The organism is Streptomyces regalis (assembly GCF_001509475.1).
In the GTDB taxonomy this organism is placed as follows: Bacteria; Actinomycetota; Actinomycetes; order Streptomycetales; family Streptomycetaceae; genus Streptomyces; species Streptomyces regalis.
Genome location: NZ_LLZG01000277.1, coordinates 1 through 57,671, shown reverse-complemented (window position 1 = coordinate 57,671; position 57,671 = coordinate 1). Strand labels below are relative to the sequence as shown.

General features: G+C 72.2%; 45 protein-coding genes and 1 tRNA gene (1 of these 46 running past the window's edge). 26 read left to right on the top strand and 20 right to left on the bottom strand.

Annotated elements, in window-relative coordinates:
• From ADL12_RS25945 to ADL12_RS25915, 7 genes are all read right to left on the bottom strand, one after another.
• A protein-coding gene (locus ADL12_RS25945) for an ABC transporter substrate-binding protein (RefSeq protein ID WP_062705659.1) crosses the window boundary here: on the bottom strand, positions 1-1,159 show its 5' portion. Its footprint begins 404 nt before the window's first position; only the first 1,159 of its 1,563 coding nucleotides appear in the window; it begins with the start codon at positions 1,157-1,159; its stop codon lies off the left edge, out of view.
• A gap of 23 nt (positions 1,160-1,182) precedes the next feature.
• On the bottom strand, positions 1,183-2,076 hold the full coding sequence (locus ADL12_RS25940) for a class I SAM-dependent DNA methyltransferase (protein ID WP_079052282.1): 894 nt from the start codon (positions 2,074-2,076) through the stop codon (positions 1,183-1,185).
• A 383-nt stretch (positions 2,077-2,459) separates the two neighbouring features.
• Positions 2,460-3,722, bottom strand: coding sequence for an MFS transporter (locus tag ADL12_RS25935; protein ID WP_062705657.1), 1,263 nt, complete (start codon positions 3,720-3,722; stop codon positions 2,460-2,462).
• Positions 3,706-4,752 carry a dipeptide epimerase gene (locus tag ADL12_RS25930; protein ID WP_062705655.1) on the bottom strand — a complete coding sequence of 349 codons (1,047 nt, stop codon included), beginning with the start codon at positions 4,750-4,752 and terminating at the stop codon, positions 3,706-3,708. The genes ADL12_RS25935 and ADL12_RS25930 overlap by 17 nt, the downstream gene beginning before the upstream one ends.
• Entirely contained in the window at positions 4,749-5,837 is a 1,089-nt protein-coding gene (locus ADL12_RS25925) for a PLP-dependent cysteine synthase family protein (protein ID WP_062705653.1), read from the bottom strand. The genes ADL12_RS25930 and ADL12_RS25925 overlap by 4 nt, the downstream gene beginning before the upstream one ends.
• The gene (locus ADL12_RS25920) at positions 5,834-6,733 is read right to left on the bottom strand and encodes a hypothetical protein (RefSeq protein WP_062705651.1); all 900 of its coding nucleotides are present in this window, start codon (positions 6,731-6,733) and stop codon (positions 5,834-5,836) included. The genes ADL12_RS25925 and ADL12_RS25920 overlap by 4 nt, the downstream gene beginning before the upstream one ends.
• Entirely contained in the window at positions 6,730-7,986 is a 1,257-nt protein-coding gene (locus ADL12_RS25915; RefSeq protein ID WP_208614619.1) for an ATP-grasp domain-containing protein, read from the bottom strand. Before ADL12_RS25915 ends, ADL12_RS25920 begins: the two co-directional genes overlap by 4 nt.
• 161 nt (positions 7,987-8,147) lie before the next feature.
• On the opposite strand from ADL12_RS25915, the gene ADL12_RS25910 reads away from it, so the two are divergent.
• Entirely contained in the window at positions 8,148-9,656 is a 1,509-nt protein-coding gene (locus ADL12_RS25910) for an alpha/beta hydrolase (RefSeq protein ID WP_062705648.1), read from the top strand.
• Here the strand turns inward: ADL12_RS25910 and ADL12_RS25905 are convergent.
• Entirely contained in the window at positions 9,628-12,666 is a 3,039-nt protein-coding gene (locus ADL12_RS25905) for a SpoIIE family protein phosphatase (protein ID WP_062705646.1), read from the bottom strand. The genes ADL12_RS25910 and ADL12_RS25905 overlap by 29 nt on opposite strands.
• A 345-nt stretch (positions 12,667-13,011) precedes the next feature.
• Here ADL12_RS25905 and ADL12_RS25900 point away from each other — a divergent pair, with 345 nt between their 5' ends.
• Complete coding sequence (locus ADL12_RS25900) at positions 13,012-13,761, top strand: DUF4142 domain-containing protein (protein WP_062705644.1); 750 nt, start codon at positions 13,012-13,014, stop codon at positions 13,759-13,761.
• A gap of 54 nt (positions 13,762-13,815) precedes the next feature.
• Here ADL12_RS25900 and ADL12_RS25895 read toward each other — a convergent pair whose 3' ends face one another.
• Entirely contained in the window at positions 13,816-14,397 is a 582-nt protein-coding gene (locus ADL12_RS25895; protein WP_062705642.1) for an Rv1733c family protein, read from the bottom strand.
• 121 nt (positions 14,398-14,518) lie between these two features.
• On the opposite strand from ADL12_RS25895, the gene ADL12_RS25890 reads away from it, so the two are divergent.
• On the top strand, positions 14,519-17,659 hold the full coding sequence (locus ADL12_RS25890; protein ID WP_482262455.1) for a beta-N-acetylglucosaminidase domain-containing protein: 3,141 nt from the start codon (positions 14,519-14,521) through the stop codon (positions 17,657-17,659).
• On the opposite strand, the gene ADL12_RS25885 is transcribed toward ADL12_RS25890, so the two are convergent.
• Positions 17,660-18,424 (bottom strand): sugar isomerase domain-containing protein, encoded by a 765-nt coding sequence (locus tag ADL12_RS25885; RefSeq protein WP_062705640.1) that lies wholly within the window; start codon positions 18,422-18,424, stop codon positions 17,660-17,662.
• 185 nt (positions 18,425-18,609) lie between these two features.
• On the opposite strand from ADL12_RS25885, the gene ADL12_RS25880 reads away from it, so the two are divergent.
• The 7 genes from ADL12_RS25880 (at position 18,610) to ADL12_RS25850 (ending at position 29,257) form a co-directional block, all read left to right on the top strand.
• Positions 18,610-19,494 carry a MurR/RpiR family transcriptional regulator gene (locus ADL12_RS25880; RefSeq protein WP_062705638.1) on the top strand — a complete coding sequence of 295 codons (885 nt, stop codon included), beginning with the start codon at positions 18,610-18,612 and terminating at the stop codon, positions 19,492-19,494.
• Between the two features lie 108 nt (positions 19,495-19,602).
• Positions 19,603-23,847 carry a glycoside hydrolase family 38 N-terminal domain-containing protein gene (locus ADL12_RS25875; RefSeq protein ID WP_062705636.1) on the top strand — a complete coding sequence of 1,415 codons (4,245 nt, stop codon included), beginning with the start codon at positions 19,603-19,605 and terminating at the stop codon, positions 23,845-23,847.
• Entirely contained in the window at positions 23,844-24,563 is a 720-nt protein-coding gene (locus ADL12_RS25870) for a hypothetical protein (protein ID WP_062705634.1), read from the top strand. Before ADL12_RS25875 ends, ADL12_RS25870 begins: the two co-directional genes overlap by 4 nt.
• Before the next feature lie 133 nt (positions 24,564-24,696).
• Positions 24,697-26,067, top strand: coding sequence for an extracellular solute-binding protein (locus ADL12_RS25865; protein ID WP_062705632.1), 1,371 nt, complete (start codon positions 24,697-24,699; stop codon positions 26,065-26,067).
• 2 nt (positions 26,068-26,069) lie between these two features.
• On the top strand, positions 26,070-27,110 hold the full coding sequence (locus ADL12_RS25860; protein ID WP_062705630.1) for a carbohydrate ABC transporter permease: 1,041 nt from the start codon (positions 26,070-26,072) through the stop codon (positions 27,108-27,110).
• Entirely contained in the window at positions 27,107-27,991 is an 885-nt protein-coding gene (locus tag ADL12_RS25855; RefSeq protein WP_062705628.1) for a carbohydrate ABC transporter permease, read from the top strand. The genes ADL12_RS25860 and ADL12_RS25855 overlap by 4 nt, the downstream gene beginning before the upstream one ends.
• 30 nt (positions 27,992-28,021) lie before the next feature.
• Positions 28,022-29,257, top strand: a complete 1,236-nt coding sequence (locus ADL12_RS25850; RefSeq protein ID WP_062705626.1) for an epoxide hydrolase family protein — start codon at positions 28,022-28,024, stop codon at positions 29,255-29,257.
• 9 nt (positions 29,258-29,266) lie between these two features.
• On the opposite strand, the gene ADL12_RS25845 is transcribed toward ADL12_RS25850, so the two are convergent.
• Positions 29,267-31,531, bottom strand: coding sequence for a glycoside hydrolase family 3 N-terminal domain-containing protein (locus tag ADL12_RS25845; protein ID WP_062705625.1), 2,265 nt, complete (start codon positions 31,529-31,531; stop codon positions 29,267-29,269).
• Positions 31,528-32,577, bottom strand: coding sequence for an N-acetylglucosamine kinase (locus ADL12_RS25840; RefSeq protein ID WP_425265151.1), 1,050 nt, complete (start codon positions 32,575-32,577; stop codon positions 31,528-31,530). The genes ADL12_RS25845 and ADL12_RS25840 overlap by 4 nt, the downstream gene beginning before the upstream one ends.
• 208 nt (positions 32,578-32,785) lie before the next feature.
• Here ADL12_RS25840 and ADL12_RS25835 point away from each other — a divergent pair, with 208 nt between their 5' ends.
• Positions 32,786-33,904, top strand: coding sequence for a glycoside hydrolase 5 family protein (locus tag ADL12_RS25835; protein ID WP_425265150.1), 1,119 nt, complete (start codon positions 32,786-32,788; stop codon positions 33,902-33,904).
• Positions 33,905-34,164: 260 nt separating this feature from the next.
• On the opposite strand, the gene ADL12_RS25830 is transcribed toward ADL12_RS25835, so the two are convergent.
• The gene (locus tag ADL12_RS25830; RefSeq protein ID WP_062705621.1) at positions 34,165-35,658 is read right to left on the bottom strand and encodes a glycoside hydrolase family 3 N-terminal domain-containing protein; all 1,494 of its coding nucleotides are present in this window, start codon (positions 35,656-35,658) and stop codon (positions 34,165-34,167) included.
• A 140-nt stretch (positions 35,659-35,798) separates the two neighbouring features.
• Here ADL12_RS25830 and ADL12_RS25825 point away from each other — a divergent pair.
• The 4 genes from ADL12_RS25825 (at position 35,799) to ADL12_RS25810 (ending at position 40,168) form a co-directional block, all read left to right on the top strand.
• Positions 35,799-35,870, top strand: a tRNA-Pro gene (locus ADL12_RS25825).
• 3 nt (positions 35,871-35,873) lie between these two features.
• The gene (locus ADL12_RS25820) at positions 35,874-38,210 is read left to right on the top strand and encodes a serine/threonine-protein kinase (protein WP_062705619.1); all 2,337 of its coding nucleotides are present in this window, start codon (positions 35,874-35,876) and stop codon (positions 38,208-38,210) included.
• A gap of 188 nt (positions 38,211-38,398) precedes the next feature.
• On the top strand, positions 38,399-39,406 hold the full coding sequence (locus ADL12_RS25815) for a lysylphosphatidylglycerol synthase transmembrane domain-containing protein (RefSeq protein ID WP_062705618.1): 1,008 nt from the start codon (positions 38,399-38,401) through the stop codon (positions 39,404-39,406).
• A 99-nt stretch (positions 39,407-39,505) separates the two neighbouring features.
• The gene (locus tag ADL12_RS25810) at positions 39,506-40,168 is read left to right on the top strand and encodes a protein-L-isoaspartate O-methyltransferase family protein (RefSeq protein WP_079052280.1); all 663 of its coding nucleotides are present in this window, start codon (positions 39,506-39,508) and stop codon (positions 40,166-40,168) included.
• A gap of 28 nt (positions 40,169-40,196) precedes the next feature.
• Here ADL12_RS25810 and ADL12_RS25805 read toward each other — a convergent pair whose 3' ends face one another.
• From ADL12_RS25805 to ADL12_RS25785, 5 genes are all read right to left on the bottom strand, one after another.
• On the bottom strand, positions 40,197-40,943 hold the full coding sequence (locus tag ADL12_RS25805) for a PP2C family protein-serine/threonine phosphatase (RefSeq protein WP_062705617.1): 747 nt from the start codon (positions 40,941-40,943) through the stop codon (positions 40,197-40,199).
• Between the two features lie 134 nt (positions 40,944-41,077).
• Positions 41,078-41,485 carry a peptide-methionine (R)-S-oxide reductase MsrB gene (gene msrB / locus ADL12_RS25800; protein ID WP_062705616.1) on the bottom strand — a complete coding sequence of 136 codons (408 nt, stop codon included), beginning with the start codon at positions 41,483-41,485 and terminating at the stop codon, positions 41,078-41,080.
• 13 nt (positions 41,486-41,498) lie between these two features.
• Positions 41,499-42,890: a UDP-N-acetylmuramate--L-alanine ligase gene (gene murC / locus ADL12_RS25795; protein ID WP_062705615.1), complete on the bottom strand. Its 1,392-nt coding sequence runs from the start codon at positions 42,888-42,890 to the stop codon at positions 41,499-41,501.
• A 124-nt stretch (positions 42,891-43,014) separates the two neighbouring features.
• Positions 43,015-43,470, bottom strand: a complete 456-nt coding sequence (locus ADL12_RS25790) for a hypothetical protein (protein ID WP_062705752.1) — start codon at positions 43,468-43,470, stop codon at positions 43,015-43,017.
• A 172-nt stretch (positions 43,471-43,642) separates the two neighbouring features.
• Positions 43,643-44,380, bottom strand: coding sequence for a pyrimidine reductase family protein (locus ADL12_RS25785; RefSeq protein ID WP_062705751.1), 738 nt, complete (start codon positions 44,378-44,380; stop codon positions 43,643-43,645).
• Between the two features lie 307 nt (positions 44,381-44,687).
• Between ADL12_RS25785 and zapE the strand changes: the two genes are divergently transcribed.
• The 9 genes from zapE to ADL12_RS25740 all read left to right on the top strand — a co-directional run bounded on the left by zapE (position 44,688) and on the right by ADL12_RS25740 (position 53,775).
• Entirely contained in the window at positions 44,688-45,797 is a 1,110-nt protein-coding gene (gene zapE, locus ADL12_RS25780) for a cell division protein ZapE (protein WP_062705614.1), read from the top strand.
• A 193-nt stretch (positions 45,798-45,990) separates the two neighbouring features.
• The gene (locus ADL12_RS25775) at positions 45,991-46,395 is read left to right on the top strand and encodes a hypothetical protein (RefSeq protein ID WP_062705613.1); all 405 of its coding nucleotides are present in this window, start codon (positions 45,991-45,993) and stop codon (positions 46,393-46,395) included.
• Between the two features lie 76 nt (positions 46,396-46,471).
• A complete protein-coding gene (locus ADL12_RS25770; RefSeq protein ID WP_062705612.1) occupies positions 46,472-47,050 on the top strand; it encodes a carbonic anhydrase in 579 nt (192 codons plus the stop codon).
• A gap of 5 nt (positions 47,051-47,055) precedes the next feature.
• Positions 47,056-48,552, top strand: a complete 1,497-nt coding sequence (locus ADL12_RS25765) for a SulP family inorganic anion transporter (protein ID WP_062705750.1) — start codon at positions 47,056-47,058, stop codon at positions 48,550-48,552.
• Between the two features lie 190 nt (positions 48,553-48,742).
• Complete coding sequence (locus ADL12_RS25760) at positions 48,743-49,618, top strand: slipin family protein (RefSeq protein ID WP_062705610.1); 876 nt, start codon at positions 48,743-48,745, stop codon at positions 49,616-49,618.
• Between the two features lie 90 nt (positions 49,619-49,708).
• Positions 49,709-51,097, top strand: coding sequence for a PhoX family protein (locus tag ADL12_RS25755; RefSeq protein ID WP_062705608.1), 1,389 nt, complete (start codon positions 49,709-49,711; stop codon positions 51,095-51,097).
• Between the two features lie 66 nt (positions 51,098-51,163).
• Entirely contained in the window at positions 51,164-52,621 is a 1,458-nt protein-coding gene (locus ADL12_RS25750; RefSeq protein ID WP_062705606.1) for a serine/threonine-protein kinase, read from the top strand.
• An 89-nt stretch (positions 52,622-52,710) separates the two neighbouring features.
• Positions 52,711-53,565, top strand: a complete 855-nt coding sequence (locus tag ADL12_RS25745) for a polysaccharide deacetylase family protein (RefSeq protein ID WP_062705604.1) — start codon at positions 52,711-52,713, stop codon at positions 53,563-53,565.
• A gap of 18 nt (positions 53,566-53,583) precedes the next feature.
• Positions 53,584-53,775: a hypothetical protein gene (locus tag ADL12_RS25740; protein ID WP_062705602.1), complete on the top strand. Its 192-nt coding sequence runs from the start codon at positions 53,584-53,586 to the stop codon at positions 53,773-53,775.
• Between the two features lie 25 nt (positions 53,776-53,800).
• On the opposite strand, the gene ADL12_RS25735 is transcribed toward ADL12_RS25740, so the two are convergent.
• Together ADL12_RS25735 and ADL12_RS25730 are read right to left on the bottom strand one after the other, a co-directional pair.
• Positions 53,801-54,472: a hypothetical protein gene (locus tag ADL12_RS25735; protein WP_062705749.1), complete on the bottom strand. Its 672-nt coding sequence runs from the start codon at positions 54,470-54,472 to the stop codon at positions 53,801-53,803.
• A 5-nt stretch (positions 54,473-54,477) separates the two neighbouring features.
• Positions 54,478-55,356 (bottom strand): ABC transporter ATP-binding protein, encoded by an 879-nt coding sequence (locus ADL12_RS25730; protein WP_062705600.1) that lies wholly within the window; start codon positions 55,354-55,356, stop codon positions 54,478-54,480.
• Between the two features lie 55 nt (positions 55,357-55,411).
• Here ADL12_RS25730 and ADL12_RS25725 point away from each other — a divergent pair, with 55 nt between their 5' ends.
• Positions 55,412-56,143 (top strand): aminoacyl-tRNA hydrolase, encoded by a 732-nt coding sequence (locus tag ADL12_RS25725; protein ID WP_062705598.1) that lies wholly within the window; start codon positions 55,412-55,414, stop codon positions 56,141-56,143.
• Between the two features lie 238 nt (positions 56,144-56,381).
• A partial coding sequence (locus tag ADL12_RS56800; protein WP_244188054.1) for an MbnB/TglH/ChrH family RiPP precursor modification enzyme occupies positions 56,382-57,671 on the top strand: 1,290 nt, incomplete at its 3' end.

Here is a 57,671-nt window from a genome sequence, read left to right as displayed (position 1 = left end):
CCTGGTCGCGGAAGATGCCGGCGGCCTCGGTGAACCCGGCGGCGACGGCCGAGGTGTCCAGGGTGACCTTGAGCTTCTCGGCGCCGGCCTGCTTCAGCAGGGAGCGGGCCTTGTCGAGGTCCTGCTCGCGCTGCGGCAGGCCGTCGGCGTAGTACTCGTAGCCCTTGCCGAACAGGTCGTTGCCGACCTCGCCCGCGCCGGACAGGGCGCCGTCGACGAGTTCCTGGCGGTCGGCGATCAGGAAGAAGGCCTCGCGGACCCGCTTGTCGTCGAAGGGCGCCCGGTCGGTCTTCATGCAGAAGGCCTGCATGGCGCTGTTGCGCAGCCGCACGATCTCGATCTGCCCCTTGCCCTCGTGGGCGCGGGCGGTGGTCGGGTTGAGCTCGTGCGCGTACTCGACCTGGCCCCCGAGGAGGGCGTTGACGCGGGCGGACTCCTCGTTGGCGACGACGAACTCGATCTCGTCGAGGAGCGGGGCGCCGTCCCAGTGGTCGTCGTAGCGGCGGAAGACGGCGGAGCGGCCGGGAGCGAAGGAGACGAACCGGAACGGGCCTGAGCCAACGGGCTTCTTGTCGAACTCGGTGGCGTTCTCCGGGACGATGTACGCGCCGAACGAGGCCAGGACGTTGGGGAATTCGGCGGTCGGCCGCTTCAGCACGAACTCGATGCTCCGCTCGCCGGTGGCGCGGCTGGCGTCGAGGTCGATGGGCTCCAGGGACGCCTTGGCGCGGAACGCCTGCTTGGGGTCGGCGATACGGCGGTAGCTGTAGAGGACGTCCTTGGCGGTGACGGGCTTGCCGTCGTGGAAGGTGGCCTGACGCAGCGTCACCTTCCAGCGGTCCAGGGTCTTGTTGGACTCCCACTTCTCGGCGAGGCGGGGCTCGGCGGAGAGGTCGGCGCCGTAGTCGGCGAGCTTGTCGAAGAGCGCCTTGGCGCGGGCGACGTCGGCGAAGAGGTTGGCCAGGTGCGGGTCGAGGGTCTCGCTCGCGCCGCCACCGGCGAACGCGGCGCGCAGCCGTCCGCCACGCTTGGGGGCGCCGGAACCACCGGCCGCCTTGTCGTCCGTGCCGCCTGCGCAGCCGACGAGGGCGAGGGCGGCGGCGCCGGAGGTGGCGGCGAGGAAGCCGCGGCGGCGCAGGCCGGGAAAACGGTTGTTCATGAGTGTCCCTTGAATCCGGTGTGTCAGTGGGAAGAGATGAGGCGCGCGACGACGTGCAGTCGGTCCGCGTCCGTGGTGGAGCCCGGCAACTGGCCGTCCCGCCAAGGAGGTTCGGTGCGCGGTCCGGGGCCGTCGTGCAGTTCGAGCACCTCGAAGCCGTGCGCGGCGAGGAAGTGCCGCAGCTCCTGCGGGAACAGCAGCCGCCAGGCGGAGCGCTGTTCGACGGATGATGGACCGCCGTCGCCTTCGTCGCCGTCGTCGGCGGTCCATACGCGGGTACGGCGCAGGAGTTGGGCGGTGCGGTCGACGCTCAGGGTGGTCGTGGACCGGTAGGCGGTGCCCTGCCAGCTGAAGGCGTTGTCGGACGGGGTGTCGAGGAGGTCGGTACGGCCCAGGAAGTACGCGCCGTTGCGCATCTCCGCGACCAGCAGCCCACCCGGTGCGAGGGCGCGGCGACAGGAGGCGAGGAAGCCGTCGAGCTGGTCGTTGGTGTGGCAGTACAGCAGGGAGCTGTCCAGGCAGACGACCGCGTCGAACGCGGCCCGGCCCAGGTCGAAACCGCACAGGTCGGCCCGGACGTACGCGGGCCCCGGGTGGTGGACGCGGGCGTGCGCCAGCATCGCCTCGGAGAGGTCGGCGCCGGTCACCGTACGGCCGGCGGCGTGCAGCTGCGCCGCGTCGCGGCCGGTGCCGCAGCCCATGTCGAGCACACGCGGCCCGGCAGCGTGGCGGCGCAGGCAGTCCTCGGCCCAGCGTCCGGCGAGCCGGTCGGGGTCGGGGAAGCGGGCCTCGTACAGGGCGGGGTTGTCGGTGAGAAGGTTGCGACTGCCGACCGAGACGCCGGGGCCCCGGCCGCCCTCCGCGCTACCTGCCGCGACGGCCCCGTCCGCCTCCGGGCAGACCGGCCCGAGGGGCATACTCTGCCCCTCACCTATCGGCGAGCCCGCCCTGGCGGCCAACACCGCGCGCCCAGCCACGCCCTGCTCCGCAACCCGGCCGGCAGACCCGCCAGCCCCCTCACCTACCCCCGAGCACACCACCGCAGCCGACACCGAGCGCCCAGCCACGCCCGACTCCCGGACACCCGACTCGGCGCCGACAAAGCCTCCGCTCACCCACCCACCGACCACGCCCCGCTCCGCCTCTCCCGTCCGCGAGCCCGCCATCCCGGCCAACACCGCGCGCCCAGCCACACCCGACTCCCGGACAACACCCGGCCCAGTGACGGCAGAGCCTCCGCCGCCGCCCGCCCACGCGCCGACCACGCCCCGCTCCGCCTCTCCTCCCGCGTGCATCGCACTCACGCCGTGCTCCTCTGTTCGGCCTTCGCAGGTGCCGTCGGTGTGGGGTCCGCGGGCAGTGCGCCGTTCCGGTGCAGCCAGGCCACGCCCCCCGCCGACGCCAGCCCGAACACGGCACAGCACAGCCAGGGCAGCCAGGCATGGGCGCCGCTCTCGCCCGCGTCCATGGCCCAGCCGACGACGGTGTTGCCCACGGCCGCGGCGATTCCGGAGACGACGTAGAAGATCCCGAAGTACGTGCCGGTCAGCTCGGGGCGCCCGAAGCGGGGGATCAGCTCCATCACGAACGGCGAGGCGACCATGACGCCGAGGTAGAGCAACAGCGCGCCGAGCAGCACGGGCCCGGCGTCGAGCCAGCCGGGCGACCGCGCGCCCGCCACCAGGGCCGGCGGCAGGAAGGCCAGCCCCATCACCGCGAGGCCCACCGCGATCCAACCCGCCCTGCTGCCACGGGACTTGAGACGCCGCGTAATTCTCAGCTGAAGTGCCAGGTTGGCCACCGTGCCGACGAGGAAGACGATGCCCGCCGCGCCGTCCCAGCCGGTGGCCTCGCGGGCCCCGTCGGGCAGCAGCAGGTAGAGCTGGTTCTCCAGGGTGAACATGCCGACCATGGCGAGCGCGAAGGCGAGGAAGGCCCGGTTGCCGAGCACCTCACGCCAGTCCCCGAGGACACCGGTGCCGCTCGGCTCGACCTTCCGGGCGGGCAGCACGAGGGCCTGCGCCACGGTGAGCACCGCGAAGATCCCGGCGGCGGTCAGCGCGGACGTACGGAAGTCGACGAGGAGCAGCACGCTGCCGAGCAGCGGTCCGATCAGCGCGCCCGTGGTCGCGAAGACGTTGAACAGCGCGAACGCCTCCGCCTTCCGCTCCCCCGCCTCCTGCGCGAGATAGGCCCGCACGGCGGGGTTGAACAGCGCTCCCGCGAGCCCGCTGAGCACGGACGCGGCGAGCAGCACCGGCAGTCCGTCGCCGAGCGCGAACAGCCCGAAGCCGACGGTCCGCAGCGCGCACCCGGCGATGATGACGCCGCGCGCGCCGAGCCGGTCGGACGCCGAGCCGCCGATGATGAACAGGCCCTGCTGGCTCAGATTCCGCACGCCGAGGACGATCCCGACGACCGCCGCCGACATGCCCAGGTTCTCGCCGAGGTGGGTGGCGAGGTACGGGATGAGGAGGTAGAAGCCGGTGTTGACGCCGAGCTGGTTGACGAGCAGGAGCTGGACGGCGACCGGGAAGCCACGCATCTCACGCCACGTCTTCATGGGCCGTCACCTCCTCGACTCCGAGACCGGGCCGTGAACTTGCCCGTACGAAGCCGTCGGCGCCGCCGATCCCGGTCCACGGGTCGTGCGCGAGCAGCAGATGTCCGTCGAGGTCGGCCCACCTGGCCCGGTCGGCGAGGTGGACGGCGGGTGCGAGGCCGAGGGTGCTGGCGGTGAGGCAGCCGAGCATCAGCTCGGTGCCGCTGCCCTCGATCAGCTCCGCGATCCGCAGGGCCGCCCGGACGCCCCCGCACTTGGCGAGCTTGACGTTGACGCCTTGGACGCGCCCGGCCAGCCGCCGCACGTCGTCCACGCTCACCGCGTCCTCGTCGGCGATGACGGGGAGCGGCGACTTCTCCGCGAGGGCGCCCAGCGCATCCGGGTCGCCGGGCGGCAGAGGCTGTTCGACGGCCTCGACTCCGAGCGCGGCGAACCGCGGCAGCAACCGCTCCGCTTCCGCCACGCTCCAGGCCCCGTTCGGGTCCAGCAGCAGCCGTACCCGAGGCGCCGCGTCCCGGATGACCCGTACGCGCTCCACGTCGTCCTCGGGGTCGGGGGTGCCCGCCTTCACCTTGATGACCTGGAAGCCGTTCGCGGCCAGGCGCCGGGCCTCGGCCGCCGCGTGCGCGAGCGGGGTGATGCCGATGGTGCGTGCGGTGGCGGCGCCGAACGACGCCTCGGTCCCCAGCAGGCGGTGGACGGGCACACCGTCCCGCTTGCCGACGAGGTCCAGCAGCGCGGACTCGACGGCGGCGACGACGGCAGGCGGAACGGGCGGATGGGCTCCCGAGGGCAGGGCCTCCAGGGCGCTTTCGGGATCGGCGAACCGTTCCAGACCGACCGCCGAGATCATCCGCACGAGCGTGTCGGCGTCCAGCCTGTAGTACACGCTGCTGACGGCCTCGCCGTATCCGGTCACGCCGTCGTGCTCGACGCCCAGCCACACGGCGTCGCGGGCGGTCATGGTGGAGCGGGAGATGCGCAGCGGCTCGGCGAGTTCGAGACGTACGGTGCGCAGGCTGACCTTCACTGAGTGCCTTCCAGGGGGTGGAGCGTCTTGAGTGGGTCCGCGACCCGTGCACACCGCACCCACCCGCTCGCCTCGGCGGCATACGGATGCGGTATCTCCACGGGCCGGGTGGCGGCACCGGCCAGGTCGAGGCCGTGGGCGGCGAGGAAGTCGTCGTCGTAGACGGTGCCGAGGTAGCGGTGCGGCCCGTCGGGGAACACGGTGGCGACGACCGCCCCCGGGTGCACGCAGGCCGCCCAGGCGGCGACCCGCGCGACGGCCCCGGTGCTCCAGCCGCCGCTGACGAAGCTGCCCCGGGCGAGCCGTCGGCAGCTGTCCACGGCCTCGGCGGGGCCGATCCAGTGGACCTCGTCGAAGGCGTCGTAGGCGACGTTGCGCGGGTGGATGCTGCTGCCCAGGCCGCGCATCAGGCGGGGTCGGGCGGGCTGGCCGAAGATCGTGGAGCCGGTGGCGTCCACGCCGATGAGCCGGAGCGCGGGCCAGTGCCGGCGCAGCGGGCCGATGATGCCGGCGCTGTGCCCGCCGGTGCCGACGCTGCACACCAGGACGTCCAAGTGGTCGAGCTGGGCGCCGAGTTCGGCGGCCAGGGAGGCGTAGCCGGCCGTGTTGTCGGGGTTGTTGTACTGGTCGGGCCAGTAGGCGCCGGGCAGTTCGGCGAGCAGTTCGCGCAGCCGGCCGAGGCGGGCCGCCTGCCAGCCGCCCTGGGGCGCCGGGCGGTCCACGAGCTCCAGTCTCACCCCATGAGCCCGCAGCAACTGCCGCATGGACGGCTCCAGTTCGCTGTCGCCGACCAGCACGATCGGGTGGCCGAGCGCCTGCCCGGCGAAGGCGAGCCCGATACCGAGCGTGCCGGAGGTGGATTCCACCACCGGGGCGCCGGGCCGCAGTTCGCCGCGCTCGCGCGCGCCGAGCAGCATCGACACGGCGGCCCGCGCCTTCATGCCGCCCGCCGCGAGCCCTTCGAGCTTGGCCCAGAAACCGGGGTGGGCCTGCGGCAGGTCGGTGGTGACACGGACGACCGGGGTACGGCCGAGCAGGGCGAGCAACTCGGGGCGTGCGGTGGGGCGTACGACGGTGGCGGTCATCGCACACCTCCGGAGGTTCCGTGCAGCTGCCCGACCTCGGAAGATCCGCGCCGATCCCCGCCCCCGGCAGCCCGGTACCGGTGGACGACCCCGGGCCCGCCGTCGAGCCAGAAGAAGGGGTACGGCTCCGCGCACACCGCGCTCACGCCGTGCCCCAGGAGACGGGGCAGGACCGCGCTGCCGGTCTGCGCGAACATCACCAGTTGCTTGCCGTGCCGCAGCGCGTGCTCGCGCAGCGGCTCGAAGGTGCCGTTGCCCAGGGTCATCCCGGACACCAGCAGCGCGTCACAGCCACCGGCCGCGGCGAGCGCGTCGGCGACAACCGGCTCGCTCCACTCCGTCACCCCGCCCTTGAGGTCGCACGGCACATAGCCGATCCGGCGCGAACGCAGCGCCTCCAGCAGGGAGTTGACGACACCGACCACCAGCACCGTGCCCCCGGCCGGGAGGTCCAGCAGCTCGACCACGGCCCTCGCCCTGGCCTTCGACTTCTCCAGCGACGACCCGGCGGGCAGCGCGACGGGCAGCGCCCCGTGGTCCGGTGTGTGCGGGGTGACGTGCATCAGATAGGCGTCCAGGGCGGCCACCCGCACCGCCGCCAGCGGATGCTCCAGCAGCCGTGCCACGTCGGCGCCGACGCAGTCGTCGAGCGCGCTGTCGGGCAGTTCCCCGGGTTCGACGGCGCACGAGCCGACGGCCTCGGCGAGGCGCAGGCTGAGCACCTCGTTGCGGTAGCCGGTGCCGCGCCCGTCGTGCCGTACGGCCTGCCGGGTGGTGAAAGCGACGGCGATCCGCTGGGTGCGGGGGTCGGGGCCGAGGGCGCCCTCGAGGGCGCGGGCGACGAGATCGTCGTACGTCCGGCCACGCGCCGTCGGCGAGGCGCTGACGGCGGTCATCGGATCACCAGTCCCGCGCGCAGCCCGGCCAGCAGGTTCTGCACGCGGTCGCGGGCGCCGGGTCCGTCCGGGTCGCCGGCCATGACGTGGCCCAGGTACTCGTTGTTGCTGCCCGCCGCCTTCACGACCTTGCCGGGCTCGGCGAGCTGCACCTCCAACACGCTGGGTTCGTCGGCGAGTCGACCGGCGTCGAGCGTTTCGAGCCTGCCCGCGCGGTCCGGGACGAGGAAGCCGATGGCGGCGCTGCGCAGGCCGGTGGCCGTGCGCCGGAGGTCGGGTTCGCGGCCGAGGGCGACGTCCACGCAGGCGGCGGCGAGGTCGATGCCGGTGACATGGCGGACGAGCTCGGTGATGCGGTTGCCGGCGGGCCGGGGGTTGACCTCGACCACGCGCGGCCCGGCGGAGGTCAGCTTGATCTCGGTGTGCGCCACGACCCCGTCCGTCAGCCCGAGCGCCTTGAGCGCGCCGAGCGTGGTCTGCTCGGCGGCGTCGATGTCGGCGAGCGGCAGGGCGGCCGGGAACATGTGGCCGGTCTCGATGAAGGCGGGCGCTCCGCCGATGCTCTTGTCGGTGACGCCGATCAGGTGCACCGCACCCCCGTACGACACGGTCTCGACGCTCACCTCGGGGCCGTCGAGAAGTTCCTCGAGGAGCACGGCGGAGGTGCGCCGCTGTCCCCGGGCGTTGACCGGGAAGTCGGCCAATGCGCGGAAGGCCTCGGCGAGTTGGGCCTCGTCGTCGACGCGCCGCACGTACATGCCCGCGCACAGGTCGACCGGCTTGACGACCAGCGGGTAGCCGATCTCCTTCGCGGCCCGCGCGAGGTCGGCCCACTCCTCGTGGATGGCGAATCGCGGTCCGGGCAGGCCCGCGTCGGCGAGGATGCGGCGGGTGGCGTCCTTGCGGCAGGCGTTGTGCACCGCCTCGGGGCCGGGGCCGGGCAGGCCGAGATGGCCGGCGATCCGGGCCACCGTCGGCAGGTAGTAGTCGCAGGAGGTGACCACGCCGTCGAAGCCCAGCACCGAGTGCAGCCGCTCCGCCTCGGGCAGCAGGGCGTCGACGTCGTTGGTGTCGGTTGTGAGCACATTGCGGGCGCCGAGCAGCGGGTGTGCCGTCCCCTCGGGCGCCGAGCGCAGGTAGTGATGCAGGTCCCGGGTGAGGAAGGTGAACTCGTGTCCGCTCTCCCGGATCGCCCGTGGCAGCAGCCTGCTCATCGACCCGACCCAGCTCTCTACCACCAGCAGATGAGCCACAACTCCCCTTTGCGTGCCGTGAGTTCAGACGTCAAGGCAGCCCGGGGCGCCCCTCGGTCGGAGGGGTGCCGGACTTGACGCGCACACATTATCGATAATCATTTTCATTTACCACCCCGTTCTCACCCGCCTTACCCAGCCTTCGGAGAGTCGGAAAGACCTTGTCCGTCCTGCCCCGCCCCACCGCCCTGCTGTGCGCCCTCGTGGCCGCGGCCACCCTGCTCCCCACGGCCACCCCCGCCCGGGGGTCGTCGGCGTCCCTCACCTTCGGCGCCTGCCCGGACTCCGTACCGAGGCCGCCCGCACCGGACCGCGTGGAGTGCGGACGCCTCACCGTCCCGCTGGACCGGCAACGCCCGTCCGGACCGCGCATCGAGATCGCCGTCTCCCGCGTCCCCGCCTCCGGCACGCCGGCCGAACGGCGCGGCATCCTGCTGGTGAACCCGGGCGGGCCGGGCGGCTCCGGGCTCCCCTACGCGGTGACCAAGCGCGCCAAACTCCCCGCGAGCGTGCGGCGTTCGTACGACGTCATCGGCTTCGATCCACGCGGCGTCGGCCACAGCGCGCCGGTGGACTGCGGCGCGATGGGCGGCCTGTTCACCGCTCCGGGAGCGGACCCGGTGCCGACGACGCCTTGGGCCGAGCGCACGTACCTCACGTCCCAACGGCACATGGCCGACGACTGCGCGACGGGCGCGGGTGCGCAGGTGCTGCCGTACCTGTCCACCGAGCAGACGGCGTACGACATGGACGCGATCCGCGCCGCGCTGGGCGAGCCGCGCACGAGCTTCCTCGGGGTCTCGTACGGCAGTTACCTGGGCGCGGCCTACGTGGCGCGCTTTCCGCACCGGGTCGGCCGCATGGTGCTGGACAGTGTGGTCGGCCCGTGGGACTGGCACGACTTCGACGTGATCCAGAGCCGGGCGATGCTGCGCGCCCGCGACACCTTCTTCGCCTGGACGGCAGCGCACGCGGAGCGCTTCGGGCTGGGCGTCGGCGCGGATGCCGTACGGCGGTCGTATCTGCGCGTACGCCGAGGACTCGCCGCCGACCCGGTGAACGGCTTCGGCCCGGCGGAGTTCGACCGCGCCGTCTACCGGGCCCTGGGCCGCACCGAGCGCTGGGCGGGCCTGGCCGACGGGCTGCGCGCCTATCTGACCGACGGCAGCCCGGACGGCCTGCGCCCCGCCTCCGCCTTCGACAGCCCGGAATCCCGCAACTACCAGGCGGCCAACCGGATCGTGAAGTGCGCGGACGGTCCGGTGCCGACGCCCCGGGAGGTCGTGGCGGACATACGGCGCATACGACGGGTCGACCCGCAGCCGGTCCTGACCGGCCTGGAGGCGTCGACCTGCGCGTACTGGCACCACCGCCCGGACCACCGCACCCCGCTGGGCAGCCCGGCCGCTCCGCCCGTCCTGCTCGTCGCGTCCGCGCACGACCCGGTGACCCCGATCGAAGGCGCCCGCCGGCTGCGGGAGGTGTTGCCCGGCTCCCGCCTGGTCACCCTCGACGACGACTACTCGCACGGCGTGTTCGCCAGCCGCGGCAACGCGTGCGTGGACAGGGCGGTCGCCGCCCATCTCGTCGACGGGACGGTGCCCGCGGCCGATGTGCGCTGCTCCGGACCGGGACTGCCGGTCACGGCAGCGGCTGCTCCGTCCAGATGACCTTGCCGTCGGGGGTGTACCGCGTTCCCCAGCGCTCGGTGAGCTGGGCGACGAGGAACAGACCGCGGCCGCCCTCGTCGGTGCTGCGGGCCCGGCGCAGGCGCGGTGAGGTGCTGCTGCCGTCGGAGACCTCGCAGATCAGGGCGCGGTCGCGGAGCAGGCGAAGCTGGACGGGTCCGGTGGCGTGCCGGATGACGTTGGTGACCAGTTCGCTGGCGATCAGCTCGGTGCTGAAGGACAGGTCGTCGAGGCCCCAGGCGGCGAGCTGGTCGGTGACCGCCGTCCGCGCACGGGAGACGACCGCCGGGTCGCTGGGCAGGTCCCACTGGGCCACGCGGTCGGCGCCCAGGGTGTGGGTGCGGGCGACGAGCAGGGCGATGTCGTCGCTGGGGCGGGCCGGGAGCAGGGCGTCGAGGACGGCCTCGCAGGTCTCCTCCGGCCGGCGGCCGACGCGGGCCAGGACGGTGCGCAGTTGGTCCATGCCGGCGTCGATGTCACGATGCCGGTCCTCGATCAGACCGTCGGTGTAGAGCACGAGTTGACTGCCCTCGGCCAGCTCCAGCTCGATCGTCTCGAAGGGCGTGCCGCCGAGGCCCAGGGGAGGGCAGGAGGGCAGGTCGACGAACTCGACCGTGCCGTCGGGGGCGACGACCGCGGGTTGGGGGTGCCCGGCGCGGGTGAGGGTGCAGCGCCGGGACACCGGGTCGTAGACGGCGTACAGACAGGTGGCGCCGACGATGCCGGAGTCGGGGGTGTTCTCCGCCGCCCAGCCCTCGCCGCGGTCGAGCCGGCCGACCAGGTCGTCGAGGTGGGTGAGGAGGTCGTCGGGCGGCAGGTCGAGTGCGCAGAAGTTGTGGACCGCCGTGCGCAGGCGGCCCATCGTGGCGGCGGCGTACAGACCGTGCCCGACGACGTCGCCGACGACCAGCGCGACGCGGGCGCCGGACAGCGGGATGACGTCGAACCAGTCGCCGCCGACACCGGCCTGCGCCGGCAGGTAGCGGTAGGCGACCTCGACGGCGCTCTGCTCGGAACGGCCCCGGGGCAGCAGGCTGCGCTGCAGGGTGAGGGCGGTGTTGTGCTCGCGGGTGTAGCGGCGGGCGTTGTCGATGCAGATCGCCGCGCGGCCGGACAGCTCCTGCGCCAGGGACAGGTCGTCGTCCTCGAAGGCGGCGGGCTGCAGCGAGCGGTAGAAGCTGACCACGCCGAGGGTGGTGCCCCGGGCCCGCAACGGCACGGTGATCAGGGAGTGGATGCCCGCCGCCAGCACCCGTTCCAGCCGCGCCGGGTCCTGCGCGATCCAGCCGCCCGCAGCCGCCAGGACGGGTTCGAGCACGGACTGCCGGGTTTCCAGACAGCGGGCCTGCGGCGTGGACGGGACGTATTCGACCAGGTCACCGACGTCGTACAGATTGTGGGGCTCCTTGCGTGCGGCGCGGATGGCGACCCGGCGCAGCGCGGTCTCCCCGCCCAGTGCTTCCGGTTCCTCGCCGCGCAGCACGGAGTCGGGCAGATCGACGGCGACGAAGTCGGCGAACCGGGGGACGGTCACCTCGGCGAGTTCCTCCGCGGTGCGGGTGACATCCAGGGTGGTGCCGATCCGGACGCTCGCGTCGTGCAGCAGCTCCAGCCGCCGCCGCGCCAGCATCGCCAGCCGGCCGACCCCGGGCTCACCGACGAGGAGCAGCCACCCTTCGGCACCGCCGCCGTCGCCGTCGAACTCGGGTTGGGTGGTGGCGGGTTGAGGTGCGGGTACGAGGGTGGGTGCGGCGCCGCCTTTGTCGCCCCCACCGTCCGGCGCGGGCCGGATGGGCGGCGGCTGCGACGGGGATACGACCGTGCGCATGACGCCGCTCCCGCTCCCGTCGGTGTTGGGGGCGCTCGGGGGCAGTCCGGCGGGGGCGGGGACGACGGTGCGCGTCGTGGCAGGCGGTGCTGTGGCCGATTGCGGCACGGGCGGTGCGGGCTCGCCGGCCGTGGGCGGCCCGACGCGCCCGGCCGTCCCGGCCTGCACGGCCGACCCGAGCGTGCTCGGCACGTCCGATGCGACCAGAGCCTGCAGGGCCGACGGCGCCGGGCGGACGTGACGCAGCCTCGGGCCCCCGAGGACGCGGGCCTCGACGGCGACGCCGACCTCGCCCGCCGCACCCCTGACCTGCCGGCGCAACAGGGTGGCGGTCCGGCCGCTGGGCAGGGTGACCTCGGCGAAGGGGCGACGCGGTGAGGCGATGAGTTCCTCGGCCCTCTCGCGCAGCACCGCCAGATCGATCCGGCCGAGGGAGTCGACGGCGTGACCGAACGCCGGCCCCTCGGGCTGCTTCGGCCAGCCCCGCGCGTGGCCGTCGGCCCGCCGGTACGCGGCGAGGAGCGCACGTTCCCGCTGGGAGGCCTGCTCCAGCAGCCGGGCCTCGATGTCCCGGGCGGCGTCGCGGACCATCCGCACCATGGCCGGGTCACCCTGGTCGCGCAGGCAGGTGAGGTCGAGGACGGCCTCGATGCGCCCGCTGAGCGGGTCCCGGACGGGCGCGCCCGCACAGGCGAAGGGCTGCAGGCAGTCGGCGAAGTGCTCCCGGCCGGCGACATAGACCGGGCCGCGCTCGGCGAGGGCGGTGCCGACACCGTTGGTGCCCACGACGGCTTCCGAGGCGTCGAACCCGGGCGCGAACCGCACCTCGTCGAGGCGCTCGCACAGCTGTCGGCCACCGCCGAGCCGCTGGACCATCCGCCCCTGTCCGTCGCACAGGGCGATGGTCATCCCCACGTCGGTGAGCGAGGCGGCCAGGTCCTTCAGAACCGGGTCGACAGCGCGCAGCAACCGGTCGTCCAGTGCCACGTCCTCGGTGTAGCGGACCACCAGCCGGTGCGGCTCGAGCCCGACGGAGCGGCATCGCTTCCACGAATCGAGCACCGAGTCCCGGACGTCCGACTCGACCAGTGAACCGGCGAGAAAGCGTTCGTGCGCATCGACGAGCCCGCCGATGCCGTCCCAGGTCACGGTCAAAGGGATCACTTCCCTCACCTGAAGCCGACCCGGGCACGCACGCCGCCGATCGACCCGCGACCCAGTGGGCTTCTCCAGGCGCTATCACCCTAGCCCTCTTGTGACGTGCATCACAATGAATCCTCTTGCGGGTGGGGCGCGGGGGCGGGGCCCGGACAGTCCGCGAGGGCGCTCCGTGGCGGGATTCCATGGACGCCACGACGGCCCTCTTCGAGCGCCACCTGCGGCCGAGACCCCCGATGTGACGCACGACGCACAGCGGGCCCCATCTTTTTGCCTGCGCCGGTGATTGTTTCGCGCCTCCCCTACGTACCTCCTGGGGACCGAGCAGCTCACGTCAGGAGGCAAGGCACGATGCCCATCTCGCGCCGCATGGTAGGTACCGTCTTCGTGGGAGGCGCCCTCGTACTCACTCTCTCCGCCCTCGCCTACCCCGCCATGCTCGGTGTGGAGACCACCTCCGCCAACCAGGACCGCGTCATCACCAACACGCGGTACGGGCCGCTGACCGAGGCCGACCGGGACTTCGTGGTCAAGGTTCGCGCGGCAGGCCTGTGGGAGCACCCGCTGGGCATGCTGGCGATGCAACGGGGCACGACTCCCGAGATGAAGGAGGCCGGCGAGCACCTGGTCGTCGGACACGCCAGGCTCGATCTCGCCTGTCGCAAGATCGCGTCCGAACTGAGCATCACCCTGCCCAACCAGGCCAGCCCGCAGCAGCAGCAGTTCGTGGCGACCGTGGACTCCAAGACGGGCAAGGAGTTCGACGCCACCAGTGTCGCGATCATGCGTGTGACACACGGGCAGATCTTCCCGGTCATCGCGAAGATCCGGGCCAACACGCAGAACACCATGGTCCGTCAGCTGGCCGACCTGGCGAACGACACCGTGCTCGACCACATCACGGTCCTGGAGAAGACGGGCCTGGTCAATTTCGACCAGAACAACTTCCAGCAGACCACGCCCCCGAAGCTCCCCAAGGACCAGCTCACCCCGCCCGCGCCCCAGCCGGGCTCGCCGGTCCTCACACTCGCCATCCCCAAGGGGCTCGAGGACCTGAACACGGCGTCACCGTCGGCGCTGCCGAGCGCGGACGTCAAGTGACAGCAGCAGCGCCCGAGAGCCCCCGGGCGCTGCTGCACGTCGCGCGAAGCCGCGTCAGCCCGTCTTCCACCCCCACGGCGTGTCCATCCGCTCCCACTCCGCGGCCCACTGCTCCAGCCGCCGCCGTTCCAGCCCCAGCCGTACCACCCAGGTGGACCCCAGCACGATGCCGGCGGTGGCCGCCCCGGCCAGGACGCCCCCGGCGATCGAGTGCATCAGCAGCTCGCCCTCGGACAGCGGCTCGTTGACGATGACACCGTGACGGTCGGTCCACACCTCGACCTTGCTGCCCGCCTGCGCCTTGGGCGGCACCCGAGCCTCGTCCGTGCGGGTCGAGCCGTCCTGTGCGGTCCAGCGGACGGTCGCCCAGACGAGATGGTCGGTGGTGACCCGCGAGGGCCCCACATCCTCGGCGTCCTTCACCAGTACGGCCGTCACCTTGCGGCTCTCGGCCTGCTGCTCCTGCGCCGAGTGCACGACCGCGTCCGCCGCCGCCAGGCCCGCGAACAGGGCGCCGACCAGCGCGAACACCCATCCGCACAGCACGACCCAGGCCTCGACGAGGTCACTGCGCCGCCGCAGCGGACTCCGCCGCCACCGCCACAGCCGCACCTTCGTGCACTTCGACGCAGCCATGTCGACACCCCCTTGAGCACCGACAGCACTCTTCCAGTGTGCGCCCATGTGCCCCCTTCTGCGCCGCGGCGTACATTTCGGCCCCATTGAATGAAGCATTCAGCATCCCTAGCATCTCCCGGTGGATACATTCACCCCGGGAGGACCTGTGCTTCCACCCCCTCGTGTCAGACGTGCACGGCACCCGGTCATATCGGCCACCGCCGCCCTGCTGCTGACCATCGGCCTCTCCGCACCGGCCGTATCGCCCGCAGCCGCCGCCCCCGAGCCCTCCACCTCAGCCACAGTCCCAGTCCCGGCCCCGCAGGTATGGCCGACCCCCAAGAGCATGCACACGGGCTCGGCCCGGTTCGCCGTCCCGGACAGGGTCGTCGAGGTCATCGGCCCGGGCACCGACCCCTCAGCCCGACGCCTCGTCGAATCCGTACTGCGCGATGCCGGCGCCGAGCGCATCATCACCGTGAACGCGGGCGAGAAGCCCCCCGCCTCGGGCCTCACGGTCTATGTCGGCGGCCCCGGCGAAAACACCGCCACCGGGGCGGCGCTGCGCAAACTCCACGCCGAGCCGCCCGCCGGGCTGCCGTCCGGCGGCCATGTCCTCGCCTCCGGGCGCTCCCACGGCCGCGCCCTCGTCGCCCTCTCCGGCGTCGACACCACGGGCACCTTCTACGCAGCCCAGACCCTGCGCCAACTCCTCACCACGAACCACATGCCCGCGGTGACCGTCCGCGACTGGCCCACAGCCGGCCTGCGCGGAGTCATCGAGGGCTTCTACGGCACCCCGTGGTCGCACGCCGAACGCCTCGACCAGCTGGACTTCTACGGCCGTACGAAACAGAACGTCTACGTCTACTCCCCCAAGGACGACGACTACCTCCGCGCCCGCTGGCGCGACGAGTACCCGCCCGCCGCACTCGCGAAGCTGAAGGAACTGGTCGACCGGGCCCGCGCCAACCACGTCCGTTTCACCTACGCCCTCTCCCCCGGGCTCTCCGTCTGCTACTCCTCCGACGCCGACATCAAGGCGCTCACCGCCAAGTTCGACTCGCTGTACGACATCGGCGTCCGCTCCTTCGCGATCCCGCTCGACGACATCAGCTACACGAAGTGGAACTGCGCCGCCGACGAGAAGGAGTTCGGCACGGGCGGCGGTGCGGCCGGTGCCGCGCAGGCGCATCTGCTGAACACCGTCTGGAAGGAGTTCTCCGCCGGCCACACCGGACTCCAGCCGCTGGAGATGGTCCCCACCGAGTACTCCGACCTCGCCGACTCCCCGTACAAGAAGGCACTGCGGGAGAAGCTCGACCCGTCCGTGGTCGTCGAGTGGACCGGCGTCGGGGTCATCGCGCCCGCCATCACCGCCGAGCAGGTGAAGCAAGCGCGCGAGGTCTACGGCCACCCGATCCTGATCTGGGACAACTACCCGGTCAACGACTACGTCACCAGCCGTCTCCTGCTCGGCCCCTACACCGGCCGCGAGCCCGCGGTGGCGAGCGTCTCGACCGGCGTGACCGCCAACCCGATGGTCCAGGGCGAGGCCAGCCGGATCGCGCTGTTCACCTCGGCCGCCTATCTGTGGAACCCGGACGCCTACGACCCGCGCAAGGCGTTCCTCGCGTCGGTCCGGGAGCTGGCGGGACCCGAGGCCGCCAAGTGGCTGCGGATCTTCGCCGAGAACAACTACTCCTCCCAGCTGGACCCGACCGAGTCCCCCACCCTCACCCAGCTGATCGCCGCCTTCCGTAAGGCCTACGAGCAGGACAGCGGACTCGACCGAGCGGCAGCCGAGTTGACCTCCTACTTCGCCGACATGGCCGCCACCCCCGCCCAGTTGCGCGCCCGTCTCGACAACCCCGGGTTCCTCGACGAGACCTCCGCCTGGCTCGACAAGCTCGGCCGCTACGGCAGCGCGGGCGAGACGGCCGTGGACCTGCTCCTGGCCAACAAGCGTGGTGACGTGGACGCGGTCGCGACGTACTGGACGCAACTCCGGAAGGAACGCAAGGAGTTGGACGCCGTCCCGCAGCAGGTCTCCCCTGGCGTCATGGACCAGTTCCTCTATACGACGATGCTGGAGAACGCACCCGACCCCGGCGTCGATGCCTCCTTCTCTCCCCGCTCGCTGTCACTGAAGCCCGGGGCCTCCGCGACGGTCACCCTCGACCTGTCCGACGCGCAGGCCAAGACCGTCGCCTGGAAGCTCGACGTGCCCGACGGCGTCACCGCCACGCCCTCCGAGGGCACGGCGACCACCCCGGCATCGGTCACCGTCACCCTCACCGGGAAGGCGGAGGGCGTCCACTCCGTCGTCGTCTCCGGCACCGGCCTCCTCGATCGCGCACTCCCCGTGCAGGTCACCGACGGCACCGGCACTCCCCGCGCCCTGACCGCCGACTTCAGCGGGGCGTCGGTGAGTTCCATCGACCTCGCCGCCGGCACGACCAAGAACATCGCGGTCGGCAACAACCCCGGCGAGGTCGTCGTGAGCGCGGACGGGCGTACCGCGTACGCCGCCAACCAGGGCTCGAACACGGTCAGCGTGATCGACGTGGCCGGCGGCGCGGTCACCGCCACGGTCGCCGTCGGCAAGGTCCCCTCCGGTCTCGCGCTCACCCCGGACGGCGGCACCCTCTGGGTCGCCAACTACACGGACGGCACAGTGCAGTCGATCGACACCGGCACACTGAAGACCGGCGCGCCCGTCCCGGTCGGCGACGGACCCGAGAACATGGCGATCACCCCGGACGGCAGGACCCTGTACGTGGCCAACATCCACGACAACACGGTCAGCCCCGTCGACCTCACCACCGGACAGGCCGGCCAGGCCATCCCCGTCGGCCCCCGCCCCTTCAACGTGGTCGCGGCGCCCGACGGGAGGACGGTGTACGTGTCCAACTCCGGCGGCTCGACGGTGACTCCGATCGACACGGCGTCGAACGACACCGAACCGACACTGCTCGTCACGGGCCAGGCCTACGGGCTCGGCCTGTCACCGGACGGGCGGACCCTGTGGGTCAGCCCCAGTACCGGGGACTACGTCACGCCGGTCGACACCGTGACCGGCGCCCCCGGCACCAAGGTCACAGTCGGGAGGTCCGCGTTCGACGTCGGCCTGGACTGGAACGGCGGCACGGCCTACGTCACCACCGCGGACGGCAGCACCCTGGTACCGGTCGACACCGCGTCGGGCACCACCGGGGCGCCTCTGAAGACGGGCGCCTATCCGCTGGCGGTCGCACTGACGCCCGTACCCGTGGAGTGATCAGCTCGCGGTACGCCGGATCCGTCCGGCGTACCGCTTCTCCAGCTCCAGGTTGCCCTCGAAGCCACCCGGCACATTGGCCGAGACGTACACCGGCGGTCGCTCCCCGGCGGCCAGGAGCTGGGAGGATGCCTCGGCCACGGCCATCTGGACGAGCATCACGCCGGTCAGCGTGGACAGGGCGCACACCGCGCCGCCGCCCGGCAGCTCCAGCAGCGCGTCGCCGCGCGGGGCCGCGTTGTCGAGGACGACATCGGCGAGGTCGGCGAGCTTCTTGCCGCTGGGGTGTCCGGCGGGGACGGCGCGGGTGTGGGTGAGGGAGGTGAGGGCGAGGAGGCGGTGGCCGTGCTCCTTGGCCTGCAGGGCCATCTCCACGATGACGTTGTTGACGCCGGAGTTGGAGATCACGACGAAGAGGTCCTGGGGGCGTGGCGCGGCGAGCTCGTAGATCCGGGCCGCCACTCCGGCTCGGCGCTCCAGGAGCGGGTCGTCGAGGACGCTCGGGGTGTCGCCGCCGTACAGGACAAGGTCGGCGATGCTCAACCGGTTGGTCGGCACCAATCCGCCCGCCCGTCCGGCGAGTTCGAGGACGATGGCCTGGGAGTGGCCGGTGCCGAAGGCCTGGATCACGCCGTCCGCGCGCACGCAGTCGGCGATCAGCTCGGCGGCGCGCGCCACGTCGTCGCGGGCGGAATCGGCCATGCGGTCGAGGACGGCCATGCTCTCGCGCGCGAAGCGCTGGGCGCTCACAGACTCGTCGGACACGCGTCACTCCCCACTGGTGGATTGAACCACCCCGTACGACTCCATCGATGAATCAATAAATCACACACTGGATGGCAGGAGCAATGAGGGCAATGAGCGGCAAGGCCGATGAGTCAGGTTCCCGGCGCCTTTCCCGGTCCTGGTATTCATCCTGTGGGACAAACGGTGGCTGATACCTTCTCCCCATGCCCCCGACGGACGTCACCACACTGATCCGCACCGAGCTGCCCCGGCTGGCCGGTTCCCTGCGGAAGGTCGGCGAGCTGATCCTGGAGGATCCGGCCGCCGTCACCCACTGCTCGGCCGCCGAGCTGGGCCGCCGCACCGGCACCTCCCAGGCGACGGTGACCCGCTTCTGCCGGGCCATCGGCCTCGACTCCTACCAGCATCTGCTGATCGAGCTGGCCCAGGAGCGCGGCCGCGGCGAGGTCTCCGACTGGGGCACCGCCGAGATCGGGCCCGACATCTCCCCCGACGACAGCCTCGAACGGGTCGTCCAGGTGGTCGGCAGCGCGGACCTGCGCGCAATCCAGCAGACCATCGACCGGATCGACCTGGACGCGCTGGAGCGGGCGGCCCAGGCCCTGGCCCGCGCCCGCCGTATTGACGTGTACGGCGTCGGCGGCAGCGGGGCGGTGGCCCAGGAGACGGAGACACGGCTGTTCCGCATCGGCTGCCAGGTCCGCGGCTGGACCGAGGTGCACGGGGCGGCCACCTCCGCGGCCCTGCTCACCCCCGCCGACGTGGCCATCGGCATCTCCCACTCGGGAGCCACCCGGGAGACCCTCGAACCGTTCGAGATGGCCAAGGAGCGGGGCGCCACCACCATCGCCATCACCACCGACCCGCGTTCCCCGCTGGCCAAGGCCGCCGACATCCGGCTCATCTCGGCCACCTCGGAGACCAGCTTCCGCACCGGCAGCATCGGCGGCCGGCACTCCGTCCTGATGATCGTCGACTGTCTCTACGTCCGGGTCGGCCAGGTCTCCTACCAGCGTGCCAGCGCCTCGCTCGCGCTGACGGACCACATCACCCCGCAGCACGCGGTGAAGAACCGCCGGGCTCGCTGAGCCCGCTCGGAATGTATGGCTCAACCACCTGAGATACGTGAAGGTGGTTGTTTGAATCATCCCCTCGATGCCAGGATGGGGCTCCCCACGAGCACTCGTAGGAGCCCCATGCGCGTCATCTCTGTCGAGTCGACCGAACTGTTCGTCGGTACCGAGGACCAGCCGCACCAGGTGGTGGCCGTCGAGATCGGACATGCTCCCGGCCGGGCAGTCCGGCTCACCGTCGAGGGGCCGGGTGTCCACGGCTCCGCCGAGGCGACCGCGGGGGACGACGGCACCGTACGCGCCGAGATACCGGTGACGACCGACCTGGCCCCCGGCGACCGTACGCATGTCAGGGTCACGGCCGAGGACGCCGACGCCCCGGGGCGAACGGCAGAACACTCCGCCGCGTTCACGGTCGCCGAACCCGGCTGGTCCATGTTCATGGTCAGCCATTTCCACTACGACCCCGTCTGGTGGAACACCCAGGCTGCCTACACCGAGACCTGGGACGTGGCCGACGACCCCGCCTCCACCGGCCTGCCCGCCCGCACCTTCGACTCACGCGGCCAGTCCGGCATGAGCCTGGTCCGCGCACACTGCGATCTGGCCCGGCGCGACCCGGCGTACACCTTCGTGCTCGCCGAGGTCGACTACCTCAAGCCCTACTGGGACGCCTTCCCGGAGGAGCGCGCCTTCCTGCGCCAGCTGATCCGCACCGGCCGCGTCGAGATCATGGGCGGCACCTACAACGAGCCGAACACCAACCTCACCGGCGCCGAGGCGACCGTACGCAACGCCCTGTACGGCGACGGTTTCCAGCGCGGGATCATCGGGGCGTCCCCGGAGACGGCCTGGCAGCTGGACGCGTTCGGGCACGATCCGCAGTTCCCGGGGCTGATGGCGGACGCGGGCGTCACGTCGAGTTCGTGGGCGCGCGGGCCCTTCCACCAGTGGGGTCCCACCCTGTCCGTCTTCGGTGAGGAGCCGCGGGATCCGCAGCGGATGCAGTTCCCGGCGGAGTTCGACTGGATCGCCCCCTCGGGGCGGGGCATCCTCACCGCGTACATGGTCAACCACTACGGCGCCGGCTGGGCGATCGACAACGCGCCGACCCTGCCGGAGGCGAAGGCGGCCGCGCTCAAGCTGTTCAAGGGGCTGAAGCAGGTCGCGCTCACCCGCAATGTGCTGCTTCCGGTCGGCGGTGACTACGCGCCGCCGTGCCGCTGGGTGATGGACATCCACCGGGACTGGAACGCCCGTTACGTCTGGCCGCGCTTCATCAGCGGGATCCCCCGGGACTTCTTCGCGGCCGTACGCGCGGAGCTGGAGTCGGAGGGCCGCAAGGCGTCCCCGCAGACGCGGGACATGAACCCGATCTACACCGGCAAGGACGTCTCCTACATCGACACCAAGCAGGCCCAGCGGTACGGCGAGACGCTGCTCGCCGACGCGGAGGCCTGGGCGACGCTCGCCTCGCTGGTGACCGGGCACCCCTATCCGGACGCGGCACTCGACAAGGCGTGGCGGCAGCTGATCTACGGCGCCCATCACGACGCCATCACCGGCTCGGAGTCCGACCAGGTCTACATCGATCTGCTCACCGGCTGGCGGGAGTTGTACGACCTCGCCGAGACCGTGCACGCCGACGCGACCGACGCGCTCGCGAGGAGGGTTGCCCAACTACCGGGCGGCACACCCGACTTGGTGGTCTTCAACGCGGCGACGTGGGAGCGGCGGGACGTACTGGCCGTCGAGGACCCGGGGCTCGTCCCGTTGGACGACACCGGGCTTCCCCTGCCCGCCGTACGGGAGGACGGCGAACTCCGCGTCGTCGTACCGGAGGTGCCGGGCATGGGTCTCAAGGCGCTCCCGCTCGCCCAGGGGACCGTCCCCGAGTGGACGCACGGCGAGGGCGTCACCATCCGCAACGAGTTCTACGAGGTGACCGTCGACCCCGCGCGCGGCGGTGCCGTCAGCAGCCTGCGGGCGCTCGCGGAGGGCGGCCGGGAACTGCTGCGCCCCGGCGACATCGGCAACGAACTCGTCGTGCAGGAGGAGTACCCGAGGCACCCGCGCTTCGGCGAGGGCCCCTGGCACCTCACCCCGACCGGGACCACGGCCGCCCGCGGCAGGGACGTCACGGCCGACATCGAGGTCGAGCACTCCCCTGCCGGATCGCGGATCACCGTCCGCGCCGACCTCGGCCTCTTCCGCTACACCCAGCGGCTGACTCTGTGGAAGGGCGTCGACCGTCTCGACCTCACGACCACCCTCGACGGCTACGACGGCGCCGACCGCCTCATCCGGGTCCGCTGGCCCTCCGACGTGCGCGGCGGGCTGCCGGTGCACGAGGTGGCCGACGCGGTGATCGGGCGCGGGTTCGGGTTCGTGGAGGTGGACAGCGAACGGTTCCCGTGGACGCTGGACAATCCGGCCAACACGTGGTTCGGACTGGGGTCCACCGCGCGGGTCGCGGTGGCCGACGGCTCCGGAGGCCCTCTCGGCGAACGGTCCATCGGTGTCGCCGAGTTGGTGTACTCCTCCTGGGACGACGCCGGTGAGCTGGGCGCCGCGCTCGCGGCGGCCCTGGTGCGCGTGGGCGTGACGGCGACCTCGACGATCGCCGGAGGCCCGCGCTACGGCGACCTGGAGGTCGACTCGAACCTGCCCGACATCCGGATCGCGGTCGGCGCGCCCGAGCGCAACACCGTGGTCGCCGAGGCCCTCGGCTGGGACCCGGCGGCCGGCCGCGAACTGCGCCGGCAGCTCGCCGAACGAGGAGTGGCCGCCGTCTGGGTCGCACCGCGCGCCTCACTGCGGGAGGAGTGGGTGCCCGGCGCCGACCTGCGCGACCTGGAGCGGCTGCCGCTGCTCGTGGTGGCGGGCACCCGCCCCGAGGACGACGCCAAAGCCGTCGACGCGCTCATCGCCGACCTGGACGACGCGGTCCTGCGGGCCACAGCGGCAGGCGGCGGGGAGGCCCTGCCGCCCGGGGACGCGTGGGACGGCCGCAGCTTCGCGGTCCTGAACCGGGGGACGCCGGGCTGCGTGGTGACGTCCTCCGGCGACCTCTACATGTCGCTGATGCGCTCCTGCACGGGCTGGCCCTCCGGCATCTGGGTGGACCCACCCCGGCGTACGACACCCGACGGCTCGGCCTTCCAGCTCCAGCGCTGGTCGCACACCTTCGAGTACGCCGTGGTCGCGGGCGCGGGCGACTGGCGGGAGCTGCGGCTGCCACAGGCCGGGCATGCGTTCAACCATCCGCTGACGGCACGGCTGAGGCAGACGGCCGCCGAGGATGCCGTACTGCCGAGGAAGGCTGTGCTGTTGGGGCTCGAGCCCGCCGGGGAGGTACTGCTCGACGCGCTCAAGCCGGCCGGGTCGCCGCTCGCGCGGGGGAGCGTGGCAGCGGCGGATCCGGGGAGCGGGGTCGCCGTACGGGTGCACGAGGTGAACGGACGGCCGGTGCGGGCGCGGGTGCGCGGGCCGCGGGAGTGGACGGACGGTGCGCGGGCGGACGTACTGGAGCGGCGGGGGGAGCCGCTGACGCCGGACGGGCAGGGGGTGCTGGAGGTCGGGCTGACCGGCTTCGAGGTGGCCACCCTCCTCGCCACCGCCGACGCGGAAACCTCCCCCGGCCCCGGCATCGCCGCCCACGAACCCGCCCAGCCCGTCCCCACCCGCTACTGGCTCCACAACTCCGGCCCCGCCCCGCGCGGCAACATGCCGGTCGCGGTGTACGTCTCCCCGACCACCCTCACCGTCGCCGACGGCGGCCCCGTCACGGCGACGGTCCGGGTCGGCTCGGAACTGACCGACGCTCCGGTGTCGGGCACGGTGAGCCTGCACGTCCCGCCCGGCTGGTCCGTCGAGCCGAGCGAACTGCCGTACACCCTGGGCCCCGGCGGGTTCACGATGGCCGAGGTCACGGTGACACCACCGCCCGACGCGGAGCCGGGACGGCACTGGCTCGCCGCTCGGTTGCGGCACGGCGGGCAGACGTACGAGGACGTGGTGGCGCTGGATGTGCCGGAGGGGCATACCGGTCCAACGCTCGTGACTGCGCTGGGAGTTGAGCGCGTCACCGTTCGCCGGGGCGAACGGGCGCGAGTCCCGGTGACCCTGCGCAACCCGACCCGGGGCCCGGTCAGCGGCTCTCTGTGGGCCGTGTCCTCGTGGGGAACCTGGGCGGGCGTGACGCCGGGCTGCCAGGGCTTCACCGTGGCGGGCGGGGAGCAGCTGGAGTGCGAGATCGAGGTGGACGGCGGGGCGGTGCCGCCGGGGTCGTACTGGCTGATGGCGAAGGTGGGCTGGCACGGCTGTGTGGCGTATACGGAGGCGGTGGAGCTGGAGGTGCGGCCGTGAGCGGGGAACACGCGGCTCTCGTACGCGGTGAGGCGATCCCGAAGGAACGCGTGGACGCCTTCTTGGAAATCGTTCCGCTCCGCGACCGCAAGACCCAGCCCGAGGCGCTTGCCAGAGCCGAACGGCAGCGGCGACGCTGGGCGACACAGGTGGTGGTGACCGACGAACTCGCCCGGCGGGCCTGCGCAGAGCGCGGGCTGCAGCCGTCAGTCCACGGTTCAGCAGCGCCCTCAAGGGGCGCGGACAGTGTCGATATGCGGCTCCGCCGCGTGGGCGCGACCAGCCACGACGTCACCGCAGACAAAACACTGCCTGTCGCGGCACTACCCGCGGAGCGAACCGTCGCCGACCTCGGCAGCATCGTCGCGGCGGCGTTGGCCCACTCCCCCGCCGCCCGTCTCCTGCTCACCGAACTGGAGGCGGAACAGGACGTCCCGGAAACGGCCGTACGCGACTACTACGACCGCAACCGCGACCGCTTCCTCACCCCGGACGCCCTCAGACGCGGCGTCGACCCCTTCGGCGCCACCGCCGCGCCCGCGGACTTCCTGCCGTACGAGCAGGCCCGCGAGGGCATCGCCCACGAGCTGCGACAGGCACTCGGCCGGCGGGCCTTCTTCGGCTGGCTGGACCAGGCCCGCACCGGCGTGGAGTACGCCCCGGGCCACGAGCACCCGGGCGACCCGTCCCACCCGGACCACGAGCACCGCCACTGACCGGAACGTAAAAGCAACACGGCAACCCATTGACCTCCGATGAATTCTGGTCCACCTTTTCATCAATCAGCGTCCAAGTTGGTGATTTGAACCAGCGAAACCCGGCCGTCCAGTCGGCCGCAGGAGGGCACCCATGCGCGCAAGCAGACTTCCCGGATCCCTGGCATGTTTCCTCGCCCTGGCACTCGCAGCCGCCGGCTGCGGCCTCTCCGGCGGCTCCGACGACGGCGAGGCCACGGCCGGCGGCTGCAAGGTCGACAAGGCGAACGTCGGGTCCGGCGCGCTCTCCGGGGACGTCAAGGGCGACATCACCTTCCAGACGACCAATCTGAAGAAGGACTTCGGCGACTACTTCAACGGCGTCATCGACGCCTTCGAGAAGGAGCACCCGGACACGAAGGTCAAGTGGATCGACGACCCCGGCGACGCCACGTTCACCCAGCGCCTGGTCGCCGACGCGCAGGGCTGCACGCTGCCGGACGTGGTGAACATCAACGTCAACACGGCGGTGGCGCTGACGAAGAACGGCTATCTGCTGAACCTCGACGACAAGGCCCCGGACGCGGGCAAGCCGTTCACCGGGTCGATGTGGAAGTCCAGCACCTACGCCGAGGCCGACGGCACGAAGGTGCACAGCGTGCTGCCCTGGTACTCCGGCGGCATCGTGCAGACCTTCAACAGCGACCTGTTGAAGAACGCGGGCCTGGATCCGGCCAAACCTCCGACGTCCGTCCTCGGGCTGTTCTCCGACGCCGAGAAGATCGCCAAGGTGTCCGACGGCAAGTACTACGCCTTCCTCGCCAACCCCTCCCTGCGCATCCCGGCCGACTGGCAGCAGATGGGCATCCAGGTCCTGTCCGCCGACGGCAAGAAGTTCACCTTCGCCGACGACCCCAAGACCGTGCAGTGGGTCGAGGGCATGGCCAAGCTCTACAAGGCCGGTGCGATGCCGAAGGACTCGCTCTCCTCCAACCAGGACCCGTCCAACGTCTACGGCCAGGGCAAGCTGGTCTACGGCTCGACGAACCCCAACTTCCTGCGCTTCATCCAGCAGAACAACCCGTCCATCTACAAGAAGACGGGCGTCGCCCGCTACATGCTGGACGACCTCGGCCACACCGTCGGCGCCCCCCAGTACATAGGCGTCGCGTCCACCAGCAAGAACGCGGTGACCGCACTCGCCTTCGCACAGTTCCTGACCAACGCGGAGAACCAGCTTCAGTGGGCGAAGGACCCGAACGTCGTCATCTTCCCCTCGACGACCGAGTCGCTGAAGGACCCGTTCTTCCAGAAGGTGGAGGGAACCGACCCGTTCGCCGAGGCCCGCAAGATCGTCGCCGGTGACCGGCAGACCGCCACGGCCGACGAAATCGCTCTCACACCGGGCGAGTTGAACGCCATATCGGCCCAGATCCAGCTCGCCATGCAGGGCAAGAAGAGCGCTCAGGACGCGCTGGACGAAGCGCAGTCGAAGGCCAACGAGCTGATCGAGCAGGGCAGCTGACGATGACTCAGCGCTCCGCACTGGACAAGGCGCCCGTTCCCGCTCCCCCGGGGGCGGGCGCCCCGCGCCCCGGCGCTTCCCCCGCACCGCCTCCGCCGGGGCCGCTGCGCCGCGCCCTGCGCTCCGTGACGCCCGGCCCGGCGGCGGACGCGGGGGGCGCGGCGCTCTACCGCCGCTGGTGGCTGCCCTGGCTGTGGATGCTCCCGGCGATCATCGGCACGACGGTGTTCGGGGTGTTCCCGTTCCTGAACACGATCCTGGTGTCCTTCACCGACGCCAAGCCGCTGGGCGGCGCGTACGACCTGGTCGGCCTGGACAACTACCGGCGGATGCTCTCCGACGCCGACTTCTGGCTGGCCACCCGCAACAGCCTGCTGTACGCGCTGATCGTGGTCCCGCTGATGGTGCTGCTGCCGCTGCTGCTCGCCATCCTGGTCGAGAAGAACCTCCCGGGCATCGGCTTCTTCCGCTCCGCCTTCTACACCCCCGTCCTCGCCTCCAGCGTGGTCGTGGGCCTGAGCTGGCAGTGGCTGCTGAGCGACCAGGGCCTGGTCAACACCTGGCTGCAGAAGGCGCACATCATCCGGGACGCCATCCCGTTCCTGTCCGACTCCTGGCTGATCCTGCTGTCGGCGATGGGCCTGACGCTGTGGAAGGGCCTCGGCTGGTACATGATCTTCTACCTGGCCGCGCTCGGGAACGTCCCCAAGGAACTCCACGAGGCGGCCGCTGTGGACGGCGCCGGTGCGGTACGCCGCTTCTGGCACGTCACCGTGCCCGGCGTACGCACGTCGATGATGCTGGTCGGCACCCTCACCGGCATCGGCTCGCTGCGCGTCTTCACCGAGATCTACATGCTCGGCGGCTCCACCGGCGGCCCCGGCGGCGCCGACCGCACGCTCCCCTTCTACATCCGGGACGTCGGCCTCGACCCGCTCACCGGCAACGCCGGCTACGGCGCGGCGGTCAGCGTCGCCCTGTTCGCACTCACCCTGGGCCTCACGCTGCTCGCCCAGCGCCTGACGAAGGAGGACGAGGCATGACGACCGCGCCGGTCCCGGTGAAACGCCGACGCCTGACGCCCCGCTGGCGCGACTACGGCCGCCCCCGGGAACTCGTCGTCCGCTACGTGCTGTTGGTCTTCGTCCTGTTCATCACCGTCGGCCCCCTGATCTGGCAGGTGCTGTCGTCGCTCAAGGGCGCGGGCGAGGACGTCTTCGGCTCGGGCGCCTCCCTGATCCCGCACCACCCGACCCTGCGCGCCTACGAGCAGGTCTTCGACCAGGTCCCGGTGTGGACGTACATCAGGAACAGCCTGTTCGTCGCGGTCATCTCGATCGCCAGCCAGCTCGCCTTCTCCACCATGGCCGGCTACATGCTCTCCAAGCCCGGCTGGAAGGGCCGGGGGCTGGTCTGGGTGCTGCTGATGGCGTCCATGATGTTCCCCTTCGAGTCGATCATGGTGTCGCTGTTCCTCAGCGTCCGTGACCTGGGCCTGGTCGACAACCTCGTCGGCGTCTGGCTGCCCGGCTTCGTCGCCGCGATCAACGTCCTCATCATGCGGGCCGCGTTCCTCGCCGTCCCGCGCGAGATCGAGGACGCGGCGATGCTGGACGGGGCAGGCGAGTGGAAGCGATTCCGCCACCTCTACCTCCCCTCCGCCTACGGCGCGATCCTGGTCGTCACCATCAACACCTTCATCAGCGCCTGGGACGACTTCCTCTGGCCACTGATCGTGCTGCGCTCCGAGGAACAGTTCACGCTGACCCTGGGTCTGGCCCGGCTGCAGACGTCGTCGTTCGGGTACGACCAGCGGCTGGTCATGGCGGGGTCGGTGATCTCGGTGATCCCGGTGCTGGTGCTGTTCGTGATCACGCAGCGGTGGTTCTACAGGGGGGTCTCGTCGGGGGCCGTCAAACTCTGAGCTTGCCCCTACCTGGTAAGGAACCACGCCTTGACCACCCCGCACGCCTTCCCCCTGGAACCCACCCCGATCCATGTGTCCGACGAGGTCCTCGATGACCTGCGCGTCCGTCTCACACTGACGCGTCCGCCGCTGGACGAGGGGAATGGGGACTGGTCCTACGGCGTCCCGGACAGCTATCTGCGTGAGCTGGTCGCCTACTGGCGGGACGGCTACGACTGGCGCAACGCCGAGGCCGCCATCAACGCCTACGAGCACTACCAGGTGAGCGTCGCCGGTGTCCCGGTGCACTTCATGCGCAAGCCCGGCCGCGGCCCCCGCCCGATCCCGTTGATCCTCACCCACGGCTGGCCGTGGACGTTCTGGCACTGGGCGAAGGTGATCGACCCGCTCGCCGACCCGGCCGCGTTCGGCGGTGACCCCGCCGACGCGTTCGACGTCATCGTGCCGTCCCTGCCCGGCTTCGGTTTCCCCGGCCCGCTCACCGGCTTTGCGGACGTCAACTTCTGGAAGGTCTCCGACCTCTGGCACACCCTGATGACCGAGACCCTGGGATACGAGAAATACGCCGCCGGGGGCTGCGACATCGGCGGGATCGTCTCCAGCCAGCTCGGCCACAAGTACGCCGACGAGCTGTACGGCATCCACATCGGCTCCGGGCTGCCGCTCGACTTCTTCACCGGCCCCCGCGCCTGGGACTTCGCCCGGAACCGGCCCCTCACCGACGACCAGCCCGCCGACGTCCGCGCCCGCATCATCGAGCTGGACCACCGCTGGGCGCCCCACCTCGCCGTGCACATGCTCGACGGAGCCACCCTGGCCCACGGGCTGAGCGACTCACCCGCCGGACTGCTCGCCTGGCTGCTGGAACGCTTCCACGCCTGGAGCGACAACGGCGGCGACGTCGAGTCCGTCTTCACCAAGGACGACCTGCTCACCCACGCCACGATCTACTGGGTGAACAACTCCATTGCCACGTCGATGCGTTACTACGCCAACGCCAACCGCTACCCCTGGGCCCCCGCACACGACCGCACCCCGGTCGTGCAGGCCCCGGTCGGCCTCACCTTCGTCACGTACGAGAACCCGCCCGGCATCCACACCGCCGACGAACGCGTCCGGGCCTTCAAGTCCGGCCCGCAGGCCGCTTGGTTCAACCACGTCAACGTCAACGCCCACGACCACGGCGGCCACTTCATCCCCTGGGAGAACCCCGACGCCTGGGTGAGCGACCTGCGCCGCACCTTCCACGACCGCAGACCCTGAACGGCCCTCTCAGCCTCTGAGGTCCAGCACGAGCGGTACGGCGTCGAGCGCGGCCCGGGAGGACTGCGCGACCCGGACCTCCAGGGTGCCGTCCCGGCCCAGCTGGTCGGCATCGAGGTGGAGAGTCACCGCGCGGCGCTCCCCCGGTGCGAGGTCGACCCCCTCGAACGCGCACAGTTCGAGGGTGCGTGGCCAGACGGACGTGATCAGACGCCTCAGATAGACCTGCACAACCGTACGCCCGTGCCGCTCCCCGGTGTTGGTGACCTCGACCGTGACGCCGCGACCGGACAGGCTCGGCGGGCCGTAGGAGAAACGCGTGTACGACAGCCCGTGCCCGAAGGAGTGGAGCGGCTCGGCGCTCTCGTCGACGTAGCCGCCGTACTCGGTGTCCTTGTGGTTGTAGTGGACGGGGAGTTGGGCGGCCGAGCGCGGCAAGGAGACCGGCAGCCGGCCGACGGGTTCGGTGAGCCCGAGCAGCACCTCGGCGATCGCCTCGCCGCCCCACGGGCCGGGATACCAGGCGGTGAGCAGCGCGCCCGCGGTGTCGGGCACGACGTGCGGGCGGCCCTGGATCAGCACGGCCGCCGTCGGCGTCCCCGTCGCGACCACGGCGTCCAGGAGCGCGTACTGCGCGGCACCCAGCCGCAGTCCCGCCAGGTCGGCGCCCTCACCGCAGGTCATCTCGGACACGGCGGTCAGGGCCGCCCCGTTGTCGGCGAAGCCCGTCTCGGGCGTACGGGCGCTGCTGCCGCCCAGGACGACCACGGCCAGGTCGGAGGCGGCGGCCGCGGCGACGGCCTCGGGGACGCCGGAGACGTCGCCACCGGTGAGGGCGCAGCCGCGGGCGTACCGGATGTCGACGCCGGGCGGGGCGAGCGTGCGCAGGGCGTCGAGGACGCTGGTGCCCGTGCCGGGACGTTGCGGGGCCGTGTAGTCGCCCGACTGGTGGGCGGTGGTGGCCGACTGGGGCCCCAGTACGGCGATACGGGAGACGGAGGCCGCCACCGGCAGGACGCCGTCGTTGCGGAGCAGCGTGACGGCGGCGCGGGCGAGAGCGCCGCTGACGTCGCTGCCGCCGACCGGGGTCGAGGGCGGGGGCGGAGGCGTGGTGTGCTGCCGGTCGAACAGCCCCAGGCGGAACTTGAGGCGCAGGACGCGGGCGACGGCGGTGTCGAGGGTCTCCTCGGCCACCAGCCCCCGTTCGACCGCCGCCTGCAGATGTGTGAAGCCCTCGTCCCAAAGGCTCAGATCGACACCGGAGTTGAGCGCGAGGGCGCCCGCGGAGACCTTGTCGCCGGTGATGCGGGCCAGCCGGTCCACGGCGAGGCCGTCCGCCATGACGAGCCCGTCGAAACCCCAGCGGTCCCTGAGGAGTTCGCTGAGCAGGGCCCGGTTGCCGGAGCAGGGCATCCCGTCGACCTCGTTGTAGGCGGCCATGACGGCGGCGGCCCCGGCGCGGATGCCGGCGCGGGCGGCGGGGAGGTGGATCTCGTGCAGCTCGCGCAGGCCCAGCTCGGACTCGGCGGAGTTGCGGCCGCCGACGGTGGCGCCCTGTCCGGCGAAGTGCTTGAGGACGACGGGAGCCTTGTCGGCGGCGAAGAACTCGGCGTGCTCGCCCTGCATGCCGCGTACGAGCGCCTCGGTGAGCCGGGCAGCCAGGTACGGGTCCTCCCCGAAGCACTCCTCGGTACGTCCCCAGCGCGGGTCACGGGCGATGTCGAGGGCCGAGACGAGGGCGACATGCCCGCCGCGAGCCCGCAGTTCGGCGGCGGCATGGGCGGCCGCCCGCTCGTACAGCTCGGGGTCCCAGGTGGCGCCGACGGCCAGATTGACCGGGAGGACCGTGCCGTCGAGGGCCATGAGCCCGTGCGGCACCTCCTCGACGAACAGCGCCGGAATGCCGAGCCGGCTGCGCTCGACGACATGCCGCTGCACCAGGTCGGCGAGGGCCGCACCGTCCTCGGCGCCGGGCCCGTTGCTGTGGTCGACGCCGGACCAGGCGTCCGCGCGCTGGAGTCCGTAGAGGGCGCCGAGTCCCTCGAAGCGGTCGGTCTCGGCGTACAGGGCATCGGTGAGTTCGAAGCGACCGTCGGGGGTGCGGCGGTAGGCGTTCCAGCCGTACATCCGCTGGTTGAGCTGGCCGGCCTTCTCGCGCAGAGTCATATGGGAGAGAAGGTCGCGGACTCGGGCGTCCACGGGGGCGGTGGGGTCGCGGTAGAGGGGGTTGGGCGGGAGGTCGGCGCGGTGCCGCTGCGCGGCGAAGCCGCTCATCCGTCGTACCCCAGTCGGGCGAGGGCAACTGCCCCCCGGGCCCCGTCGGCCACCCAGTCGACCGTGAGCCCGAGGGGATGCAGCCGGGCGGTGAGGGGTGCGGTCAGCGGTCCGTCCGGGCCGAGCAGACCGCCGGTCGCGACGATCCGCTCGCCGGGGCGCGGACCGAGGGCACGGAGGGTGGCGGTGAGGTGGTCGGCTGCCGCGTCGAGGATCCCGGCGGCAAGGGCGTCCTCGTGCCGCGCGGCCTCCGTCACCAGGGGTGCGAGGCGGGCGAGATGGACCGGCGGTTCGGCCATGACGGCGGGGAGTAGGTGCATGCGGTAGGCCTCGCGCCGGGCCCGGCTCCAGGACCCTTCGTCGTACGGGCCCGGAGCCTGTCCCGGCAGGACGTCCTCCGGCACCCCCAGCGCCCGCCCGACCGACGCGGCCAGCGCCGTGGGCCCGCCCCGTCCGTCGGCCATGCGCAGCACCGCCCGTGCCGCCTCGCGGCCGATCCAGAAGCCGCCGCCGTCGTCGCCGAGCAGCCAGCCGTCGCCGCCGGCGGTCGTCGTGCACGCGCGTGAGGTGATGCGCGCCGCGACCGCGCCGGTGCCGGCCACCAGGGCGAGGCCGTCGGCGGGGTTGCCGGGCCCTGAGGCGAACGCCGCCTCGATGTCGCTGTGGATCTCGACCGAGGCGGCGCCGATGCCCAGCCGGCTCAGCGCGACGGTGAGCGCGGCGTGCGCCTTGAGGCGGCCCGGCTCGTCCGGAGCGGTCCGCGAGGCGCCCGCGAACCCGCCCGCCACGGCCACGACACGGCTGCGCAGCCCTTCCGGCACGGCGTGCGCGAGGGCCTCGGCGAGGTGCTCGGTGAGCTGCGGGCCGGGGACGGTCAGGGCGTTGCCCGGCCCTCCGACGCCCTCGCCCTCGGGATCGCCGGCGCGCACGGGTGCCAGGACGGCGCGGGTGCGGGTGCCTCCGGCGTCCAGGCCGACGACGTACGCCGAGGCTGCCGAAGATGCCGCAGCGTCCGAAGATGCCGAAGCGTCCGAGGTTTGGTTCAAATCACTATTCATTGCCGACCATGGTGGTTGATACATTCGCCACGAGCAAGAGCCGAGCCCCGGCAAGAGGCAGGCTCAATCCGGGACCGGACCCGAGGAGGATCCCATCCACACGCTCCGCTTCGGCGTCAACTACACGCCCCGCCACGGCTGGTTCCACTCCTGGCACGACTTCGACCCCGCACGCGCGCGTGCCGACCTCGACCAGATGGCGGGCCTCGGCCTCGACCACGTCCGCGTCTTCCACCTCTGGCCGCTGCTCCAGCCGAACCGCACCCTCGTCCGCAACGCCGCCGTGGACCAGCTGGCGCACCTCGTCGACCTGGCCGGCGAGGCCGGTCTCGACGTCATGGTGGACGGCGTCCAGGGCCATCTGTCGAGCTTCGACTTCTACCCGGAGTGGACCCGCAGCTGGCACCACCGCAACGTGTTCACGGACCCGGAGGCCATCGAGGCCCAGGCCACCCTCCTGCACACCTTGGGCCGCGCACTCACCGGCCGCCCGAACCTCATCGGCCTCCAACTCGGCAACGAGCTCAACAACCTGGTCGAGCACAACCCGGTGACGGCGGACGAGGTGGACCACTACCTCGACACCCTGCTGGCCGCCGCCCGTGACGGGCTCGGCGCGGGCGGCGGCCTGGTCACGCACTCCGCGTACGACGCCGCCTGGTACGGCGACGACCATCCCTTCACCCCGGAGGCCTCGGCCCGCAAGGGCGACCTGACCACCGTCCACCCCTGGGTGTTCTCCGGCGACTGCGCCCGCCGCTACGGCCCGCGCTCCCCGCAGGTCCGGCACCTCGCCGAGTACGGCACCGAGCTGGCCAAGGCATACGCCACCGATCCTGCGCGCCCCGTCTGGGTCCAGGAGACGGGCGCCCCCGAGCCGCACATCCCCGCCGCCGACGCCCCGGAGTTCGCGCGGGCGACCGTGCAGAACGCGGCGGAGTGCGCGGGGCTGTGGGGGGTGACCTGGTGGTGCTCCCACGACGTGGACCGGTCGCTGGCCGACTTCCCGGAGCTGGAGTACACCCTCGGCCTGTTCGACTCCTCCGGCCACCCCAAACCGATCGCCGAGGCACTCGCCGAGACCATCGCCGACCTGCGCCGGACCCCCCGCCCCACACCGCCGCGCGACACCGCCCTGATCCTGGACTGCACACCGGGCACCCGGTCGGCGTCCGGACCCGGCGGCGCCTACTTCGAGGCCTGGATGCGGATGCGAACGCAAGGCGTCCGCCCGGCAGTGGTCCTGGCCGCGCGGGCAGAAGACGCGCAGTACCTGGCGACGCGGGGAATCAAGCAGGTCGTACGACCATCCTGAACGACGCGCACCCGGCGGCCGCACCTCAGCCGTCGGCGACGCCCGCCGAGACCATCGCCGACCTGCACCGGACCCCCCGCCCCACACCGCCGCGCGACACCGCCCTGATCCTGGACCGCACACCGGGCACCCGGTCGGCGTCCGGACCCGGCGGCGCCTACTTCGAGGCCTGGATGCGGATGCGAACGCAAGGCGCCCGCCCGGCAGTGGTCCTGGCCGCGCGGGCAGAAGACGCGCAGTACCTGGCGACGCGGGGCGCCTCAGCCGTCGGCGACGCCCGCCAGCGCCTCGGCGACCGCCCGCAGGTTCGCCCGGCCCCGCCCGTACGAGCACAGCGCGCCGCCCTCCGGCAGCCCCGTGTCCACTCGTACCGCGTCCGGGCGCCGGGCCAACAGGGCGTCCCGCAACCGCAGTTGCCAGGGGTGCAGCCCGGCGTCGCAGGTGGCGACGACCAGGGGCGCGTCCCCGCAGCAGCGCAGCATGCCGTCGACGAGCTCGGCCGGATCCGCCGGTTCGCCGGTGACCGAGGTGCCCGTCGCCGTGGGGTCGACGGCGCGCATCTCGGTGAGCAGGTCCTCGCCGCCCCAGTTGAGCGCGGGGTGCGGCGGCGGGAACAGGTCGACGACATGGGCCCCGCGCACGGCGGGCGGTACGCCCCGGCCGCGTACGGCCCGGCGCGCGGCCACGAGGCCGGCCTCCGCGTCCCAGCCGGCGACCGCGAGGGGCGGGGTCGCATAGCGCGCGGCGAGCCGTCGTACCCGCCCCGCGGCCTCCTCGACGCGCTCCTGAGCCAGCACGCCGGTGCGCAGCGCGTCGAGCACCGCGTCCCGGCAGGCCAGGGTGACACCCAGGTCCCCCACGGCGACGATGACCTGGTCCGCGCCCGCCGCGAGCGCGATGCGCGCGCCGGCCGCCTCGCCGTACGCGTCGGCGATCGCCTTCATCTCCAGCGCGTCGCTGACGAGGACGCCGTCGAAGCCGAGGTCGTGGCGGAGCACGTCACCCAGGATGCGGCGGCTGAGGGTGGCGGGGCGGCCCGGGTCCAGCGCCGGGAAGACGACATGGGCGCTCATCAGCATCGGCACGCCCGCGGCGACGGCCGCGCGGAAGGGTTCGAGGTCGGCGCGGAGTTCGTCGTACGGCCTCGGGTCGACCGCCATGCCGTGGTGGCTGTCGGTGACGGTGCCGCCGTGGCCGGGGAAGTGCTTGGCGCAGGAGGCTATGCCGCGCCCCTCGGTGGCGGTGATCCAGGCGTGCAGATGGCGGGCGGCCAGCTCGGGGTCGGCGCCGAAGGCGCGGGTGCGCACGATCGGGTTGTCCGGCCGGTGCTGGAGGTCGGCCACGGGGGCGTAGGAGGCGGTGATGCCGAGGGTGGCCAGGTGCCCGGCCAGCGCGTCGGCGCAGCGGGCGGTGAGGTTGGGGTCGTCGACGACGCCGAGGGCGTAGGAGCCGGGGACGTCGGGGGCGCCGGCGCTCACCAGGTGGCCGATGCCGCCGCCCTCGTTGTCGATGGCGACGAGGAGGTCCGGGCGGATGGCCCGCAGCTCGTCCGTGAGGCGGCGCACCTGCTGCGCGTCGCGGATGTTGCGGGTGAAGAGGATGACCCCGCCGAGGCCGCGGTCGATGAGCTCCTTGAGCGTGCCCGGCACGCTCGTGGCCCCGTCGAACCCGGCGACGAGGCAGCGGTGGGCGGCTTCGTCCAGATCGGCGGGGAGCGCGCTCGACCTGGGCGATATGTGCTCGAAGTGGCTCACCCCGGCAATGCTCTGGCTCGGCCAGCCGAAAGTCAACCTTCCATTGGCTGGCTGATTCAGCAACACCCCGGCGTAGCTGTACCGGGTCTCCAAAAATGCGGTTGTACGGTGATCATCCCGGCGTTAACGTCAGCCTCCATCGGCGTGTAGCTCAGCAGCAGAGCACCGGGCTCGGGACCCGGAGGGCGCAGGGGCGGAACCTGCCACGCCGGCTTATGAATGACAACGCTGAGCAGCAGCCCCTCACCGCGGCCCCGTCCTATGCGGCGGCCCAGCTCGCCAATGCCTTCACGACCGCGCTGACCCACGAGGACGCCGGCACCCGGCGCCGCGCCGAGGTGCGCGGGCAGCGCTGGCGGGCGGTTCTCGCGGGGATGGCCGAGGGCCGGCTGACGGTCGGTTCGCGGACCCCGGTGGCCGGGCTTCCGGCCTGGGTGACGCCCGAGGTGGTGCGGGGCGGTTTCGCCACGGGAACCCCGAGCGCGGGCGGCCCGCTCCAGCCGTACGAGACCGAGGCGGCGCAGAGTTTCGGGGTGCCGGCCGAGCGGCGCACGCTCTTCGCCCACTGCCTCACCGAGGCGGGACTCGCCTGGCTGTGGGCCCGGCTGGACAGCGGCGACTATGCGATCGGCGTTCCCGAGGAGGCCGCGCTGCTCACCATGGCCTGGCTGGTGCGGCAGGGGGAGACGGACGCGGCGCTGGATCTCGCGGCGGAACTGGAGCCGTTCGCCGACCGGCTGCGGTTCCTGCCCCGGCCGGCGGCCGGCCCCGCGTCGGAGGCCGGCCCGACGGACGCCACGGATGCCGTCCACCGCTACACCGTCTCCGACGCCGTCGACACCCTGGTGCGGCGGCGCCCCAACACGGCCGTCGAGACCCAGCGCGAGGCGCTCGCCGTGTGGCAGCCGTTCGGCGACGAGCTGCTCGTCCACTGGCTTCGGACGGCGCGGGACGGCCGGGTGCTCGAACTCGCTCCGGACGCCGACTGGTTGGCGCACGGCGCCGCCCTGCTGGCCCGCTACCGGCTGCTGGCCGCAGAGCACACCCGCTGCACCAAGCACCGCAACCCCAAGGAGAACCTGGGCATTCTGCGCGGCGCGCTGGAGGAGACCGTCGCCGGACGGCCGTTGGACGCGCGCCGGCTCGGTCTGCTGCGGCACGCGGTGCGGTCCATGGTGCGGCGGCGCGGCCTGCCCGGCTCCGCCCCGCACACGGCCCTGCGCCGGCGCCAGGCCGGTCAGGCGGCGTTCCCCTCCCACCACGCCCTGGCCCAACTGGTGCTGCGCCGGCTCGCCGTACTCCCCCAGGAGACGGGCGTCCCCGATGTCGCCCCGCTCGTCCGCGCGGTGACGGCGGAGGAGAGCCGGGAGACCGGCCTGCCCGCCGGTGCGGCCGTACCGCCGACGATTCGGCAGGTGGCCGAGTCCGCGCTGAGCGCGCCGATCGGCACGCTCGTGGAGCGGGGCGTCGTCCCGTCCGCCGAGGTACTGGCCGAGCTGGTACCGCAGTTGGTGGCCACCACCACCGCGCAGGCGTACGGCGACGAGACGCTGCGGGCGCTGATGGCCGCGAACTACCGGGCGTTCCGCAGCCGCCGTTCGCTGCTTCTGCTCAACCTGGAACGGCAGGTGCGCGTCGAGGAGCTGCCCTGGGTACGGGCGGTGTCCGGGCAGCGCGCCGCGGTGATCGGCAAGCCGGACGCAGAAGGCGCGCTCGACATGCTGCGGCAGCTGGGCGAGCTGGCCGTGCATGCCTTCCCCGGCACGATCCTGCCCAACCCGCTCGTCCGCGAGCTCGGCGTGCTCGAGCGCCAGTGCGACCTGGGCGCCCCGTTCGTGGAGGAGCTGGCCGCCGACATCTTCATGGGCACGTTCAGCCCGAAATTCCTCAAGGCGGCACGGATCGCCGGTGAGCTGCTGCGCGGCACGCTGTACGAGCGCTACTACGGCATCGACTACGGGGCGATCCGCAACCTGGCGATCGCCGAGACCGGCGCGGCGCTGAGCCGTTCGTACGGCGCCCGTACGTCTCCCGGTTTCGCACGTCTGTGCGCCGAGCGGGCCGCGACCGCGTCCGGGCCGGGATCCCGGCCCGCGTACGGGTCCTGGTCGGCGGCGAACGGCACGGTGATCGAGCAGGCACAGATCCTCACCACGCACAACCTGGCCACGCTGGTCCACCGGGTGTCCATCGCCCCGCAGCCCGGCTGGGCCGACCTGGCGCACCGCAGCTTCGTCACCGTGTGCCGGCTGACCGCCCGCGTGCACGGCAACCGGCGTCCGCTGCCCACCATCAAGGACGCGGCGTACGCCTGGCGCCAGATGCTGTTCCACCTGTCCCTGTGCCCGCCCGACGAGCAGCGGCGGTTCCTCGCCGGCCTGGACGAGGAGACGGCCCGCCACCCCGCCCACGTCACGACCCGGGTGGCCCCCGCCCTGGCGGGCCTGCTCCTGGTCGCCGAGGGCGGCACCTTCGACGCCGACGGCACGGCAGCAGGCGGCCGCGCCCGCCGCTTCCTGGGGTGGAGCACCGGAGGGCACTGGATGCGGTGAGGGCGGGAGCAGAGGCAGGGGGGCCGGCGCGCGGTCACCGGTCGCGTCGCTCGCCCGCCGACGCCGCTTCGGCTTGTGGACACCACGGCGTCACACCGGGCGGGCACGTTTTCGGCGTCCCCTCCTGCCTCGCCCTCTAGCCGTCGCCCCGCGTCCGCGCGGAGGTGACGCGGAAGGACGACCGCGCCGTGTCCTCGCTCCCGCTCGGCGATCTCCCCGGACCGCTGCCCGCCTGCCCCGCCCCCGCCCGCTCCCCCTTCTCCCCCGCACGCCTCACCCGCCACGCACTGACCCTGCTCCCGCTCCTGCTGATCGGGGCGTGGGCGGCGGCCGACTGGCGCACCTTCGTCGACGGCGCCGCCCGGCTCGCCTCCGCCGACCCGTGGTGGCTGCTCGCCGGCCTCTTCTTCACCTGCATGGGCTGGGTGGCCGCCGCGTGCGTCCGCCAAGGGGCCCTGCCGGAACGGCTCCCGCCGGGCCTGCTGCTCGCGTCGCAGTTCGCGGCCGGCGCCGCGAACCAAGTGCTGCCGGCGAGCATCGGCGCCCATGCCGTCACCCTGCGCTTCCTGCAGAACCGCGGCATACCGCTGGCCCGGGCCACCGCCTCACTCGCCCTGTACTCGCTGGTCAAACCGCTCGCGAAGACGGCGGTGCTGCTCGGTTTCCTCGTGGCCTTCCCCGAACTGCTGCACCTGCCCGAACTCGTCCCGGACAAGCGGACGTTGCTCCTGGTGGCCGCGGGCGTGACGGTCGCCCTCGCCACCGCGGGCATCCTCGCGGCAGCCGTACGACCGCTGCGCCGCCCCCTCGTCCGCTGCGTACGCACCGCCCTCACCGACGCACGGATCCTGCACACCCGGCCCAGCCGCGTCCTCGCCCTCTGGGGCGGGGCCGCCGCGACCCCGCTGCTGCAGGCGAGCGTGATCGCCTCGGTCGGCTTCGCGCTCGGCCTGCCGCTGTCCTGGACGCAGGTGACCCTCGCCCTCCTGCTCGCCAGCACCGCGGTGGGCGCCGTACCCGCACCGGGCGGCATCGGCCCCGTGGACGCGGCGCTGGTGTTCACGATGGTCACCTTCGGCGCACCGCTGAGCCTCGCCGCGGCCACGGTCATCGGTTACCGCGTCCTGACGGTCTGGGTGCCCCTGCTGCCGGGCGCACTCGTGCTCTCGATCCTGGTCCAGCGCAGGATCCTCTGAGCGGACGGCACCCCGGCCTGGACGTCGACGGCACGGCCGGATCTACGATGAGGTCACGGCCTCGCTCGCCGACCTGCCGGGATCGGTGGTGATCCGCTCGTGAGCTCCGTCCGCGGGGATGCAGAGGACCTCGTGCAGGCCCTGAGGGCCGCCGGGATCATGGACGAGCGGCTGCTCGAAGCCGTACGGACAACACCGCGGGCGGGATTTGTGCCGGTCGATCAGGTCGCCGACGCCTACCGTGACGTGCCGGTGCCCATCGGGCAGGGGCAGGTCACCACACAGCCGTCGCTGTCCGCCATGATGATCGAGAGTCTTGGCCTGAAGGGCGGCGAGCACGTCCTCGAGGTCGGAACCGGTCTCGGCTTCCAGACCGCGCTGCTCGCACGCCTGGCTGCCGACGTGGTCAGCATCGAACTGCGGCCGGACATCGCCCGCCGGGCGCACGCCAACCTCATGCGACAGCTCGTACGGAATGTGGAGCTGCGCGTCGGGGACGGCAGTGGCGGAGTGCCGGACCGCGCTCCGTACGACGCGGTGGTCGTGTCGGCCGCGTTCCCTGAGGTGCCCGCCCCGCTGGTCGCGCAGGTACGGCCGGCCGGCCGCCTGGTGCAACCGATCGGTCCGGGCGGGCACGAGCGGGTCGTCTGTTTCCTGCGCACCGAGTCGGGGCTGGAGCCGTGGCGGGTACTGACGGCGGCCCGCTTCGTCCGGCTGCAGGGACGTCATGGATATCCGCAGGACGAAGACGATCTCCCTTGAGAGACAGGCTCCCTCGAAGGCAAAAGGGTCACTCGTCGGCGACGCGCACCACCGCCACCGTGATGTTGTCGGGCCCGCCCGCCTCGATGGCGGCCTTCCACAGTTCGAAGGCCGCACGGCCGTCGTTGTGCTCGCGCAGCACCTCGTCCAGTACGTCCTCCTTCACCGGGTCCGTCAGCCCGTCCGAGCAGACGAGATAGCGCTCGCCTGGCACGGGGGACTCGGCCGTGACATGGGGCTGGACTGCGCGATAGGTGGGCGAGCCGCCCAGGCACTGGGTGACGAGGGACGTGGTCTGCCCGGCCGGGTGCGGTGGGCTGTCGTCGACGCTCAGCTGGCGCAGCCCGTCGCGGGAGGCCGCGAGGACCCGGCTGTCGCCCACGTTGAACGCCAGCAGCGAGCCGGGCTGCACGACGACTCCGGCGACCGTCGTCCCCATGGCGGACAGCCCGCCGCCCTCGTCGCCGCCGGCCGCCTGGTACACGGCGCGGTTGCAGGCGTTCAGGGCGTCACGGACGGCGACCTCGCTGCTCAGGGCGGGACCGAGCGACGCGATCCGGCGCACGACCAGGGCGCTGGCCACTTCGCCGCCGGGATGCCCGCCGAGCCCGTCGGCGACGGCCACGACCAGGGGTGTGCCGAGCGGGAAGATCAGGGTCTGCGGATTCTCGGTGACGGTCGCGCACAGCGTCCACGGCCCGACGACGAGGCTGTCCTCGTTCCGCTCGCGCAGCAGTCCGGGATGGCTGATCGCACTCACAGCGACGTACGGCATGAAGCGCCACCGCCTTCCCGCACCGCCACTGACCGCCGGGGCCGGACGTCGACGTCCCTTACGAGTCTAGGAACACCGGCATCCGGCGTGCCAGCGCAACCAGCAGCCGCACCCCTGCCGCGTCAGCTCCCAAGTCAGTCCGCGTCCGGCGTCAGCCGCAGGGAGATGCTGTTGATGCAGTACCGCTGATCGGTCGGGGTCGGATACCCCTCGCCCTCGAAGACATGCCCGAGATGCGACCCGCACCGGGCGCACCGCACCTCGGTCCGCACCATCCCGTGCGAGCGGTCCTCGATGAGCTCCACCGCGTCGGTGTCCTTCGGGTCGTAGAAGGACGGCCAGCCGCAGTGCGACTCGAACTTCGTGGTGGAGGTGAAGAGTTCGGCGCCGCAAGCGCGGCAGGAGTAGACGCCCGTCGTCTTGGTGTTGGTGTACTCACCGGTGAAGGCGGGCTCCGTGCCGGCCTGGCGGAGGACGGCGTACTCGGCCGGGGTCAGCTCCGTGCGCCACTGCTCGTCCGGCTTTTCGACGTCGTACGACATGAGTCCGTACCCCTCACTTCGACAGGCGGTCCAGGATGAGCGGGCCGAGGTCGGTGACATCGCCCGCGCCCATGGTGAGAACGAGATCACCGGGCTTCGCCATTCCCGCGATCAGCGAGGACACCTCGCCCTTGTCGTGCACGGCCGTCACCTCGGCGTTCGCCGCCCGGGCCGCCTCGATGACCAGGTCGCTGGTGACGCCGGGGATCGGGTCCTCGCGGGCCGGATAGATGTCCAGGACCAGCGAGGAGTCCGCGAGGGCGAGGGCCTGGCCCATCTCCTTGCCCAGTTCCTGCGTCCGGGAGAAGAGGTGGGGCTGGTAGACGACCACGATCCGGGCGTCACCGGCGGCCGCGCGCATGGCCTCCAGGTCGGCCGTCATCTCGGTCGGGTGGTGGGCGTAGGAGTCGATGACCTGGACACCCGCGGCCTCGCCCTTGAGCTGAAGACGCCGCTTGACGCCCGTGTACCCGGCCAGCGCCGGGGCCAGCTCGGCGGCCGGGACACCGAGCGCCGCACCCGCCGCCAGCGCGGCCACGGCGTTGAGCGCGTAGTGGCGGCCGGGGACGGAGACCGTGAAGGTGAGCTCCTGGCCGTCGAGGAGGACGGTGACCTGGCTCTTCAGCCCCTGCGCCAGCACGGACAGGACCCGTACGCCGGCGTCCTCCGCCTCGCCGTACGTCACCACCCGCACGTCGCGCGCCGCGACCCGCCGGGTCAGCTCCCGCGCCCCGTCCTGGTCCGCCGAGATCACCAGCGTGCCGCCCTCGGTGATGCGGTCCGCGAACGTCTCGAAGGACTCGTAGATCTCGTCCATCGACGCGTAGTTGGCGTGGTGGTCGAGCTCGACGTTCAGGACGATCGCGACGTCGGGCGCGTACTTGTGGAAGCTGCGGTCCGATTCGTCCGCCTCCGCCACGAAGATGTCGCCGTCGCCGTGCAGGGCGTTCGAGCCGGGGGCGTCGAGGTCGCCGCCGATGGCGTACGACGGCTTGAGGCCGAGCTCGCTCAGGGAGACGGCGAGCATCGACGTCGTGGTCGTCTTGCCGTGCGTACCGGCGACGGCGATCGGGCGCAGCCCGTCCATCAGCGCGGCGAGCGCGTCGGAGCGGTGCACCACCGGGATGCCCAGCTCGGCGGCGCGGGCCAGCTCCGGGTTGTCCTGCCGGATCGCCGACGACACGACGACACAGCTGGCATCGTCGGCGAGGTGCTCCGCCGCATGCCCGATGTGCACGGTCACCCCGAGCGCCCGCAGCGCCTCAGCAGTCCCCGACTCCTTGGCATCGCTGCCCGCCACCTTGGCCCCACGCTGCGCGAGAATCTTCGCGATCCCCGACATTCCGGCCCCACCGATGCCGATGAAGTGCGGTCGGTCCATGGCGGTGGGAAGGCCGGGTGCCATGCGTGTTCTCCCAAGATTGCGATACGACGATGAGGCCCCAGCCTATGGGGTGAGGAAATGGGCCTCGCACATGGACGCAGGGCGGCAACATCCAGGACCCCCTACGGCGCTCCCCCGCACATCCCTAAACCTTGCTGTGCGAGAAAAGCTTCAGCACCGGCACCCCCACCCGGTGCCGAGCCCTCGACGCCCAGTCCCGGTGGAAGAACTCCTCCACGTAGTGGGGATCGGTCAACACGATCACCTCGTCCGCACCGACCTCGTCCACCAAGGCCTTGAGCGCGTCGAGCGGATGGTCCTCCAAGAGCCGCCCCACGGCGTCCGCCCCGGTCCCGCGCAGGGCCGTGAGCGACACTTCCAGCGCCCGCTCCCCCGTGCTCAGCGCCTCCTCGCCCTCCGGCGCCTTCCCCTCCCGGACCGCCTCGTCCAGCTCGCCGAGCGCGATGTCGTCGATGGCGCGCAACAGTCTGTCGGCCTGCTCACCGCGCGGCTGGAGCAACACATGGAAGGCGACCTGCTCGTCCCCGTGCAAGGTGGTGACGAACTCCACGTCGGCGGACGTCAGGGCCTTCTCGATCATCAAAACGCTTGTGAACACCGGGCGCCCCTTCTGCGGAAACCATCCTGCCCCGCGCTCGCACGGGGACTGCGACTTTCAGTGTGCCCGGCGGAAGCCAAACGGAACGGTAGATTCCGCCGTTTTCAGGACCTCGACACCGATAGAACCCTTTTCCGCACCACTCGAACCATCCTCACGTCCGCCGGTACCGGCCGAACAGGAACCCCTCCTCCTCCAGCAGCGACACCAGCTCGAACCGCTTCGGTACCGCCACCGAGGGCCCTCCGGCGATGCGCTGCGCGTCACCGGCGGTGAGCATCGGGGAGATCGTCAGACAGAGCTCGTCGAGCACCCCGGCGGCCACCAGCTGCCCGAGCAGCCGTGGGCCGCCCTCGGTCAGCAGCCGGGTATGGCCGAGCTCGGCGAGGGCCTGGACAGCGCGTACGGGGTCGACGCCGACGCCGTCACCGGCGATCACCACCTGGGCGCCCGCCTTCTCCGCGGTCGCGATGCGGTCCGGAGCAGCGGCAGCACCGGTGAGGACGAGGGTCGGCACCAAGGGCGAGGTGAAGAGCGGAAGGCCGTAGTCGAGGTCCAGGCTCGCGCTCACCACCGCGATGGCCGGGGCAGGCCCTTGCCCGGCCGCCTCACGCGCGTCCGCGAACTCCGCACGCGCGCGTGCCGGACGGTACCCCTCCAGACGTACCGTTTCAGCGCCGACGATCACGACGTCCGCCAGACCCCGCAGCGTGCCGAAGATCCGCATGTCGGTCGCGGTGGAGATGGGCTGCGAGCGCCCGTCGTGCTGGGCGGCCCCGTCCAACGTGGACACCATGTTGGCCCGCAGCCAGGGCCGCGCCCCGCCGGGCCCCGGCTCGGGATAGGCATACGCGGCGGCGATCTCGGCGAGAGACCACTCGCGGTCGATCAGGTCCCCACCAGGAAAGCCACCCCCGGCACCACCCCCACGCCGAGCCCCACGCCCCGCAGCACCGACCTCATGGGCACCACCGTCGACAGGGCACCCGCCCGAGATCCAGGCACCCTCACCACCGGCCTCGCCACCGGCCCCAGCCCCCGAAGGCCCACCAGAGCCCTGGGCCACACCCCCCGCATCGACAGCTCCACCCCCCTCCTCCCCGGCCGAACCGCCGGCGGCCCTCGCTGCTGTTTCATCGGTCACAGGGAACAGGCGTCGCATGTCAAGGAGTGTGGCACGGCGATTAGCATGGTGAACCGTGTCGTCATCCTCCGCCGCCTCCGGTCCGCACGCGATAGCCGAAGCGAGCCCGCTGTCCTTGTGCGCCCGTGAGCCGCACGTTCCCGCGGACCGGCTGGTCGCCGAGATGGTGCCGCCGCCGCGGTTCGACTCGGTCCGGTTCAGCACGTACCTACCGGACCCGAACCAGCCCAGCCAGACCGAGGCGGTCGGCGTCCTGGAGGGCTTCGCCGCCGGGCTCGGCGGTGCGCACGCCAGCGGTGCCGGCAAGACCAGGCGCGGCTTCCTGGGCTTCGGCAGGGCCAAGGCCCCCAAGGTTCCCGCGGGACCCCGCGGCGTCTACCTCGACGGCGGCTACGGCGTCGGCAAGACCCATCTGCTCGCCTCCCTCTGGCACGCCACCCCGGCCGATCCGTCCCTCAAGGCGTTCGGCACCTTCGTGGAGCTGACGAACCTCGTCGGCGCCCTCGGCTTCCAGCAGACGGTCCAGACCCTCTCCGGCCACCGCCTCCTCTGCATCGACGAGTTCGAGCTCGACGACCCCGGCGACACCGTCCTCGTCTCGACCCTGCTCGGCAAGCTCGTCGACGCGGGCGTCGCGCTCGCCGCCACCTCCAACACCCTCCCCGGCAAGCTCGGCGAGGGCCGCTTCGCGGCGGCCGACTTCCTGCGGGAGATCCAGGGCCTTTCGGCCCACTTCCGCGCGCTGCGCATCGACGGCGAGGACTACCGCCACCGCGGCCTGCCCGAGGCGCCGGCGCCGTACTCCGAGGAGCAGGTGACGAAGGCGGCGTACGCCACCGAGGGCGCCTCCCTCGACGACTTCCCGCACCTGCTGGACCACCTGGCTCGCGTCCACCCCAGTCGTTACGGCGCTCTGACCGATGGCCTGAACGCCGTGTGCCTCACCGACGTCCAGCCGATTCCGGACCAGTCCACCGCGCTGCGGCTCGTCGTGCTCGCGGACCGGCTCTACGACCGCGAGGTCCCGGTCCTGGCCTCCGGACTGCCCTTCGACAAGCTGTTCAGCGAGGACATGCTCAAGGGCGGCTACCGCAAGAAGTACTTCCGCGCCATCTCGCGCCTCACCGCCCTGGCGCGCGACGCGCAGGGCCTCGTCACCGCCTGACGTCTCCCGACTGGCCAACTCCCCCAAGTCAAGGGGGAGTTCGAGCCATGCCACCCTCGCGTTTCAGGCTCTCTTCAGCTCGAAACGCTAAGTTAACCCTGCAAACAACTTTGCCGGGCTAATGTGTTTCTTGACCAACGGTTGACCAAGTGTTGGCACGCGCAAGAGGTGTGGACCGACTGGAGGGGGGCGCATGTTCCGAGGTACGACGGTTCGGACCGCGATTTCGATCCTCGCCGCCGTCCTGCTCGCCCTCCAGTTCTTCGCACCCGCGGCATCCTTCGCACACGCGCACACAGTCAGTCAGGCGAAGGCCAAAGCCCAGCCCGGAATCAAGCTCTCCGGGAAGGCGCTGCGCGACGAAACCCTCACGTCCCGCCACTGCGTGCCCTCGGGTGATGGGGACCCGACCGGTCCGCTGCGCACCCGTGACCATCTGCGCTACGCCGACTCCGGGCCCCAGGCGCCCGACCGACCGTTGCTCACCCGGGACCCCGCGTCCGCGCACCAGCCGGCCAGAGCCGGCGCCGCGCACCAGCGCACGTCGAGATCCTCGACGTCCCACACTCCGGCGGGACTTCAGGTCTTCCGCTGCTGAGAAGCAGAGCAGTCCCCCACCTCTGTCATGTAAACCCCGACGCGCCACTGCAGCGCGCCAGGAGGAGTCACCACATATGCAGCCCCTCATCGACAACGCCCGTACGTTCGGACAGCGCCCTGAGGAGTTCGCCAAGCTGGCCGAAGGGCAGTCCCCTCAGGTCCTGTTCATCACCTGCTCCGACTCACGGGTCGTACCGGCCCTGATCACGGGCGCCCGCCCCGGCGAGCTCTTCGAGCTGCGCACCGCGGGCAACATCGTCCCGCCGTACGCCTCCGAGCACCCCACCAGCGAGGCGGCCACCATCGAGTACGCCGTGGAGGTCCTCGGCGTCAGCGACATCGTGGTCTGCGGCCACTCCCACTGCGGTGCCGTCGGCGCGCTGGTGCGCGGCGACGACCTGGACGCCGTACCGGCCGTGCGCGACTGGCTCGCGCACGCCACCCCGCGCCCGACCGGCGCCGTCGAGGACCCCGAGGTCGCCGAAGGCGTCCAGGCCCATGTGCTGACGCAGTTGCTGCGGCTGCGCTCGTACCCGTTCATCGAGAAGAAGCTGAAGGAGCGTCAACTGAGCCTGCACGCCTGGTACTACGAGGTGCACAAGGGCGCCGTGCGCGCCCACAGCGCCGAGACCGACTCGTTCGAGGCGCTGTGATGGGCATGATGGCCAAATTCCCCCACCTGCGGCAGGACTTCGCCGCCTCGTTGGTCGTCTTCCTGGTCGCCCTGCCGCTGTGCGTCGGCGTGGCCGTCGCCTCCGGAGTGCCCGCCGAGCTCGGACTCGTCACCGGCATCGTCGGCGGCATCGTCACCGGCATGATGCGCGGCAGCAGCCTTCAGGTCTCCGGACCCGCCGCCGGTCTGACCGTGCTGGTCTTCGAGGCCGTCCAGGAGTTCGGGCTGCCGATCCTCGGTGTGCTCGTGCTCGCCACCGGCGCGCTCCAGCTCCTCATGGGCGCCCTGAAGCTGGGGCGCTGGTTCCGGGCCATCTCGGTCTCCGTCGTCGAGGGCATGCTGGCCGGTATCGGCCTCGTGCTCATCGCCGGACAGCTCTACGCGGTCGCGGACGCCAAGGCGCCCGCCTCCGGCCTGGCGAAGATAGCGGGCCTGCCCGGCGCGCTCGCCGATGCCGCCGGGAACACCGGGGCGCCGGCCTCGCTGGGACTGGGCGCCGGCACCATCGCCGTCCTGGTGCTGTGGAAGCGGATGCCGGGCAAGGTGCGCACGGTTCCCGGTCCGCTCGCCGCGGTCGGCCTGGCGACGCTGGTCGCCGTGGTGTTCTCCCTGCCCGTCGCCACCGTCGAGGTCAAGGGCCTGCTGGGCTCCATCCAGCCGCCCTCCCTGAGCGCCTTCGGCGAACTCGGACACGTCGGCGTGCTCGCCACGGTCGTCGCCTTCACGCTCATCGCGTCGGCCGAGTCGCTGTTCAGCGCCGCGGCCGTGGACCGGCTGCACGACGGGCCGCGCACCGAGTACGACAAGGAGCTGATGGCGCAGGGCGCGGGCAACGCGGTCTGCGGTGCGCTCGGCGCGTTGCCGATGACCGCGGTCATCGTGCGCAGCTCCGCCAACGTCCAGGCGGGCGCGAAGACCAAGGCGTCCCGTGTCATGCACGGCGTGTGGCTGCTGCTGTTCGCGGCGCTGCTGCCCGCCACTCTGGCGCTGATCCCGATCCCGGCGCTGGCCGGCATCCTGGTCCACGCCGGCTTCAAGCTGATCCCCTTCCGCGGGATCGTCTCCCTGTGGCGGGGTCACCGGGGCGAGGCGCTGATCCTCGTCGCCACCGCCGTCTCGATCGTCGCGGTGAACATGTTCGAGGGCGTGCTGTTCGGTCTGGCCCTGTCGGTCGCCAAGACCGCCTGGGAGGCCTCGCACATGAAGATGGAGGTCATCGACAAGGGCGCCGGCCCGATCCAGGCGTACCTGTCGGGCAACGCGACCTTCCTCAGGCTGCCGAAGATCCTCGACAGTCTGGAGGCCCTGCCCCAGGACCGCCCGGTGGAGCTGGACCTCTCCGGCCTGCACCACCTCGACCACGCCTGCCGTACGGCCCTGGAGAACTGGGCCGAGCGGCTCCCCCACTTCTCGACTTCGCTCGAAGCGGGAGGTACCCCCACCGCGGCAGGAACGGAACCGGTGCGGGTCACCACGCCCTGATCGGCGCCTGACCGTCGTATGACCGGCGTATGACCGGCGTATGACCGGCGTATGACCGGCGTATGACCGGCGTATGACCGGCGTATGACCGATGTACGACTCCGGTCCGGGGCCGTCCATGGCCCCGGACCGGACACCGGGCATATCGTTACAGGAGAATACGGAACGGGCCTCTCGATGAGGAGGCGTCATGGTCGAGGAGTTGCTGGGCGCGGCCGTGGGCGTCGGCGCGGCGGGACTGGTGTATCTCGCGGCCGCCGCGCGGGTCGTCAAGCAGTACGAGCGCGGGGTGATCCTGCGGCTCGGACGTCTGCGGGGCACCGTACGCCCGCCGGGATTCACGCTGATCGTCCCCGCCGTCGACCGGCTCCACAAGGTCAACATGCAGATCGTGACGATGCCCGTGCCCGCCCAGGAGGGCATCACCCGTGACAACGTGACCGTGCGGGTCGACGCGGTCGTGTACTTCAAGGTCGTGGACGCGGCGGCGGCGATCATCAACGTCGAGGACTACCGCTTCGCCGTCTCCCAGATGGCGCAGACGTCGCTGCGCTCGATCATCGGCAAGAGCGATCTGGACGATCTGCTGTCCAACCGCGAGAAGCTCAACCAGGGCCTGGAGCTGATGATCGACAGTCCGGCGATCGGCTGGGGCGTGCAGATCGACCGCGTCGAGATCAAGGACGTGTCCCTGCCCGACACGATGAAGCGCTCCATGGCCCGGCAGGCCGAGGCCGACCGCGAGCGGCGGGCCCGGGTCATCAACGCCGACGCCGAACTCCAGGCCTCCAAGAAGCTGGCCGAGGCCGCGCACCAGATGGCCGACGCGCCCTCCGCCCTCCAGCTGCGGCTGCTGCAGACGGTGATGGCCGTGGCGGCGGAGAAGAACTCCACGCTGGTGCTGCCCATCCCGGTGGAGCTGCTGCGGTTCCTGGAGAGGGGGGCACAGCCGCCGCCGGAGCACGAGGTCGGGCCCGTCGGCGAGCGTGCGGCCGTCGAGGAGTCCAGCCAGGAGTCCATCCGGGAACCCACGCCGGACGCCCCCGGGCAGCCCCTTCAGAAGTGACACACGCTACGCGCGTGGTTCCGGCGACACGCACCAGGTGATAGACACGGCGGGGTCACAGTTCCTGTCCGCCAGCAGGAAGGTTGCCCCATGTCCGAGAACACGACCGTCGGTCGTACGACACGCCGTCAGCTCCTCGCCCGTACCGGGGCGGTGGGCGTCTCGATCGCCTTCGCCGGAAACCTCACCGAACTCTTCGCGGGGACCGCCGCCGCGCAGAACCTGGGTCACACCGGGTACGGCCCGCTGGTGCCCGACCCGAAGGGCCTGCTCGATCTGCCGGAAGGTTTCTCCTACCGGGTCCTCTCCCGCGAGGGCGACCAGCTCCGCTCCGGCGAGGGCCCGGTCCCGTCCAACCACGACGGCATGACGGCCCTGCCCGGCCGGCACGGCCGCGTCCACCTGGTGCGCAACCACGAGAACCGCGTCACCGCGAAAGTCCCCGTCCCGACCGTCGCGGGCCTGACCTACGACCCGGCGGGCAAGGGCGGCTGTACGGCGCTGACGCTGGACTCCCACGGCCGGGTCCTGTCCGAGCGCGTCGCCATCGCCGGTACGGCCGTCAACTGCGCGGGCGGGCCCACACCTTGGGGCACCTGGCTGACCTGCGAGGAGACCGAGGACAGAGCGGGCACCAACGGCTACACCAAGGACCACGGCTTCATCTTCGAGGTCGACCCGGCCAACCCGCACCGCTCCGGCGCGGTCCCGCTGACCGCGATGGGCCGCTTCCAGCACGAGGCGATCGCGGTGGACCCAGGGCGCGGCATCGTCTACGAGACCGAGGACGCCTTCGAGAAGCCCTTCGGCCTCTTCTACCGCTTCCTGCCCCACCAGCCGCGCGGCGGCCTGGGCACCCTGCGCGCGGGCGGCCGCCTCCAGGCGATGCGCGTGCCGGGCGTACCCGACCTCTCCTCGATCCAGGAGACGGGCGCGAGCTTCGAGAAGATCGAGTGGGTCGACGTACCGGACCCGCTCGCCACCCAAACCCCCATCCGTCACCAGGACTTCGGCCCGAAGGGCATCACGCACGCGCAGAAGCTGGAGGGCTGCTACTGGGGCGGCCGCAGCGTCTACTTCGTCTCCTCCTTCGCCCGCAGAGCGGAGGGCTCGGCGGCGGACCACTACGGCCAGATCTGGCGCTACGACCCCACCGCGCGCCGCCTCACCCTCGTGATCGTCTTCGGCCCCGACACGAACCTGCAGCTCCCCGGCGAGTCCCCGGACAACATCTGCCTCGCCCCCAGCGGCGGCCTGATGGTGTGCGAGGACGGCAACGGCGCCCAGCACGTGTTCGGCGTGACGCGAGGCGGCGAGGTGTACGCGATGGCGCGCAACGCCCAGAACATGGGGACCCCCGCGGAGCCGGAGTGGGGCGAGTTCGCCGGCGTCACTTTCTCGCCCGACGGCGAGACGATGTACGTCAACTGCTACACGCCGGGTACGACGTTCGCGGTGACGGGGCCCTGGCGCAAGTAGCCTCCCCCCCCCGTCACGCCTCCCCAAGCGGAGGTCGCCTCTCCGGCGTCCTCTAATCTGTGCCGCATGAACGCACCGGGGGATGTCGTCGACGGCCGTTTCGAGCTGGTGGAACGGCTCGGCAGCGGCGGAATGGGCACCGTGTGGCGGGCCCGCGACACGGTGCTGCACCGCGAGGTCGCACTCAAGGCGGTCCGGTCCGACCCGGACACGGTCGGCGTGGTGCGCGAGCGGGTGCTGCGGGAGGCACGGGCGCTGGCCCGGCTCAACCATGCGCATGTGGTGACGGTTCATCAGATCGTGGCCGCCGAACCGCATCCGTGGATCGTGATGGAACTCGTGCCGGGAGTCTCGCTCCAACGGCGGCTGGACGACGGCCCGTTGACCCCGGTGGAGGCGGCCCGTCTCGGCCGCCAGGTGCTCGCCGCGCTGCGGGCCGCGCACGCGGCGGGCATCCAGCACCGGGACGTCAAACCCGCCAACATCCTTCTGCGCCCCGACGGCAACGCCGTCCTCACCGACTTCGGCATCGCCGCCCTGCAGGGCACGACGGCCCTCACGGCCACCGGCGAACTCGTCGGTTCACCCGAGTACATGGCCCCCGAGCGCATCCGGGGCCACGACGACGAACCGGCTGCCGACCTGTGGTCGCTGGGCGTGGTCCTGTACGTGTGCGTGGAGGGCGTCAGCCCCCTGCGCCGCCCCACCACCCTCGCCACCCTGGCCGCCGTACTCGACGCCCCGCTCCCGGCACCGACCCGCTCGGGCCCACTGACGCCGGTGCTCGATGCCCTGCTGGTACGCGAGCCGGCGGCCCGCCCTGACGCCGCCCGGCTGGACGCGATGCTGGCGGAGGTGGAGGCGGGGGCGACACCGCACTGGACTCGCCCGACGCTGACCGCCGGCGCCCCGCACCACCAGATGCCGACCCCGCCGCCTGTCCCCACCCCCACCCAGCAGGACACCCCACGCCCGACGGTTCCGCAGCCGCCGCGGGGCCCTCGACGCCGTACACCGCTCGTGGTGGCGGCGAGCGCGGCGCTGGTGATCGCCACGGCGACGGCTCTGGTCTTCGCGCTGCGCCCCGGCGACACCGACGGCGACGACAAGGCCGACGGCACGACGACCCCGACGGCCACGAGATCCACCCCCAGCCCGACGCCGCCCGCCGGCACCCCCGTCGGCACGCCGGAAGGCCGCTGGATCGCCCAGCTCCACTCCGAACCCATCGCCTCGGGCACCGCCGCCCGCGACCGGCGACTCGCCACCATCCGCAGGTCCGTGCCGGAGGCGGCCGTCCTGCGCAGCGACGACTACGCCTCCCTGCGCAGCGGCTACTGGGTGTTCTACGCCCCCGGCCCCTTCCCCGACGGCCGCGCCGCCCTGACCTTCTGCGCCGAGCGCGGCCGAACCACGGTGAACAACTGCCTCGGCCGCTACCTGAGCACAGCCGCAGCCGACGCCACCCTCCAGTGCCGCCCTCCGGCCGCCGCACCGACGGGCTCCTGCACCCGCACCGACTGAGAAGGCCGGCCCCGCCGGGCGAGTGACACGGGCCCGGCGGGGCCGGTCGATGCGGCGATATGACCAGTTGATCCTCATATCTTCATGCGGTGATCACTCTTGTACGACGCGTCACCGCCGCCTGCGCCCTGGGCGCGGCACTGAGCGCACTCGCCTCGTGTGCGCCCGAGGCGACCCGGGCTCCCCTCCCGGCACCCAGCGCCACCGCCACCTCCTCCCCCGCGGCCAAGCCTCCGACCCTCGCGCCCGGCCCCGCCGGTCTGACCCCCGTCTTCAAGCACGGCCCCCGGGATCGGGACAAGACCGTCGCGCTCACCTTCGATGCGGACATGACCTCCGATCAGGGGCCGCGGGCGGCGAGCGGCGAGCGGTTCGACAATCCGGGGCTCGTTGCGGCCCTGCGGGAGCTGAAGGTGCCGGCGACCGTGTTCATGACGGGGCGGTGGGCCGAGGAGTACCCGGGGCAGGCCCGGGCCATCGGGCGGGATCCGCTCTTCGAGGTCGCCAACCACTCGTACAGCCACCACGCCTTCACCGACGACTGCTACGGGCTGCCGACCGTCGACGAGGAGCGGATGCCGACGGATGTGGAGCGGGCGTACGCCGCGTTCCGGAGGGTGGGGATCCGTGACCCGATGCCGTACTTCCGGTTTCCTGGCGGCTGTTACGACCGCCGCGCCCTGAAGGCGCTGACCCCGGTCGGGGTCACCGCCGTGCAGTGGGACGTGGTGAGCGGGGACGCGTTCGCGACGGACGCCCGCGCGGTCGCCCGGGAGGTGCTGGACGGGGTGCGGCCCGGGTCCGTGGTCGTCCTGCACTGCACGCTCAGCGCCGCTCCGACGACCGAGCGGGTGGTGCGGAGCGTCGTGCCCGAGCTGCGCGGGAAGGGCTTCCGGTTCGTCAAGGTGTCCGAGCTGATCGGGGCTGCCCGCGGGCGGCGGTGACGCTCGTACGCTGGGGACATGAGCGAGGAACAGCCCACGACCGACTACTGCCTGATCGACGCGACCAGGCCGCCCAAGGCGGACGGGCCGCCGTATGCGGAGTGTGTGCTGTGCCGGGAGCCTACGGAGTACCCGGAGTCCTACAAGGGGATCACGCTCTGCCCGGTGTGCGAGTGGCAGGAGGCGCAGCGCACGGCGTGTTCGGGATGACCTGCCGTTCGGGGTGACCTGCCGTTCAGGGTGATCTGCGGGACGTGAGCGCGCAGGCCACGGCCGTCGCTGCCGCCGTGAGCAGGGCCGCCGCGGCCAAGGGGAGCAGGGGCAGGGGAACCGTGCCCGAGCGGGAGCCGGTGACCAGGCCGCTGACCGCCGCGTGGGCCGGGGAGCCGGTCACCACCACCGACAGCAGGGCCGCGAGCAGCATCGTGGGGACCGCGCGGCCGGTCGAGCGCAGCAGCGGCCAGCTGGTGAGGGCGCCGACGGCGGTTCCGAGCAGGGCGCAGGCCAGCGCGGCGAGCAGCCCGGCGGCGCCCGCGGGCAACCGCGGCACGCGGGTCTGGAGGTCGGCGCCGGCCGGGTTGCTGATCAGGGTGACGACGACGGTCGCCACCGTACCGAGGGCCGCCGCCGCGGCCAGCGCCACCAACAGCGCGGCGAGGTGCGCCCGCCCCGGGCCGACGGCCGCGGAGACGCAACTGCGGGCGGCGGGCGGCTCGTTGGTGACGCAGATCCGCACCAGCCAGGCGGCGACGGGCAGCAGGGCCGCGGCCGCGTAGCCGAGCGAGTCGAGCACGGGCTGCCCGCTCTGCACACCCACGGCCAGGAAGACGGCGTACAGGATGAACGGCGGCAGCCAGCGCTGCGAGCGGGCCAGCAGGGCGGCCTGGTAGCGGAGGAGGGCGTTCATCGGCGTCATCGGCGGCTCTCGGTTTCGGGTTGGGCAGGTCTCTCCTGGCTCACGCTCACCACGTGCCATGACGGGCGGGCGGTCAGCAGGGTGCGCAGGACGACGTCCGAGTGGGACGCGGGGACGGTGAGGCGGTGGGTGCCGGGCGTGAGTTCCTCGACCGATGCGACGGTGCGGGGCACGTCGGTGGGGAGTTGCGCGGCACGCGGGCCCTGGACGACGACGATCACGTGCGGGCCGGTGGGATTCGAAGGTGCCGGTTCCGTACGGCGGTCCAGTCCCGTGTCCCGCACGGTGTACGTCGCATCGGGCGCCCCCGCCAGGCGGCTCGGGTCGTGGTCCACGAAGACCACGGCGGTGCCGCCCGCCGTGCGTTCGGCGACCGCACGCTCCAGCTCCGCGCGGGCGTCGGCGTCGAGGCCGGTCCACGCCTCGTCCAGGACGAGCAGCTCCGGTTCGGCGAGGAGAGCCTGGACGACGGCGACCTTCTGGCTGCTGCCCTTCGACAGCTGGGCCATCGGCGTGCGGGCGTAGGAGGCGGCGCCGAAGCGGTCGAGCCACTCCAGGGCGGCACGGGTGGCCGCCGGCCGGGACAGGCCGTGGACGGTGCCGAGGTGGGTCAGATAGCCGAGGGCGGTGAAGGGGAGGGCTGTGGGGAAGCGTTCGGGGACGTATGCGGTGCGGGGGCGGCCGGTGACGCGGCCTTCGGAGGGGGCGTCTATGCGGGCCAGGAGGCGCAGGAGGGTGGACTTGCCGGTGCCGTTGGGTCCGTCGATGCGGATGAGCGTGCCGGGGGGCACCGTGAGGTGGACGCCGCGTAAGACCCAGGGGCCGCGTATGCCGTAGCGGCGGCCCACGTTGTCCAGACGAAGATCGCGTTGCATGGGGCCCATCCTCTCGCGCCGAAGAACGGATCTTCCGCCTGGCAGACTGGAGGACGTGACCAGTGACCCGTCCGTTCCCGACGCCGGCCCCTTTCGCACCGAGCCTTCGACGCGCGACGAGGCGCCGCAGTTCGTCCTGCCCCTCGTCGTCCGCATCGAGCGGACCGCTCCCCCGCCCCGTACGGACGCCCTGGAAACCGCCGCCCGCGCGGTGCTGGTCATGCTGAGCGACGAGCGGTCCCTCGGCGAAGGCGAGTGGGCCGAGGCCGTGCGGGACTGGCAGGACGCCCGTATCCGCAAGGTGGTGCGGCGGGCTCGCGGCGCCGAATGGCGGCGGGCGGAAGGGCTGCCGGGCATCACGGTCACCGGCAAGTCGTCCGAGGTGCGGGTGTTCCCGCCCGTGCCCCTGGACGGGTGGCCCAAGGAGCTGGCGAAGCTCCAGGTGTCCGGGACCGACCTCGACGATCCGGAGCCGCCCGTGGACGCCGATCCGTCGGCGCCCGTGCTCTGGCTGAACCCCGACCTCGACATGTCGGCCGGCAAGGCGATGGCGCAGGCGGGGCACGCAGCGCAGCTCGCCTGGTGGGAGCTGTCGGACGAGGAGCGGGACGGCTGGCGCGACGCGGGGTTCCCGCTCGCCGTACGGACCGCGCGGCCAGGGCGTTGGGCCGAGCTGACGACCAGTGGGCTGCCGGTGGTGCGGGACGCGGGGTTCACGGAGATCGCGCCCGGGTCCTGCACCGTCGTCGCCGACCACCCGGCGCTGCGGCGGACGCCGGGCGTTTGAACATCCCTGCCACCTCGCGCGTACGACCTTGCGGTGGCCGCCTGCGACAGCGGCCGTGCGCGGGAAGCGAGGCGCGGGGCGCAGGGTGTGGAACACAGGTGTGGGCCCCAACCTCAAATGTTGCTCTGAAGGTGCCGCCCGCGGGGTTCGGGCGGGACCCTCGGGGCCATACCCCCGTCACGTCCGGCACGTCCGAGGAGACGGGACAGCGGGTACGGAAGAGGCCGAGGAGGGGACGATGAAGCGACTGGGCACGGGGATCGGATGGCGTCCGGAGATCGCGGAAGCCGTGGAACGCATGCCGGGCATCGACTGGGTCGAGACGGTCGCCGAGAACGTCTGCCCCGGGCATCTTCCCGAGTCCCTGGTACGGCTGCGGGCGCGCGGGGTGACCGTGATCCCGCACGGCGTCTCGCTGGGCCTCGGCGGCGCGGACCGGCCCGACGCCGAGCGGCTCGCCGCGCTCGCCGAGCGGGTGGAGGCGCTGGGGTCGCCGCTGGTCACCGAGCACATCGCGTTCGTACGGGCGGGCGGTGCGCTGACCGCGTCCCCGCGGCTGGAAGCGGGACATCTCCTGCCGGTCCCCCGCACCCGGGACGCCCTCGACGTGCTGTGCGAGAACGTCCGTATCGCCCAGGACGCGCTGCCGGTGCCGCTCGCCGTGGAGAACATCGCCGCGCTCATCTCCTGGCCGGGCGAGGAGATGACCGAGGGGCAGTTCCTGTACGAACTCGCCGACCGCACGGGCGTACGCCTCCTCATCGACGTCGCCAACCTCCACACCAACCACGTCAACCGCGCCGAAGACCCGGCCAAGGCACTCGCCGAACTCCCGCTGGAGGCCATCGCCTACGTCCACGTCGCGGGCGGCTTCGAACGCGACGGCGTCTGGCACGACAGCCACGCCCACCCGGTCCCCCAGCCGATCCTCGACATCCTGACCGACCTCGCGTCCCGCGTGTCCCCGCCGGGGGTACTGCTGGAACGGGACGAGAACTTCCCCGAACCGGAGGAGCTGGAGCGGGAGTTGGGGGTGATTCGGGGGGCCTTGGAGTTGGGGGGTGTGGCGAGGGGGATGGCTGCGGAGGGGTTGGCCGCGGAGGGTCCGTCTGCGGGTGAACCGTCCGTGGAGGGGCTGACTGCGGAAGGGCCGGCCCCGGAGAGGCTGACTGCGGGAGGGCCATCCACGGGAGGGCCAGCTGCGGGTGGGCCGTCCGTGGAGGGGCCGGTCTCGGGTGGGCCGTCCACGGGAGGGCCAGCTGCGGAGGGGTGGTCTGCGGGTGAGCCGTCCCTGGAGGGGCCGGTCTCGGGTGAGCCGACGTCGGAGAGGCGGTGCGAGGGTAAGCCGTCCCTGGAGGGGCTGGCTGCGGGCGGGCCGTCCACGGGAGGGCCAGCTGCGGGAGAGCCGTCCGGGAGGAAGTCATCCGCCGAGAGGGCTCGCTCGGGAGAGGCGCCTGAGGAGGGACTGGCCGCGGGAGAGCCGCCCACGGGAAGACCGGCCTCGGAGAGGCCGTGCGAGGGTAAGCCG

Excerpts from the sequence above, each read along its gene's own strand:
- ADL12_RS25875 (WP_062705636.1), top strand. The coding sequence starts at position 19,603 with ATGCGCGTCATCTCTGTCGAGTCGACCGAACTGTTCGTCGGTACCGAG.
- ADL12_RS25790 (WP_062705752.1), bottom strand. The coding sequence starts at position 43,470 with ATGATCGAGAAGGCCCTGACGTCCGCCGACGTGGAGTTCGTCACCACC.
- ADL12_RS25940 (WP_079052282.1), bottom strand. The coding sequence starts at position 2,076 with ATGCCCCTCGGGCCGGTCTGCCCGGAGGCGGACGGGGCCGTCGCGGCA.
- ADL12_RS25740 (WP_062705602.1), top strand. The coding sequence starts at position 53,584 with ATGAGCGAGGAACAGCCCACGACCGACTACTGCCTGATCGACGCGACC.
- msrB (WP_062705616.1), bottom strand. The coding sequence starts at position 41,485 with ATGTCGTACGACGTCGAAAAGCCGGACGAGCAGTGGCGCACGGAGCTG.
- ADL12_RS25750 (WP_062705606.1), top strand. The coding sequence starts at position 51,164 with ATGAACGCACCGGGGGATGTCGTCGACGGCCGTTTCGAGCTGGTGGAA.
- ADL12_RS25765 (WP_062705750.1), top strand. The coding sequence starts at position 47,056 with ATGATGGCCAAATTCCCCCACCTGCGGCAGGACTTCGCCGCCTCGTTG.
- ADL12_RS25880 (WP_062705638.1), top strand. The coding sequence starts at position 18,610 with ATGCCCCCGACGGACGTCACCACACTGATCCGCACCGAGCTGCCCCGG.
- ADL12_RS25925 (WP_062705653.1), bottom strand. The coding sequence starts at position 5,837 with ATGACCGCCACCGTCGTACGCCCCACCGCACGCCCCGAGTTGCTCGCC.
- ADL12_RS25895 (WP_062705642.1), bottom strand. The coding sequence starts at position 14,397 with ATGGCTGCGTCGAAGTGCACGAAGGTGCGGCTGTGGCGGTGGCGGCGG.
- ADL12_RS25730 (WP_062705600.1), bottom strand. The coding sequence starts at position 55,356 with ATGCAACGCGATCTTCGTCTGGACAACGTGGGCCGCCGCTACGGCATA.
- ADL12_RS25860 (WP_062705630.1), top strand. The coding sequence starts at position 26,070 with ATGACTCAGCGCTCCGCACTGGACAAGGCGCCCGTTCCCGCTCCCCCG.
- ADL12_RS25775 (WP_062705613.1), top strand. The coding sequence starts at position 45,991 with ATGTTCCGAGGTACGACGGTTCGGACCGCGATTTCGATCCTCGCCGCC.
- ADL12_RS25820 (WP_062705619.1), top strand. The coding sequence starts at position 35,874 with ATGAATGACAACGCTGAGCAGCAGCCCCTCACCGCGGCCCCGTCCTAT.
- ADL12_RS25865 (WP_062705632.1), top strand. The coding sequence starts at position 24,697 with ATGCGCGCAAGCAGACTTCCCGGATCCCTGGCATGTTTCCTCGCCCTG.
- ADL12_RS25805 (WP_062705617.1), bottom strand. The coding sequence starts at position 40,943 with ATGCCGTACGTCGCTGTGAGTGCGATCAGCCATCCCGGACTGCTGCGC.
- ADL12_RS25855 (WP_062705628.1), top strand. The coding sequence starts at position 27,107 with ATGACGACCGCGCCGGTCCCGGTGAAACGCCGACGCCTGACGCCCCGC.
- ADL12_RS25935 (WP_062705657.1), bottom strand. The coding sequence starts at position 3,722 with ATGAAGACGTGGCGTGAGATGCGTGGCTTCCCGGTCGCCGTCCAGCTC.
- ADL12_RS25835 (WP_425265150.1), top strand. The coding sequence starts at position 32,786 with ATGGCGGGCCTCGGCCTCGACCACGTCCGCGTCTTCCACCTCTGGCCG.
- ADL12_RS25755 (WP_062705608.1), top strand. The coding sequence starts at position 49,709 with ATGTCCGAGAACACGACCGTCGGTCGTACGACACGCCGTCAGCTCCTC.
- ADL12_RS25900 (WP_062705644.1), top strand. The coding sequence starts at position 13,012 with ATGCCCATCTCGCGCCGCATGGTAGGTACCGTCTTCGTGGGAGGCGCC.
- ADL12_RS25735 (WP_062705749.1), bottom strand. The coding sequence starts at position 54,472 with ATGAACGCCCTCCTCCGCTACCAGGCCGCCCTGCTGGCCCGCTCGCAG.
- murC (WP_062705615.1), bottom strand. The coding sequence starts at position 42,890 with ATGGCACCCGGCCTTCCCACCGCCATGGACCGACCGCACTTCATCGGC.
- ADL12_RS25760 (WP_062705610.1), top strand. The coding sequence starts at position 48,743 with ATGGTCGAGGAGTTGCTGGGCGCGGCCGTGGGCGTCGGCGCGGCGGGA.
- ADL12_RS25920 (WP_062705651.1), bottom strand. The coding sequence starts at position 6,733 with ATGACCGCCGTCAGCGCCTCGCCGACGGCGCGTGGCCGGACGTACGAC.
- ADL12_RS25770 (WP_062705612.1), top strand. The coding sequence starts at position 46,472 with ATGCAGCCCCTCATCGACAACGCCCGTACGTTCGGACAGCGCCCTGAG.
- ADL12_RS25845 (WP_062705625.1), bottom strand. The coding sequence starts at position 31,531 with ATGAGCGGCTTCGCCGCGCAGCGGCACCGCGCCGACCTCCCGCCCAAC.